We start from the raw sequence: 57,671 nt of genomic DNA, 5'->3' as shown, positions 1-57,671 counted from the left end.
TCACCAGCCTGCCCAATCGAGCGGCCTGGACTGAAAGGCTGGAGCACGAAGTCCGCCAATGGCAGCAACACGGCAACACCCTGTTGCTGGCGATGCTCGATCTCGACCATTTCAAGCGCATCAACGATAACTACGGCCACCTGGCAGGCGACAAGGTGCTGAAAATCATCGCCAGCGTGCTGCGAAAACGCCTGCGCGGTACGGATTTCATTGCGCGATTTGGCGGTGAGGAATTCGTCCTGTTGATGCCCGCCACGCCCCTGGCTGCCGGAGCTAAACTGCTGGAAGCCTTGCGCGCATCGATCGAAGCCTGCCCTTTTCACTTCAAGGGCGAGCGGGTGACCATCACTATTTCCATGGGTGTGACTGCATTTAAAGCCGGCGAACATAGCGATCTGGTGCTGAAAAGAGCCGATCAGGCGCTGTACCGCGCAAAACATGCCGGTCGCAATCGGGTTGAGGCAGGCTGAGAGCCAATTGTTCCATTTTGTTTAAAACAGCGCTTTTGCCCTCGGCGCGCAAGGCAGTACGTTACACTGTTGCATTACTGTCTTGCGTGTATGCCTTCTTGCCATGAAATGTCTTGCCCTTATCGTGTCGCTGCTTCTGTTGGCCGGTTGTGCCAGCGGCCCCCGGATCGACACCAGCCACCCTTCAGCCAATCACGACAGTCGTATTCAGTTCGTGGTGGTGCATTACACCTCCGCTTCGCTCGAGCGTTCGCTGCAATTGCTGACCCACGGCGAAGTCAGCAGTCATTACCTGATCGGCGACGACAAAGGCGCCACCATCTATAAGCTGATGGATGAAAATCTTCGGGCCTGGCACGCTGGCGAAAGCGAATGGCAAGGCCGGACGTGGCTGAATTCCAGCTCCATCGGCATCGAAATCGTCAATCCTGGCTTCAAAGACACGCCGACCGGCCGCCTCTGGTACCCCTACAGTGAAGATCAGGTTCAGTCGTTGATCTTCCTGCTCAAGGACATCAGCAAGCGTTACAACATCAACCCTCACTCCATCATCGGCCATAGCGACATTGCGCCGCTGCGCAAGCTCGATCCCGGTCCGCTGTTCCCTTGGAAGCGCCTCGCTGCAGAAGGCATCGGTAACTGGCCAAACGAGCAGTCCGTCGCCCGTCAGCAAACCCGGTTTGCAACAGAACTGCCGAGCATCAGTTGGTATCAGGGACAGCTGGCTCGCCTGGGGTACGCCACGCCACAAACGGGCGAGCTTGATGTGGCCACGCGTCACGTACTGTCGGCCTTCCAGATGCATTTTCGCCCCTCCCGATTCGACGGCACACCGGACGCTCAGACTGCGGCGCTCCTGCAAGTCTTGAATCAGACAAAATAATGACGCCCGCCCGACGGTAAGGGCTATTTCTCAATCAGCAGCTATAACTCATTGGTAATTCTTCGGATATCCATAATGACTGTAGCTCGAGAGACGTTTCGTAGCTGGTTCTATCGCCCCTGGTTTTTGGCGATGCTGGCTGCTGCCTTGAGCGCAACGCTATTGATGGCCGCCAGTCTGTTTGTTGCGATGAATCAGGTCGAGCAGAGGGAAAGCCAGGAAATGAACGCTCAGGGCGAGCGCTTCCTCGCCCGGCTGGAACAGCTGTTCGGGCAGCTACGCGAAAGCCTCGACGATCTGGAAGCCCAGCCCCTGCGAGGCTGCGATGACGAAATGATCGCGACCTTGCAACAGGTCAGCTTCAACTACCGATTCGTTTACGAAGCCACTTACATGGACGCGTCGCGGATCTGCTCGAATCGCCCTCGCCAGGGAGGGCAGTCGATGATTCGCACCCCGGACATCAAGGGCCCCACCTACAGTTTCTGGCTGAACACCACCACCGAACCCGATGAAAACCGTGCCGCGCTGATGCTGGGTCGCGGTAATTTCCGGGTCGCAACGTCTCGCGGCCATTTGACCGACATGGTCGATCTGTCGCCGGGAAGCAGCCTGCTGGTGGTACTCGACCATGGCACCCGCGCAATTCCTGTGTTGGGTGTCCCACAGGCCTGGCCACCCAAAGAGTCCTTGCCCCTGACAAACCGCGATGCCCTGCAAGTGACACAAACCCGCTTGATTTACCGTATGCCCACCAACAATCCCGAATACCAATTAGTGCTGATCACTCCGCGCACTGGCATGCATGTGCCGGGAGTGTGGTGGTGGCTGCTGCCGGCCAGTCTGGCGCTGGGTGTTTTAGTCGGTTTCATGGTGTTTCTGCTGGTGCGCCAGCGACAGTCACTGGACGCCGAACTGAACGGCGCTATTCGACGAGGCGAATTACAGGTGCTGTATCAGCCAATCTTCGATCTCGACAGCCGCAACTGTGTCGGGGCCGAAGCCTTGCTGCGCTGGCGAAGACCGGACGGCACGCTGACCAGCCCCGACCTGTTTATACCGATGGCGGAGAACACGGGCCAGATCCGCCAGATGACCGACTTCGTATTGCAGAGACTTCTCGAACAACTCGGGCAACTGCTACGGGCCAATCCGCAGTTGTATATCTCCGTCAACCTTGCAGCTTGCGACGTCATGGTGCCGCGTATCGGCCAGGTGATGGCACGCCTGCTGACCTTGCACCGGGTCGCGGCGCAGCAGATTGCCTTTGAGGTGACTGAGCGGGGTTTGATCGATGTGGTGGTGGCCAGGGAAAACCTGCAAGCCTTGCGCGATGTCGGACATCAGGTGCTGATCGATGATTTCGGCACTGGCTATTGCAGCCTTGCCTACCTGCAAACCCTGCCGGTGGACTGCCTGAAAATCGACAAGGCGTTCATTGATGCCCTGGGCCATGACGCCGCCAGCAGCGGCGTGGCACCGCACATCATTCACATGGCCCAGGCCCTGCAACTCAGGGTGATTGCCGAGGGCATCGAACATGAAGCCCAAGCGGCGTTTCTGAGCAGCGAAGGGGTGAAGTACGGTCAGGGCTGGCTGTTCGCCCATGCGCTGAGCGCCGTGCAGTTCATCGAACTGATTACCCGTGGTCGCCGAATGAGCAATCGACGTATTGATGATGAAGCCTGAAGAGGCTGCTGAGGTTTAAACCGCCAGCGCCATGTAGAACTGCGTACCCTGCCCCGGCCGCGAATAAACACCCATCCGCCCGCCATGCAACTGCACGATTTCCTTGCACAACGCCAAACCCAGCCCGGCACCGCCCTTCTTGCGGCCGACCTGAACGAAGGGTTCAAAGATCCGCCCCTGCTGACCGTAGGCAATGCCTTCACCGTTGTCTTCCACGCTGATAATCACCCGCTCCCCATGGCGTCGCGCCTGCAGACGTATCAGTCCATCCGGGGCGGTATGGCGCAAGGCGTTATCGATCAGGTTATCGAGCACCCTGTCCAATTGCGCCTGGTCGGCCTGCAATCGGGGTAACGGCCCCTGCACTTCCACCAGCAGCTCAATGCCCTTCTGCGCCGCAGTCCCGGCGAAACGTGCTTGAGCCTCCCCCAGTAAATCTTCGATGGAACACGGCGCCAGCGTGAGCTTCTGCAATCCGTTCTGGTAGCGCGAGAAATTCAGCAGGTCGTTGATCAGCTGCATCAAGCGCTGCATTTCTTCGTTCACAGTGTCCAGCAAGTCGGCCTCGCGGGAATCCTCGGGAAATTTCGCCCGCTCGCGAAACAGGCCGAAGGCCATGTGCATCCCGGTGACCGGGGTGCGCAGCTCATGGGAGGCGCGCAAGACAAACTCACTGCGCACCCGCTCGAAGGCACGCTGTTCGGTGACGTCATGCAACACCATCACTGCGCCGAGAATGTGACCCTGCGTGTGGCTGACCGGGGTCAGGCTGTACGTCAGCAACCTCGACTCACCATCGACCTCAATACTCAGGTCTTCCGGCGCCCGCTCCAGCGTCCCGCCGCGTAACACCAGTTGCAGCTGCTCATCGAGTTCGGGACGTTCAAGCGCCGTACCCAGCCCTTCACCGAGGCGATCGGTGTCCCAACCCAACTGGCGCTGCGCAACTGGATTGAGGTGTTCTAAATGGCCTTCGCGGTCGATCATCAATAATCCATCGTCGATGCCGTCGAGTACCGCCTGCAAACGTTGCTGACCGGCAAGCAGTTCGTCGATGTTCATGGCCTGGTGCTCACGCAACGCCTCGGCCATGATGCCGAAGCGCTTGGTCAGCTGGTTCATTTCCTCGGCGGAGGAAACCGGCAGGGTCACTTCGAAATTACCCTGGCCGATGTTGTCGGCGGCCTGGACCAACGCTTCGATCGGAGCACCAAACCGCCGGGCGATCGCATGGGCGGTCACGAAACCGATGATCAGCACCGCCAACCCCACCAACCCGAGCAGGCCGGCAATCAGCAACGCGCGCTCCCGGGCCTGGCGCTCGGTGTTGTTGATGTTATCCAGTGCGCGCTTTTGTTCAGTGACCAGACCGCTGCGCACAATATTGAATTTTTCCGTCAGCGCCTCATTGCCGCTCAACGCCGGCGTCGGCGCTTGTGCCTGATCGTAGACCTGAAGAAAGTCGAGGTAGTCAGCTTTGGCCTGTATGAAACCGTAGCCGCCGTTGCCGGATTTCTGAAGGGAGATGCCTTCTTCAAGCAACTCGAGGTAGTGCTGCCTGGCAGCCTCGAATGCCGCGGGATCAGGCTTGTCGTCAATCATCACCATGAGCTGATCGCCCAGGGTCTGACGCAATTTCAACCCCAGGTCCAGCGTGACGAAGTTGTTTCGAACCAGCACTTCCTGGGTCCCGGCCATCTGCATCACACTGACCAGCCCGAGCAAGAGCCCGAGCAGTGCCACGGTGATCAGCGCCGAGATACTCAGGAACAGCCGAGTACGCAGCTTCATCGCCAGTTTCATCGCAGGCTCACAAGTTGTACTGCTTGCGTTTGCGGTACAGGGTCGAGGCATCGATGCCGAGGGTCTTGGCCGCCTGATCCAGCGTATCTGCGGTGGCGAGCACGGCGCCGATGTGAGCTTTTTCCAGCTCATCCAGGCTCAACGCCGCGCCAATACGTGGTGCGTTGTTGGTCGGAGTCTCGGCCATGCCCAAATGGCTGATCTCGACCCGTTCCTGAGGGCAGATAATGCTCGCCCGCTCCACCACGTTCCGCAGTTCGCGAATGTTGCCTGGCCAGCGGTAACCCAGCAACGCTTCGCGCGCTTCGTCGCTGAAGCCACGGGCCGGACGCGCGTACTCCTTGACGAAGCGAGCCAGGAAACGGTCGGCCAGGTTCAGGATGTCTTCTCGGCGTTCGCGCAGTGGCGGCAAGTGCAAAGTGATGACGTTCAGGCGATAGAGCAGGTCTTCACGGAAACGACCGTCGCGCACCATGTCTTCGAGGTTCAGGTTGGTCGCCGCGAGAATTCGCACATCGGCGCGACGGGTCACCGGATCCCCCACCCGCTCGTATTCCTTGTCCTGGATGAAACGCAGCAACTTGGGTTGCAACGTCAGGGGAAAATCGCCGATCTCGTCGAGAAACAACGTGCCGCCATCGGCCTGATTGACCCGGCCCAACGTGCTTTCACTGGCACCGGTGAACGCGCCTCGGCTGTGGCCGAAGAGCTCACTTTCCATTAATTCCGCCGTCAGCGACGGGCAGTTGATGGTGACGCAGGATTTCTTCTGGCGCTTGCTCCAGCCGTGAATGGCTTGGGACAGTTCACCTTTACCGGTGCCGGACTCGCCAAGGATCAGAATGTTGGCGTCGGTGCTGGCGACCTGGCGTGCGGTTTCGAGTACCACTTTCATGGCCGGGCTATGGGAATCCAGACCGTCCTTGGGTTTACGCACTTCGCCTTCAAGCGCTTCCAGGCGGGCCGAGAGCTGCCGCACTTCCAGCTGCTTGGCGGTGGCCAGGCGCAGTTGGTCGGGACTGCAAGGTTTGACGAGGTAGTCGGCGGCACCGGCCTGGATCGCATCTACGGCGGTGTCCACCGCCGAGTGAGCGGTGACGATCACCACCCGCATCCATGGCGCCTGAATGCGCATCTGGGCCAGAACATCCAGGCCATTGTCTTCACCCAGGCGCAGATCCAGGAAGCAAAGATCGAACACCTGACGTTGCAGCAAAGCATCGGCCTGCGCCGCGCTGTTCGCGGTGGCCACGCTATAGCCTTCGTCTTCGAGGCAATAACGGAAGGTTCGCAGAATGGCGGATTCGTCATCCACCAGCAGAATGCGGCCTTGATGCTCGGTGGCTGATTCCATGTTCCTGCGCTCCTTTAATGAATGATCTTGGTCAGTAGTCTAATGAATGATCTTGGTTAGTCCCGGAAAAATCGGGCAAGTTGCATGGTTGATTCTGATCCTTTCCAGCCATGGCAGGGTAGCTGTCTACTCACCCATTAGCTAACGAGCTGATTTCTTTGGCTTTTTACCAAAAGAATAGCTTTACAGCGACTTCCCACGTCCTTTTCTGACATCTACGCCCTCCTCGCAATTCAAAAATATTCAAAGTTCCCGGGAATTGATCGTGCAATACGCACGACCCTATACGACCCATCGTGCAGGATGCGTCCAACCTGAATTTCTCATTAAGACTAACCTGTTGATTTAAAACAGTATTTTTCAATTAAAAAGCTGGCATGCAGGCTGCAATAGTCTGGGTAATCAGGGCCATTTTGAATCGACGCCCACCAAACAGATCACCACCAGAGTGGGAGGAGTTTCAGCATGAATCGCCAACGTGTCGCCCCATTGCGCATCTCGCCTTTGCATATCCAACAAGGCCTGTTTGGCATTCTGGCGCTGCTGATCACGCTGATCGCCGGCCAGCAGTTCCTTCTGTGGGAACAGAGCCAGCAACCCGAGGCGCTGCACGTGTCGATTCAACGTGCCACCCAGACCCACTTCAGCGCCGTCAGCAGCCACCAGGCTGACCTCGCCCCAATGCGAATGATGGACGTCGACCAGGCTCAGCCTGCAGATGAGATGCCTCGTCAGGAACGCTGGGTGTTCTGAGCAAACGAACTTGGCGCGCTCGATGCGCCGGGAAAAGCACCACAAGCTACATCTCTAATATAGAAGCGTAAGGAGAATCACCATGTTGAGCTGGGCAATCACATTCTTGATCATTGCCATCATCGCCGCCGTACTGGGCTTCGGTGGTATCGCGGGCACCGCCACGGGTATCGCCAAGATTCTCTTTGTCGTGTTCCTGGTGATGTTCATTGCTTCGTTCTTCTTCGGCCGTCGCGGTCGAGGCTGAATATGAGCGTTTTGTTAAAAACTTTGGCAGCCGCCCTGCTTCTGGGCGGTAGTGCCATGGCGATGGCGGCCAATGATGGCCAGACGCGGGCCAGCGAATTGCTGAATTCGGACCCGCAATACCGTGAAACCTGGACTGAGGTCGTTAAAACGGAAGAACGACTGCCGGAATGGGTGATGAACCTGTCTGGCGATGCCGAGCAAATGAATGCGGTTGAAGAAGATGGCGACAAGTATCTGGTCGGGCCGCTTTGCGAAACGCAACCGACGTGCCTGAACAAGCGCTTGATCGTGGCCTTCAGCTTCGACAAAAAGGACGCCTACGCCATGCTGGTCGAAGTGCCTGCAGGACTGCCGGCCGACAAGTCGCCAACGCGACATGCCGACTACCGCTTCCTCGGGAAACCTGACCAGGGCATGCAGGACCTGTTGATGGAACAACTCAAGAAAGATCCGAACTGGTACTGAGTTTGTAACATGAGAGGAGCAGCATGCTCCTTTCCAGTGCGCCACCCGAGGAAGGCAGGCGCATGACCAAGGGGTCGGGACGTTCTGCCTGTTTCAGGGGCGGAGTGACCTACGGGCACATGGAGTGTCTGCGCAAGGGCCAGGTCAGGTATAAAGCTGCGACGCAGGTTCGCCAGCCCCGAGTGGCTCGACGGACTTGCGAAGAGCTTCAACGTGCAAAACGTTGATCTAGAGCATTTCGCTCATTCCCCTCTGCTGCATATTCCCCGCAAAACCGTTTCGCGGTGTTTCTTCACGACCGTATATCGAGAAACCTCCGACTTTCTGCATAAGAGTTTTCGCTGCGAAACGTAGGCTTTTTCCCAAGTTTTGCTAAGAAATCAACTGTTTAAAAAACAACCAGCCTCCTCTGAAATGGCCGGTTCACGGCACTTATGCCTGCCGAAATGTCGTATTCGAACCGGTTGGGACGCGAGTTTCAATTGCAAAAGCTCATGCCGATTCGGCATAGGGTAGGCGTTTACGGCATTAGACGTCGCTTCCTTGCATCGGAATAGTTGCGCCTTTTTTCGCCTGCAGAGAGCCGTAATAAAGCGCTCCGGGGCACCTTATACGGGGGCAGATGCACAGACTTTTTCGCCACGAGCGTTCCAGTTCTTGCATTCGCCTGAGTCAAACGCAAGTAAGGGTAAAGATATGAAGAAGGCAAAGCTCAGCCTCGCCTGGCAGATCCTCATTGGTCTGGTTCTGGGGATAGCAATCGGTGCGCTGCTCAACCATTTCAGTGCCGAAAAAGCCTGGTGGATCAGCAACGTCCTGCAACCGGCAGGCGATATCTTTATCCGTCTGATCAAGATGATCGTGATCCCGATCGTCATCTCCTCGCTGATCGTCGGCATTGCAGGCGTAGGCGATGCGAAGAAACTGGGGCGTATCGGCCTCAAGACCATCATTTACTTCGAGATCGTTACCACCATCGCCATTGTGGTCGGTCTGGTGCTGGCCAACGTGTTCCATCCGGGCACCGGCATCGACATGAGCACCCTGGGTACCGTGGATATTTCCAAGTACCAGGCGACGGCGGCCGAGGTTCAGCATGAACACGCGTTCATCGAAACCATCCTCAACCTGATCCCGTCGAACATCTTCGCGGCCATGGCCCGCGGCGAAATGCTGCCGATCATCTTCTTCTCCGTGTTGTTCGGTCTCGGCTTGTCGAGCCTGCAATCGGACCTGCGCGAGCCGCTGGTGAAGATGTTCCAGGGCGTGTCCGAGAGCATGTTCAAAGTCACCCACATGATCATGAACTACGCCCCGATCGGCGTGTTCGCACTGATCGCGGTGACCGTGGCCAACTTCGGTTTCGCGTCCCTCGTACCGCTGGCCAAACTGGTGATCCTGGTTTACGTCGCCATCGCCTTCTTCGCCTTTGTGGTACTGGGCCTGATCGCTCGCCTGTTCGGCTTCTCGGTGATCAAGCTGATGCGCATCTTCAAGGATGAGCTGGTACTGGCTTACTCCACCGCCAGCTCCGAAACCGTGCTGCCGCGCGTGATTGAGAAGATGGAAGCTTACGGCGCGCCGAAAGCCATTTGCAGCTTTGTGGTGCCGACCGGTTACTCGTTCAACCTCGACGGTTCGACCCTGTACCAGAGCATCGCGGCGATCTTCATTGCCCAGCTCTACGGCATCGACTTGTCGATCAGCCAGCAATTGCTGCTGGTGCTGACTCTGATGGTGACCTCCAAAGGCATCGCCGGCGTACCGGGCGTGTCCTTCGTGGTGCTCCTGGCAACCTTGGGCAGCGTAGGTATTCCGCTGGAAGGCCTGGCGTTCATCGCCGGTGTCGACCGCATCATGGACATGGCGCGTACCGCGTTGAACGTGATCGGCAATGCCTTGGCCGTACTGGTCATCTCCCGTTGGGAAGGCATGTACGACGACGCCAAGGGCCAGCGCTACTGGAACTCGCTGCCGCACTGGCGCAGCAAGGAAAAGTTGCCGGCGGGTGAAGTCTCCAGCAACTGATAGCTGAACCCTGTGGAGTCTGGCTTTTATGTGGGAGCCAGCCTGCTGGCGATAGCGGTGTATCAAACAACAGAGATGTTGAACGTGCCGGCCTCATCGCCAGCAGGCTGGCTCCCACAGTGACCCGAGCAAGCCACACAAACAAACCCCGGAGAAATCCGGGGTTTGTCGTTTCTGGCTACCCCGCTATCATTCGCGGCATTCTTCGGGGGATTTAACTGATGCTCAATGGCCTGTGGCTTGGCTTCTTCATCGTGGCTGCCGTTTCGGCGCTGGCGCAATGGCTGATCGGCGGCAACGCCGGGATCTTCGCAGCGATGGTGGAAAGCATTTTCGCCATGGCCAAGTTATCGGTCGAGGTCATGGTCCTGCTGTTCGGCACCCTGACCCTCTGGCTGGGCTTTCTGCGAATCGCCGAGAAGGCCGGGATCGTCGAATGGCTGGCCAGGGCGCTGGGCCCCTTGTTCCTGCGCCTGATGCCGGAAGTGCCGGCCGGTCACCCGGCCATCGGCCTGATCACCCTTAACTTCGCCGCCAACGGCCTGGGCCTGGACAACGCCGCCACGCCGATCGGCCTTAAAGCCATGAAGGCGCTGCAAGAACTCAACCCCAGCGCCACCATCGCCAGCAACGCGCAGATCCTGTTCCTGGTGCTCAACGCGTCCTCCCTGACCCTGCTGCCGGTGACGATCTTCATGTACCGCGCCCAGCAAGGTGCGCCTGATCCAACGCTGGTGTTTCTGCCCATCCTGCTCGCCACCAGTTGCTCGACGCTGGTAGGCCTGCTGTCGGTGGCGTTCATGCAACGTCTGCGGCTGTGGGACCCGGTGGTGCTCGCGTACCTGATTCCCGGTGCCCTGGCCCTCGGGGGCTTCATGGCGCTGCTGGCGACGCTCTCGGCGACCGCTCTGGCCGGCCTGTCATCGATCCTCGGCAACCTGACGCTGTTCGGGTTGATCATGCTGTTTCTGGTGATCGGCGCATTGCGCAAAGTGAAGGTCTACGAAGCGTTCGTCGAAGGCGCGAAAGAAGGCTTCGACGTGGCCAAGAACCTGTTGCCGTATCTGGTGGCAATGCTCTGTGCCGTCGGTGTACTGCGGGCGTCCGGCGCGTTGGACTTTGGCCTGGACGGAATTCGGCATCTGGTGGAGTGGGCCGGTTGGGACACGCGTTTCGTCGATGCTTTGCCGACAGCGATGGTCAAACCATTCTCCGGCAGCGCCGCGCGGGCAATGCTGATCGAAACCATGAAGACCTCCGGGGTGGACAGCTTCCCGGCGCTGGTGGCGGCGACGATTCAGGGCAGTACTGAAACGACGTTCTATGTGCTGGCGGTGTATTTCGGAGCAGTGGGGATTCAACGGGCGCGGCATGCGGTGGGGTGTGCGTTGCTGGCGGAGCTTGCCGGTGTCCTCGGCGCCATCGGGGTTTGCTACTGGTTCTTCGGCTAACCAAAAACCCTGTAGCAGCTGGCGCAGCCTGCGTTCGGCTGCGAAGCAGTCGCAAAACCAGACACCGCGATCAACCTGATAGATGCGGGATAACTTGACGACTGCTTCGCAGCCGAACGCAGGCTACGCCAGCTGCTACAAGGAATTCGCGGCGTTCCTGGGCGGCGGGGCGACTTTCTGCCCTTGCTCAACCGCCCAACTCACCACCTGCGCCGTCAACTTATCATTGGCCTGGCCAAACCCGATCACCACCGCCGGGACCTTCACATCGCTCAATGGCTGACGCACTTCAAAGCGGCGGCTGGCGAGGATTCGCTGGTCATACCCGCGCACCAGTAACGCATCCAGCCGCACGACCACGCTCGCCGCGGTGCCTTGGTATTCAGTCTGGAACGCCTGCAGGCTTCCGCCCAATTCCAGGTCTGCCTGGAAGTTGCTGTCATCCGTGCTCAGCAACGGCACCCGACCGTCCCGCAGGAAACCATCAAGCAATCGATTACGCAGCAATACCGGCGCCGGATCGCTCCAGCGTGAGGCGGTGTAGCTGCTGATCAGATCACCTTGGGGGATCACGGCAATTTTCGGGCTGTTCAACGCTTCGCTGGCCTGAGGCTTGTTCAGGCGCAACGACCAGCGTTGCGGCGCGCCGGCACTGGCCGATACGCTGCTCTGGGCCGACGGCAAGCGATAGACATCCGATGGCTCGGACTTGGGCAAGATCGAGCAAGCGCTGACCAAGGTGAAGCTGGCAAGGAGGGCGAGGGTCGCAAGCTTCATGGCGTGAACTCCTTGTTTTTGTCATTGCCCAGCAAGTAACCGCTGGGGTTGGCTTCCAGGCGTTGGGAAATGGCCCGCAACGACGTCAGGGTGTCGCGCAGTTCACGCACCGCGGGTGCGAGGCCATTGAGGCCCTGCATACCGCTGTTCAGAGAATCCTGGTTGGTCGTGAGCAATGTGTTGATGGTCGCGCTGCTTTGTTCCAGCGATTTCATCGCCTGCTCGGCGCTGCCGAACATCTGCTTGCCCTGATCGTTGAGCAGACCGTTGGCGTTACGCATCAACGCCGACGTCTGCTCCAGCATGGCGCCAGCCTGCTTGCCGACCGACGCCAGTTGCTGCATCGCCTGTCGAATATCGCCGCGCTGGTCGGCGATGGTGCCAGTGGTTTGTTCCAAGTGTTCCAGCGTCTTGCTGATGCGCTCGACGTTCTCCGTGGAAAACATCAGGTTGGCGTTATGCATCAGCGTGTTCACACCGGCCATCAAGTCGCCGCTGTCGTTCAGCAAACGGGCGATGGGCGAGGGCGACGCGATAATCACCGGCAGATGGCCGTCCTTGCCCTTGAGGTTCGGGCTTTGCGGGGTACCGCCGCTGAGCTGGATGATCGAGGTGCCGGTAATCCCGGTCAGCGCCAATATGGCCCGGGTGTCTTCCTTGATCGGCGTATCGCCGCCCAGGCGAATTCGCGCCAACACCCGGCGCGGGTCTTTCGGGTCCAGGCGCAACGTCACCACGTCGCCGACCTTGATCCCGCTGTATTGCACGGCGCTGCCCTTGGACAAACCGCTGACGGCCTCGTTGAAGACGACTTCGTAATCCTTGAACTCGGTGTCGACGCTGGACTTGGCCAGCCACAGACCGAAGAGCAGGGCGCCTGCCACCACAATCACGGTGAACAGGCCGATCAATACATGATGGGCTCGGGTTTCCATGTCAGACCTCGTTCAACTGTTGAGCGGCCGTCAGCGCCGCGCGGCCGCGAGGGCCATGGAAGTATTCGTGAATCCACGCATCGTCGGTTTCCGAGACCTTGTCGATGGCGTCCGCCACCAGCACTTTCTTCTGCGCCAGCACCGCCACCCGGTCGGTGATGGTGTAGAGCGTGTCGAGGTCGTGGGTCACCAGGAACACACTCAGGCCCAAGGCGTCGCGAAGTGTCAGGATCAACTGATCAAACGCTGCGGCGCCAATCGGGTCGAGGCCGGCGGTGGGTTCATCGAGAAACAGGATGTCCGGGTCCAGCGCCAAGGCACGGGCCAGCGCCGCGCGCTTGATCATGCCGCCGGACAGCGAAGCCGGGTATTTGTCCGCCGCCGACAGCGGCAACCCGGCCAACGCCAGTTTCACCGCCGCCAGGTGCTCGGCGTCTTCACGGCTCAGGCCGGCGTGTTCGATCAGGGGCAGGGCGACGTTTTCGGTCACGGTCAGCGAAGAGAACAGGGCGCCTTTCTGGAACAGCACGCCGAAGCGCCGTTCGACCATCGAACGCTCGTGTTCGGACAGCGTCGGCAGGTTCTTGCCGAAGACCTTCACCACCCCTTCGCTGGGCTGGCGCAAGCCGACGATGCTGCGCAGCAACACCGATTTCCCGCTGCCGGAACCGCCCACCACGGCAAGGATTTCGCCTTTGTACAAATCGAGGTCGAGGTTCTCATGCACGCTCTGGCTGCCGAAGCGATTGCACAGCCCACGGACTTCGATCACCGCCTCGGAGGGCGCTCGGGGTAGACGACTCACCAGCCCATCTCCATGAAAAACAGCGCGGCGATGGCGTCGAGCACGATCACCACGAAAATCGACTGCACCACGCTCGACGTGGTGTGCGCTCCAACGGATTCGGCGCTGCCACTGACCTTGAAGCCTTCAAGGCAACCGATCGCAGCGATCAGGAAGGCGAAGATCGGCGCTTTGACGATCCCCACCAGAAAGTGCTGAACGCCGATATCGGTTTGCAGCAGCGACAGGAACATCGCCGGTGAAATATCCAGCGACACGGCGCACACCACGCCACCGCCAATAATCCCCGAGAGCATCGCCAGAAAGGTCAGCATCGGCAGCGCCACGAGCAACGCCAACACCCGCGGCACTACCAGCAACTCCATCGGGTCGAGGCCGAGCGTGCGGATGGCGTCGATTTCTTCGTTGGCCTTCATCGAGCCGATCTGCGCGGTGAACGCACTGGCGGTACGCCCGGCCATCAGGATCGCGGTCAGCAACACGCCGAATTCGCGCAGGAAGGAGAACGCCACCAGGTCCACGGTGAAAATACTCGCGCCGAAACTCGCCAACACCGTCGCCCCGAGAAACGCCACCACGGCGCCGACCAGAAAGGTCAGCAGGGCAACGATGGGCGCGGCGTCGAGGCCGGTCTGTTCGATGTGCGCAACCATTGGCGTGATGCGCCAGCGCTTGGGGCGAAACAGCCCGCGAGCGATGGTTTCGAGGATCAGGCCGACAAAGCCCAGCAGTTGCAGGGTGTCCTGCCAGACGGTGTCGACTGCGCGACCAATGCGGGTCAGCAGTAGAATGCCGACGCTGATTTCCGGTTCCTTGATCGGCACGCAGAAGTCACTGAGCGAGCAATAGACCGTCTGCAACAGGGCGCGGTCGGCAGAGGACAGTGTGCAATCGGGATGTTCGGCGGATCGACCCAGACGCTCGGACCCGAGCAATTCAACCAGCAACGACGCACCGGCTGTGTCGAGCGCACCGAGGCCATTGAGGTCGATGTGCGCAGTGTCGTCGTATTGGCCGCGGAGCTTTTCGCTCAGGTCTTTGAGATCGGCGTAATGGGCGAGCGTCCAGTCACCCGTGACCCGCAGTTGGGCGGGTGAGTGAGAGGCGTCTAGCTGGGCATTGCCGGCGATTGTGCTGCTGGTCATAAGCTCCGTGCTTGTTCGGCTATTTGCGCAGAGCTACGTAATAGCACGAACCGGATTACTTTTCTTTGATCGGTGTGCTGTCTGTGATCTTGAAGCGCAGCACACCGATCAGTTGCCCGTCTTCGGTCAGCACCCGAACCTGCCACTTACCGGCAGGATTGCCCGGAAAGTTCTGCTTGTGGGTCCAGGCGCGGTAGCCTTCCTTGCGTCCGCCGTGAATGTCCAGCGGGATGCGATCGACCTCTTTGCCGTTGAACTGCCAGACGTGATAAATCCGCTCACCCAGGCCGCGCGGGGCGTTGATCGCGGTGAAGGCGTACAAGCCGCCGCCACGGATCTGCTCGGCGCTGACTTCTTCGAGACTGGCACCGGGCGTGCGGTCCTGCATTTGGGTGCTGATCGCCACATCGGTCATCCACAGGGTCGCCGGCGGCACCCACGAGCGCAGCACCCAACCCACGCCGCCGATGCCGACGGTGATACTCAGGATTGCCAGCGCGTTGCGCACCGTGCGGATCGGGAAGATCGACGCCAGGCTCGGGAACGACAGGACGACGGCCGTGCCCAGCGCCAGTTTGAAGCTCTGGGAGGTGGTCAGGTGCAGGATGACGGGCAGGGCGGTCAACAGCGCCGCGAACAAGGTCAGCGTATGCAACGCCAGGAACGCCCAGCGCCGGGGCGCCAGCCATTTGTAGTAGAGCGGATCAATGATGGAAATCAGCGCGGCGATGCCCAGCAGCCCGGTGAAAAATAACTGGCCGCTGTTCCAGGTGGTGGTGATGAAAAAGAACGGCAGGACGAAAAACAGGCTTTCCTGGTGGATCATCTGCGTGGCGTAACGCAGCAAGGGCTGTGGAATTTCGCGTTTGAAGATTCGGGTGAAGAGCTTGGTGAGGCTGTTTTCCAGCATCAGCCAGATCCAGCTGAGCACCATGATGATGGTGATCCAGGTCGCCAGGCCCTGTTGACGATCCACCAGAATGAAGCTGCCGACCCCAGAGATAAAACCACCAAGCGCAATGACCCCAGGATAGCGCTTCATCAATTCCAGGATGCGCTGGACGTACAGGGTCAGAGTAGGCATTCGGCGGTTCACAATAGTCGTGGGGAAAATCCTCGACAGAGTACCGCCCGGGCGGGGGCGTGGCGAGGGTGCCGGTCACTTTGGTTGAACACGCTCTTCTGTGGCGAGGGAGCTTGCTCCCGCTGGGGTGCGAAGCGCCCCCAAAACCTGCCACCGGGCATCTTCAGGCATATCTCGGATATCGGTTTTACGACTGCTGCGCAGCCGAGCGGGAGCAAGCTCCCTCGCCACAAAAGCACCAGTCACAGGGACCGGTTATTTTTTGCGATGGACGCGCCAAGCCAATACCCCGAGGACAATCAATCCAAACACCCCGGCCATCGCCCACATCAACTGGTCATAACTCATCAACGGCTTCTCGATCCGCAGGTACCCCGGCTGCACGAGCAACTCACGCATGGCCTTGTTCGCTTCCGTCAGCGTCACGCCTTGCAGCTCCCTGGCCGGGTCGGCGAAGCGCCCGTCCTGGTAGTCCCCAAGCGCGCTCCAGTAGTAATCGGCCAGCGCGCTGTTGCCTTGCACGGCCCAAGCCTGGCGGGCGATGGCGGCCTGTCTGAGGCGGTTGAAGGTGTCTGCGTCGAGACCATCCTTTAGCAAGCCGGCCTTCAAATCCTCCAGTACCTGTTCGGCTTCAGGCACGTCGTCGCGTTCAAGGTCCGCGTTCAGGCTCATGAAGCCGACCCCGCCAAACACCTCGCGCTCGGCCGAGGGGCCGTAGGACAAACTGTGGGACAGGCGCAATTGGCGGTAGAGCGCCCAGTCCAGATAGTCCTTGAGCAGGTCGAAGGTTTCGTCGTGCTGATCCTGCAGCACCGGTTCCGGCACCAGCCAGTGCAGCTTGGCACCACCGCCGACGAAACCGTCGCTCAGCGTTCGCTCGTGAGCAGCGCTGGCCTGGATTTCCGGCAAAGGCTGATGATCGGTCGGGTCGACCGCTTCAAGCGCGCCATAGGACCGTTCCAGATACGCCGGCAACAGCTTGTCGAGTTCGCCGACCACGATCAGCGTCATGTTGTTGGGGGCGTACCAGGCTTTGCGCACCGCCTCCAGTTGCTCGCGGGTCAGGTGATCGACCTCGGCCCGTTCGAGGCATTTGAGACCCAGTTCCACCGCCAGCTGATTGCTCGCCGTGTGGCCCAAGTCCTGACGGTCCAGCCAGCGCTGCAAATGCGAGTAATGACCGCCGTCTTCGCGCTCGACCACTTGTTTGGCCGCGTTAATGGCGTTGTCGTCGATCCGGGTCTGGGTCAACAGCGCCAGCAGCAGATCGAGTACCTTGCGCTGGTTTTTCGCGGGGGCTTCGATGACGAACGTGGTGTCCGCATTGCTGGTGAATGCGTTCCACTCACCACCCAAGGCCTGCATCCGTTCTTCAAGGCCACCTTCGCCGGCGGCGTCGATGCCGCTGAACAGCAAGTGCTCAAGCAGATGCGGCAGCTCCTTGTCGGCACAGCTGAAATCATCCAGCCCCACGCCAACCACCAGACGAATCGCCACATGCCCACGCTCGGTGCCGGGTTTGAGCAGCAATTGCAGGCCGTTTGGCAGCGTATAGCCCTCGACCTGAAAGCGATCCAGGGCAAACGAAGGGAATGAGCCAAGCAATAGACAGGCGAACAACAGACAACGCATAGCAAGCTTCCAGGCAACCAATCGGAGATCCGAGTCGTCCTTCAGGCCCCTATCGCGAGCAGGCTCGCTCCCACAGGTGATTTGCGGCGCTCACAAAATCAATGTGGGAGCGAGCCTGCTCGCGATAGCGGTCTTAAGGCTGAACCAATGTAACTGACTGACCCCACCGCCAGACGTTCAAGGCGAATGCGTGATGTCAGCCATATCGTCGACCGCCAATGCACCAGTGTCCGACGTTTCCAACACCACATAAGCGCTGCTGCAGAACAGCGAATTCAAGCGCTTCATGTCGGCGATCAACTCCAGGTGCAGTGAACTGGTCTCGATACTCTGCACAATCTTACGTTGCAGCCGACTGACATGAGCATGGGCCAGGCGGCGTTCCTGTGCGCGAAAGCGACGTTTCTCACGCAGTAACTGGCGGGCACTTTCCTTGTCGGCACTGAGGAATACCGACAACCCGAGACGCAGATTGGAGATCAACTGGCTGTGCAACCCGGCCAATTCTTCCAGGCCCACCTCGGAAAAAGACCGGCGCTGCGAGGTTTTCTGCTGCTGCACCTTACGCAGCATGCGTTCGATCAGGTCACTCGCCAGCTTGAGGTTGATCGCCAGCTCGATGATTTCCGCCCAGCGCCGACTGTCTTGATCGCTCAGGTCTTCCCGGGGCATTTGCGCCAGGTAGAGCTTGATGGCGCTGTAAAGCGCTTCGACATCATCGGTCAGCTTGCGCATTTCCTGGGTGATGGCGGATTGTTTGCCGCGCAGCACGTCGAGCATCGCTTCGAGCATGTTGTCGATCAGGTCGCCCATGCGCAGGGTTTCTCGCACGGCGTTGGCCAGTGCCAGGCTGGGGGTGACCAGCGCTGTCAGGTCAAGGTGTCGGGGCTTCGCCATGCCGTTGAGCTCCGGCCGCTCCGGCAGCAGCCACGCGCAGAGCCTGGCCATCGGGCCAACGCTGGGCAACAGGATCAGGCAGCGTGCGGTGTTGTAGAGCAGGTGGAAGCCGATGACCATTTCCTGAGGGCTGAAGTCGAGGCTGTCGATCCAGTGCACCAACGGGTCCAGCACCGGAATGATCAGCAGCAGGCCGATCAGCTTGTACAGCAGGCTGCCAAGCGCCACTTGGCGCCCGGCGGCGTTTTGCATGCTGGTGCTGAGGAAAGCGAGGACGCCGCTGCCGATGTTGGCACCGATCACCAGGCCGATGGCCACCGGCAGACTGATCACGCCAGCGCCAGCCAGGGTCGCGGTCAGCAGGACGGCGGCCAGGCTGGAGTAGGAAATCATCGCGAACAACGCGCCCACCAGGGCATCGAGCAGGATGTCACCGGTCAGCGAGGCGAAAATCACCTTCACGCCCTGCGCCTGGGTAATCGGTGCGGCGGACTCGACGATCAGTTGCAGCGCCAGAATGATCAGCCCGAGGCCGATGCTGACGCGGCCCATCTGGCCCAGTCGGGTCTGCTTGCGGGACAGGAAGAAAATCACCCCGAGAAAGATCAGCAGCGGCGACAGCCACGACAAATCGAGCGTCAGCACCCGCGCCATCAGCGCGGTCCCGACATCCGCGCCGAGCATGGTCGCGAGAGCGGGAGTCAGCGCCATCAGGCCCTGACCGACGAAAGAGGTGACAAGCATGGCGGTGGCGTTGCTGCTCTGGACCATCGCGGTGACGACGATCCCCGCAATGAACGCCAGCCAGCGCTTGGACATGTTCTGGCCGATCACATGGCGCAGATTGGAACCGTAGACCCGCAGGATGCCGGTTCGGACGATGTGCGTGCCCCAGATCAACAAGGCCACGGCAGATAACAAATTGAGCAGGGTGAGCATGCAGGCCCCCTGTGGTGGTAGCGCCCCAAAGGGGCAAATTGACGGTGCCGCGCGACGTTCTACGTTCTGTACTTAAGCTGTAGTTGGCTAACGGTCTGGGCGCCAGCATCGCATAGCTAAAGAAGTGATTGAAACAAAACTGTCATGAAACAACATGATGCGCAGATGAGAAGGACCTGCGTGGGCGGGGGGTTACTCAAACAAAAACGCCGCTTTCTCGCCTAGGCGCAAAGCGGCGTGCTTTACAGCCGGGTGTGGCTCACGGGAACGGTAACTTCACCCATTCGAAGCTAGGTGCGCCGTGTTTTGCATTTGGTTCGGCACTAACAGGGGTTTCCATCATTTCGCGCGCTAGAGGAGTCAAATTGTGCATTGCGTTGACGATGGCATCGTAAAGTACAGCTGGATGTCCATTAAATGCCTGCTCAAGTTGCACAAGCATTAATGAATATTGCCGGTTGAACGATCTATTCAGCTCGAACAGCCGAGACCCAGGCTCATAATCGATATGACTGGGATTGCTGATAATGGGAAAAACCGCCGTGTAATCCACCTCGAACGGTTCACCTGTGGGCGGTTGCGATGGAAGATCGCCTGGGCGGTAACGACGACCTTCTGCGATTTCATTGAAACGAAAGTAATGGGCAACCTCATCAGGTAGGTCGAAGTAGTGCGCCCCTTTGTCGAACACGCTTGGATCTGCGCCTTCCCCTTGCTCAATGATGATTTGCAATGCCTCCTTGGCAGAGGCCAAATTAGTAACAAGGATGGGTTTACCACCTCCCCCCCAGTAGTATTGCTCATCGATTTGCTTGCTCGGCGGACCACAAAAAACCTCTGACTCTGGGAAGTCCACGCATAACGCTTCGAGCATGGCAATAATGCTCTGGTAAAAAGCACCAATGGTGACGTCCGGTATGATTATTTCCGGCTGAGCCCGCAGGTCAGTGGGTATGAGGCTGGTGGGCATCTCGATTTGAAGAAACACCTGAATGGACTCGGGCGAGAAGGGGGCGAGGTCAATGCTGAAAGCACGATCTTTAAAAGGTTTACCTTCAAACTCCATGCGCAGTGGAAATTTTGCAATATTGTCCGGTCCAAGACTTATGGTGCCATCCAAGCTGGAGACAACATTGCCAACCAGCACCATATGCAACATTTCTTCCATCATCACACTGCGAATCAGGTTGGAACTCACCCGATTTTTTTCTTTCCTGATACTCAGTAAGGCTGTCAGGTAAGGCGGAATTGTGCATAACTCCAACTCCATTGCCTTTTGGAGCAAAACAAGTACCTGCTGTTTTTGTTCATTCAAACGCATGACGTGTCCCTCCATTGAAACGGTTGCCACGACCCAAATGATCCCCTAGCCGTAAAGCTAGAGCTGCAAGCGTCAACGTTGGATTGATTGCGCCCAGAGAAGAAAAAACAGCGTTAGAGCAGATGAAAAGATTATCCGTACCATGAACTCTCAAATTTTCATCGGTTACGCCTTGAGTTTCATTCTTACTCATACGCAAGGTGCAAGTTGCATGATCTGCACGCCAGCTCACCGAAGGATTGCCGAGAGGAACAGCGTTCATTGCATGAAAAATGGGCAGCACATAACCCCTAATCTCCTCGAGTCGCGCATCAAAACCATCAGCCTGGCTAAAATCCATCAATGTTTCACGCATCCCTAGCCGATTGAGTTTCTCGGTGTTGGCCACACGATTACGTTCATTGCTGAAAACTTCCAGCATGCCGTGGATTTGAACTTGAGTTGGGCCGCTCACATAGCTGTCGATGGCCTCACGACTCGTTCCGGCTCGCATTTTATCCAGCAGACTTACTGATGGGGAGCCAGGAGGATTAATCAGGATAAACTTTCCTTTCTGCTGCTCCTCTGGACTATCGAAGTGACGTGAACATAACGTTGGAAAGTTAAGCTCGGGCTGAAGCCTGCGAGGGTTGCCCTTGAGCTCCGCATTAAAAACAAAATAGGGATGATTAACAATATTCCTACCTACCAAATCGTAGTGATTGCCCAGTCCGGTGGGCCAATAGGAAGAAATAGATCGTTGAAGAAGTTTGGCTGACTCTATAGTACCCGCCGCCACAATTATCCGATCAGCCTCCACAAAGACGTCAGTGTTATTATTATCTTTGTAAATGACTCCAGCAACCGTTTGACTGGACTTCACAATAATCTGCTGAACAATACTATTTAGTCTAATCTCAAGATTTGGATGATTTTTCCAGTCTTGCAACTCATCCAAATAGTTATTGGCGCAATAGCGGGCGCCAAAAGGGCAATATTTGCAGGTTCCAGTGGTCTGACAAGGAGCATGGTTGGAAGGCGTGGGTGATATACCCTGACGAGCGATAGGCACATGGGAATAGGATATACCCAGAGACTCCATGGCCATGGCAGTTGGTCTATCTTCATAGGTGTAGGGAAAAGCGTTGAACGGGTAACCCGTACTGCGAGGTACGGTGTAATCACTCGAATCGCCGGAAACGCCAATATAGTGTTCGGCCTGACCGTAATAAGGCTCCAGTGTCTGGTAACCAAAAGGCCAGTCGATCGCGTGTCCGGTGTTGGTATGCAACAAGAAATCTTCCGGTTTCAACCGAAATGACCATCCGCCCCAATGCATGGTTGATCCACCGTACGCAAAAATTCGCGCACCATCCAATGGCATGGGCGTCTTGCCGATACTGGTATTCTCTCCCTCTTTTTCACGGTCGGGATAAGGCAGATCATAATATCGTGTATAAGGAAGTTTGCCCGATACAACGTAATCCTGCCATAGCGCCGCGTCTTTCATTTTGACGGTCGTGCCCGCCTCCAACATAAGTATCGACGCATCCGGATTGTATGAAAGCAAGCGTTGCGCTAATGCGGCAGCGGCCACTCCAGAACCAATGATCAAAGTTTCCACTTTCATAACCAATCCTCAAATGTCCGATAAGGTACTGGGCGACCCGTAAAATTGGCGCCGCCTATATAACTGTTGTAGTTACGCGGTCCAAACACCCTGAACCCACCCAGGGATAACTGCAGAGCTATAAATTCGTTTGCCACTTTTTGCCGTGCAACAGCAATGAGTGTTTCAGGCGGGGGTAGGTTAGCGTCTTTATCGGTAAACAAAAAAACGTAAGCTTGTTCCTCTCCTAACGCCTCCTTTAACTCTAAAATTGTTGTACGGGCCGAAGAATAGTATTGATCATAAATAGGATTAAGCTTAATCCGATTGACCATAAAACTATAAAGTTGAGATCTGAATGGAGTAGGATCATCCATATTCCGCCAATAGATGCCTATTTTTACGAACAACTCCCACATTGACTCGAAAACCATGACATCAATAGGTTTTATTTCTGCACTTAATGGGTGCTGCATTGATTTCTGATACATTCGTCATTCTCCTGATGAGCTTGCAGATTCAGGCTGGCGCAACAGCGCAATACCGGAACCACGGTGGAGAACCGAAAAGAAATAAGCAGGTGAAGAGTCGGGGATAGGCTAACTACTAGGAGCCGCACCTGATTGGATCAGCGCGCTGTGCTGCAGGCAAATACATAATGGCCAATTGCGTGGATGCAAACAAACCCGGAGTTCATCCTGAAATACAATTTCCTCTACTGCCGTTCAATTTGAGATATAGCAGGCGATCCCTCAAAAGCAAGACTCAATCATAACTATTTACTTGAATGCGTATCACTTACATTCGATATAGCTCATAAGCCATTAAGGCTGGATTTATTATTCCCAATGACTCTTAATAACCTTTTTATGGCACAAAAAGGATTTGAATCATCAAGTGCAAAAAATCCAATGCCTTAGAGGCATTGGATTTTCGTTGTAGCAAGTAACCCCTGCCGGATAGTCAACAAGAATGCACGACTATTGTTAGTCAAAAGAACTTACTGCCCCGGAATGTCCTTGCGCAGTTTCACCGGATCTTGCTGTTTGCGTTTTTTCGCAATCGCGGTGCGCATCTTGATGTTGATCGCTTCCACCGCCAGCGAGAACGCCATGGCGAAGTACACGTAGCCTTTTGGCAAATGCACTTCGAAGGACTCGGCAATCAACACGGTACCGACCAGCAACAGGAACGACAGCGCCAGCATTTTCAGCGACGGGTGCTTGTCGATGAATTCGCTGATGGTGCCAGCCGCCAGCATCATCACCAGTACGGCGACGATGATCGCTGCGACCATGACCGGCACATGGGAAACCATACCCACGGCGGTGATCACCGAATCCAGGGAGAACACGATGTCGATAATCGCAATCTGGATGATGGTGTACAGGAAGCTGCCACCCTTGGCGGTCGGTTCCTCGTGGGTTTCGTCTTCACCTTCCAGCGCGTGGTACATCTCTTGCGAGCTCTTCCACAGCAGGAACAGACCACCGAAGAACAGGATCAGGTCTCGCCCGGAAATACCCTGGCCGAACATTTCGAACAGGTCGGCGGTGAGGCGCATGACCCAGGTGATCGACAGCAACAACAGGATCCGCGTGACCATGGCCAGCGCCAGGCCGAAGATCCGGGTGCGTTGCTGCATGTGTTTGGGCATGCGGCTGACCAGGATCGAAATCATGATGATGTTATCGATACCCAGGACGATTTCCAGGGCGGTCAGGGTAAAGAAGGCAACCCAGATTTCAGGGTTGGTCAGCCATTCCATGTGTATTCCTTTGAGCGAGTGTTAAACCACAAAAGGCCCGGGCTTCAAACAGCGAAGCCTGGACCCGTTGTGGTGAGTCTTGGGCTTATAGAGTGCTGAACAGCGGAAAGATCCCCATCAGCAATGCTGCAACCAGTATGCACATGCACACCAGCACTGCCCATTTCAGGGTAAAGCGCTGATGGTCACCGAAATCGATACCGGCCAGGGCCACCAACAAGTAAGTCGATGGTACCAGCGGGCTCAGCAAGTGGACGGGCTGACCGACGATCGAGGCACGTGCCATTTCAACTGCGGTTATACCGTAATGACTGGCTGCTTCGGCAAGTACTGGTAACACGCCGTAATAAAATGCGTCGTTTGACATGAAGAACGTAAACGGCATGCTCACCAGCGCGGTAATCACGGCCAGGTACGGGCCGAGGAAATCCGGGATCACCGCCAGCAGGCTTTTCGACATGGCATCGACCATGCCGGTGCCCGTCAGGATACCGGTGAAGATGCCCGCGGCAAAGATCAAACCGACCACCGCCAGCACGCTGCCGGCGTGAGCCGCGACGCGATCCTTCTGCTGTTGCAGGCAAGGATAGTTGACGATCATGGCAATACTGAACGCCACCATGAACAACACCGGCAGCGGCAACAGACCGGCAATCAGGGTGCACATCAGGCCCAGGGTCAGGGCGCCGTTGAACCAGATCAGTTTCGGACGACGGGCATCCGGGAACTGCGAGACGCTGATTTCACTGTGGTCGACTTCATCGCCCACCAGGTGCAATTCACCCAGACGTGCACGTTCACGTTTGCCGTAGAAGTAAGCAATCAAGAGGATTGCCACCACACCGGCCGCCATCGCTGGAATCATTGGTACGAAGATGTCCGACGGGTCCACGTGCAGTGCACTGGCCGCACGGGCAGTCGGGCCGCCCCACGGGGTCATGTTCATCACGCCACCGGCGAGGATGATCAGACCGGCCATGATCCGCGGGCTCATGCCGATGCGGCTGTAGAGCGGCAGCATGGCGGCCACGCAGATCATATAAGTGGTCGCGCCGTCACCATCAAGGGAAACGACGAGCGCCAGGACGGCGGTGCCGACCGACACTTTCAACGGGTCGCCCTTGACCAGTTTGAGGATCTTGCGCACGGCCGGGTCGAACAGGCCGGAGTCGATCATCAGGGCGAAATACAGAATGGCGAACATCAGCATCACGCCCGTCGGCGCCAGCTTGGTGATGCCTTCGAGCATCATCGGGCCGATCTTCGGCGCAAAACCACCGAACAGGGCAAAGACGATTGGAATGATGATCAGGGCGATCAGCGCAGACAGGCGCTTGGTCATGATCAGGAACATGAACGTGATGACCATGGCGAAGCCAAGGAAAGTCAGCATGGGAATACTCCAGGCGTAGCGCGGCTAGGGAATGGGCGAACCGGGTGGGTTCAGCGCAGAACGGGAAGCACGAGGCGTACGGGCGGAGTTGCAGCGAAGCGGCGGGTAGCAGAGGACATCAGAATCACCATTGTTGTTGTTAATTGGGCTGTGCGAGCGATAAAACACTGGCATTGGCCGACCGGTCTTTTGCCGGCAGTGGGGGCGATCCTAATCGGGGAAGCTTTCAGCCAGCTTTCGCTGGTGAAAGCATTGACCGGATGTGTGACCGGTCGTCGGACTGGGGCCGGGAGTTAAACCGAGTTGAGGCCATCGCGAGCAGGCTCACTCCCACACTGGATCTGTGTCGTACACAAAACCAATGTAGGAGCGAGCCTGCTCGCGATGGCGTCGCTAAAAACGCATCAGGAGGAAAGGTCATGACCGACATTCACACCGGCGGCTGTCACTGCGGACAGCTGCGCTATCAATTCAGCGGTCCGTTGCATGACATCGCCCACTGCCACTGCTCAATCTGCCGACGAGTCAGCGGCGGGATCGTGACGACCTGGATAACCGTGCCCGCGTCGGCCTTTAAATGGCTGAAAGGGACACCGGCGCAGTACGACTCTTCGACAACCTGCGTGCGCTATTTCTGCTCGACCTGTGGCGCGCAACTGGCCCTGACCACGCACCTCAGCCCCGAGAGCATCGACGTGACCATCGCCACCCTCGATCACCCCGAGCAGGCCCCGGCCGAGCGGCATATCTGGACCGACAACCGTTTACCCTGGCTGCATCTGGACGAGCACTTGCCCAGTGAAGCCGAAGAAAACCTCTGATCAAAAAATAGACAGATCCAGCGGCCGGATCGCGCCCATCCAGATCGCGTGCTCGGTGTGGTCCAGCAAATCGTCGCCGGTGTCCGGGTGCAGGAACACCACCAAGCCCTTGCGGTTAAGCGCCAGCCACGGCAGCACGTCACCGATCAGCTCCGGCCCGAACGCCAATTGGCAACTCCAGTCCGGGTGCGGGCCCACCGGGCGTTCGTGCACGCGGCCCATTTTCAGCGGGAACAATTGCGCCGCTTGCTCGCACAGCGCTCGCGCCTGATCAATGCTGCTGGCGTCGAAATAGACATGGGCGTGGTAACCCTTGATCTCTTGCATCTGAAACCCTCTGAAACCCAGTCGAACCCTCACCGATTCCTACAGGTCACACGCCATATAGAACGAGGAATCCCAGCCATGAAAAATGCCGAAACCCCGGTGGTGAAGGTGGTGCTTTATGGTGCCATGAGTAGCTTGGGCAGTGCGCTGATGGCTGAAATACTGCGGCGCCAACATGAAGTGATCGCGATTCTGGATGTTCTGACGGCGCTCCCACCGCGCCCGGGTTTGCGCACCAAGACCGGCGATCTGTTCGAGCCTGAACGCGTCAAGCAAAGTGTGGCCGGCAGTTCGGCGGTTATTTGCCTGCTGGACGCACCAGGATTGCCATTCAACAGCGAGTACGTGGAAAAAACCATCGTGCCAGGCCCGGTCGAGCAGGTGTTGGCAGTGGATGCCCTGATCGAGGGCATGCAGGCGGCGGGCATTGCCCGACTTTTCCTGGTGGGGGATTTCGCCGAACTCGACGAAACCGAGGCCGAAGCGCTGAATCCCCTTCAGCGGCATGCTGCCGAGGAAATCCTTGATGCGCTGCAAAGCAGTGCCTTGCACTGGACCCTGGTGAATGCGCCTTGTGGCGTACCGGGGCTGACGATCGAACATTTCAGCCACATCAGCAGCAGCCTCGAGCCGGGTCTCGCTGAACCGCTTGAACGGTTGAACCGCGTGGCGGTGGGGATTGCCGATGAGCTGCAGCGCAATCTTCACGTTCGCGAACACGTGAACTTTGTTGCGACCGACGCTACACCGCGATAGACGGCAGGGGCATGCCTTTGAGCGATTGAGCGCTGCTGGCCTGTTCTGCCATCAACCAATCCACAAACTGTTGAATCAATGCCCCACGCCGTTTTCGCTGGGGCACGACCACGTAATAGCCGAGCCTGGAAATCACCGTGTCGGCAATCGGCCGACATAACAATCCTTGCGCCAGCAAGTTATCCACAAGGTGCCGCCAGCCGATCGCAACGCCCTGGCCGCCGATCGCCGCTTGAATCAGCAACGTGTAATTGTCGAAGCGCAATTGCCCGGGGGCCGGCGCCGACGTAATCCCCAACTCGCGAAATACGCCGCTCCAGTCGAACCAGTTACTGCTGTTTTCGCCGCGCAGGTGCAGCAGCGGGAACTCGAGCAATGACTGGGCCGGCAAGGGCAGGGGACGGTCTTTCAATAACTGCGGACTGCACACCGGAAACACTTCTTCGCTGAACAGCCAGTGGCTTTCGCCCTGTTTGAATCGCCCCTCGCCGAACAACACCGCGACATCGATATCCGTGCGCAGCATGTTGTGGCTGCGCTCGCTGGTGACCAGGCTGACATCCACCTGAGGATTGGCAGCATGAAACCGGTGCAGACGCGGCATCAACCAATACGCGGCGAACGCAAAATCGGTCGCGACCTGTAAGACCTCATGTTGATGCTGTGCGCTGATTGCACTCAAGCCTGCATCTATATTCTGCAAACCGAGCTGAACCTGCTCGAAAAGTATGGTTCCAGCTTCCGTCAGTTCAATGCCGCGATAGATGCGATCAAACAGGCGCGTGGCGAGTTGTTCTTCCAGACGCTTTATCTGCTGACTGATCGCCGGCTGCGTGGTGCCGAGTTCGACTGCAGCGGCGGTAAAGCTGCGCTGACGGGCCGCCGCTTCAAAGGCGCGGAGCAGGTCCAGAGACAAATCACCAAGGGCGTCATACATAAGCTGTGCTTATCCTAGTCATTGCCGTGCATGGGCTTTACCACAAAGTGCATGGACTCCATGCTCGATCGCAGCACTCTCGCATAAATATTCACTATGGAATGCCGCGATCACATGAAGCGCAAGAATATTCTTTTCATCATGGCCGATCAGATGGCCGCGCCAATGTTGCCGTTCTACGGTCCTTCGCCCATCAAACTGCCTAATCTCAGCCGCCTCGCCGCCGAAGGCGTGGTGTTCGACGCCGCTTATTGCAACAGCCCACTGTGCGCGCCGTCGCGTTTCACCCTGGTCAGCGGTCAGTTGCCGAGCAAGATCGGCGCCTACGACAACGCGGCCGATTTCCCCGCCGATGTACCGACTTATGCCCACTACCTGCGTCGACTCGGCTACCGCACCGCGTTGTCGGGCAAGATGCATTTTTGTGGTCCGGATCAGCTCCACGGCTATGAAGAACGCCTGACCAGCGACATCTACCCGGCCGATTACGGCTGGTCGGTGAACTGGGATGAGCCGGATGTGCGTCCAACCTGGTTCCACAACATGTCATCGGTGCTGCAAGCCGGGCCGTGCGTGCGCACCAATCAGCTGGATTTCGATGAAGAGGTGGTGTTCAAGGCCCAGCAATACCTGTTCGATCACATCCGCGAGGAGGGCGAACAGCCGTTCTGCCTGACCGTGTCGATGACTCACCCACACGATCCGTACACGATTCCCAAGGCTTTTTGGGACATGTACGACGACGCCGACATCCCTTTGCCCGAAACCCCGGCGCAAGCCGAACTCGATCCGCACTCCCAGCGTTTGCTCAAGGTGTACGACCTGTGGGACAAGCCGCTGCCTGTGGATAAGATTCGCGACGCTCGCCGCGCGTATTTCGGTGCGTGCAGCTATATCGACAGCAACGTCGGCAAACTCCTGAAAACACTCGAAGAAACCGGGCTGATCGATGACACGATCATTGTCTTCTCCGGCGACCACGGCGACATGCTTGGCGAGCGCGGCCTCTGGTACAAAATGCACTGGTTTGAAATGGCCGCTCGCGTACCGCTGTTGATCAGTGCGCCCGGACAATTCGGGGCTGGGCGAGTCAGCGCTGCGGTGTCCACCGCCGATCTGCTGCCCACCTTCGTGGAACTGGCCGGCGGTTCACTGGAGCCAGGCTTGCCGCTGGATGGCCGCTCGCTGGTCTCGCACCTGCAAGGGCAGGGCGGTCACGACGAAGTCTTCGGCGAATACATGGCCGAAGGCACCATCAGTCCTTTGATGATGATCCGGCGCGGCGCTTACAAATTCATCTACAGCGAAGACGACCCTTGCCTACTCTTCGATGTACACAATGATCCGCGCGAACAGGAAGAACTCAGTCAATCGCCGCAACATCGCGCGTTGTTCGAAGATTTTCTGGCCGAAGCACGGGCCAAATGGGACATCCCGGCGATTCACCAACAGGTGCTCGACAGTCAGCGGCGCCGGCGTTTCGTCGCCGATGCGCTGACCATCGGCAAGCTAAAGAGCTGGGATCACCAGCCGCTGGTGGACGCCAGTCAGCAGTACATGCGCAACCACATCGACCTCGACGATCTGGAACGCAAAGCACGTTATCCACAACCCTGCCAAAACCAATAATGTTAAGGGGAAGTCCATGCAAAAGTTATCCACAGTACTGACGGTTGGGCTACTGGCTCTGGGCAGTGCATCGGCATTTGCCGATCAGAGCTGCGACACGGTGAAAATGGCTGACCCTGGCTGGAGCGACATCGCCGCGACCAACGCCATTACCGGGTTTCTGCTGGACGGCATGGGCTACAAGGCCAAGGTCGACACCCTCGCGGTGCCGATCACCTTTGGCGGGTTGAAGGATGGCCAGGTCGACGTGTTCCTCGGTAACTGGATGCCGGCGCAGCAGGGCTTCTACGACAAGTTCGTCGCCACGGGCGATGTCACTCAACTGGCGAAGAACCTCGACGGCACCGAATTCACGCTGGCAGTCCCGGATTATGTGTGGGACGCGGGTGTGCATAACTTTGCCGACCTGAACAAATACGCCGACAAGTTCGACAAGAAGATCTACGGCATCGGCTCGGGCGCCCCGGCGAACATCTCGCTGCAAGAGATCATCAAGAAGAACGACTTCGACATGGGCCAGTGGAAACTGGTGGAGTCCAGCGAGCAGGCGATGCTGGCCGAAGTGTCCCGCGCGGTGAAGAAACAGAAGTTCGTGACCTTCCTCGGCTGGACGCCGCACCCGATGAACGTGCAGTTGAAAATGCATTACCTGAAGGGCGGCGAGAAGTACTTCGGCGACACCGGCAGCGTTTATACACTTACCCGCAAAGGTTATGCACAGGCCTGTCCGAACGTTGGCAAGCTGCTCACCAACCTGAGTTTCACCCAGGAGATGGAGAACAGCATCATGGCCGAGGTGGTGAACAAGAAAGTCAGCAATGCTGATGCGGCAAAGGCGTGGATCAAGGCGAATCCCGCCGTGCTGGATAAATGGCTGGATGGTGTGAAGACCGTGGATGGGAAAGATGCGTTGTCGGCAGTAAAAGCAAAACTTTAACCAACCCTGTAGGAGCGAGGCTTGCCCGCGAAGAACGATAACGCGATTCTTTAGAAAAACCGCGTTATCGTTCTTCGCGGGCAAGCCTCGCTCCTACAGGGGGAAGGATCGTCGTCTGTCCTGCTACCCTTGCGCAAAACCCAACCCGAGAGGACCCATGGCCTTCCCCAGCCGCCATTCACTCTTCCCCTTCCTTTCCTGGTTGCCCCGGCAAACCCGTGCCAGCGTCGGTCGTGACCTGATCGTTGGCCTCAGCGGCGCCATTCTTGCGCTGCCACAATCCATTGCCTACGCCCTGATCGCCGGTCTCCCGCCGGAATACGGCCTGTACGCCGCAATCATACCGGTGCTGATCGCTTGCCTCTGGGGTTCGTCGTGGCATCTGATCTGCGGTCCTACAGCGGCGATATCCATCGTCCTGTACGCCAGTGTCAGCCCTCTGGCCGTTCCCGCATCAGAGGACTACGTCACCCTGATCCTGCTTCTGACGCTCCTGGCCGGCATTTTCCAGTGGCTGCTCGGTTTGCTGCGTTTTGGCGCTCTGGTGAATTTCGTTTCGCACTCGGTGGTGCTGGGCTTCACCCTCGGCGCCGCGGTGGTGATTGCCATCGGCCAACTGCCGAACCTGCTGGGGCTGGACCTGCCCAATCAGTCCACCGCCCTGGACAGCTTTTTGATGGTGTTCAAACACCTCGGTTTTGTGGATAAACCTTCGCTGATACTGGGGCTCTCCACCGTCGGGGTGGGCGTGATCCTGAAATTACTGCTGCCACGCTGGCCGACCCTCTTGATCACATTGGCGCTGAGCGGGCTGCTGGTGTGGTTCTGGCCCTCGATGTTCGGCCATGTGAAGTTGGTCAGCGCGTTTGTCGGGCGGCTGCCGCCCTTCAGTCCGCTGCCGCTGGACCTGGATTTGATCCTGCGCCTGCTGCCCAGCGCCGTGGCGGTGGGGATGCTCGGACTGGTGACGAGTCTGTCGATTGCCCGCTCCTTGTCGACTCGCTCTCAGCAACTGCTCGACGCCAATCAGGAAGTCCGCGCCCAGGGTTTATCGAACATGGTCGGGGCGTTTTTTTCGGGCTCTCTGTCAGCAGGTTCTTTTACCCGCTCGGGCCTGAGCTACGAAGCGGGCGCCTGTTCACCGATGGCCGGCGTCTTTTCGGCGGTGTGGGTGGCGTTGTTTGCGGTCTTCGGCGCGAAGTTGATTGCGCACATTCCGATCCCGGCCATGGCGGGCAGCATTCTGTTGATCGCCTGGGGATTGGTGGACCATCGGGGTATTCGCGCGCTGTTACGGGTCAGCCGCGCCGAATTCCTGGTCATGGCGCTGACCTGTGTCGCCACGCTATTGCTGGAGTTGCAGACCGCGATCTATGCCGGGGTCTTGGCTTCGCTGTTCTTCTACCTCAAGCGTACTTCGCAACCCCGCGTGCAGTATTGGCGCGAGGGCGATGAAGACATTCTGCGGGTCGGCGGTTCGATCTTTTTCGGCGCCAGCCATTACCTGCAAGTGCGCCTGCAACGGATGCACGGCGCGCGGGTGGTAATCGAGGCGCAGCAGATCAACTTTATCGACTATTCCGGCGTGGAAATGCTGCATCAGGAAGCGCGGCGGTTGCTCAAGCAGGATCGCAGCCTGACCTTGCGCCGTGCGCGGCCGCAAGTGGTGGAGGAGTTGCGCAAGCTTGAAGGCGCGGAGAAATGCCCGATCCGGTTTGAGGATTGATTTATACCACGCCCATAAACCCGCCGTGATTAGTGGCGACCCAGGCGATCTGGTGAGTGGCATCTCCTTGTTATCTTTACGGGGCAAGTGCATCCTCATGCCTATTCCCTGCCGTGCCTTATGAGTGAAAACACTCGATCTTCGGCTTTTTCCTGAACTGATTTTCGCGCGAATAAAATGAGCAAAGACCTGACCAACTCAGCTATAGATCGGCAGAATATTCTTAACAATCGTTATGCTATCGTGAAAGCGGAGGAGCACCTGGCACTGGGTGGAACCACATTCGAAGGAGAAACTGTTTTCACCAAAGCGCAGGTAGTAGCCCTTTTTAATATCAGTGATGCGACTGTGGAACGGTACCTTGCAGCGCATGATGTTGAGCTGCGCCATAATGGCTATATGGTCCTAAAAGGAAAATTTCTAAAGCAGTTCAAAGCATTGATCGATGTCTCCCTCATTGGTGAGGGTAACAAGGCTCCTTCCCTTGGAATCTTTGGCTTTCGTGCCGTTCTGAACCTAGCGATGTTGCTGACGGAAAGCGAGCGAGCTCAAGCGATTCGGACTCGAATGCTTGATATCGTACTCGATGTCCTCGCAGAACGAGCAGGAGGTCAAACCTTATTTATTAATCAGAGGGATGAAGCATATCTTCCTGCCGCTTATCAAGAATTCAGTTACCGCAAGGTTTTCACCGATGCACTTCGCGACTGTATTGAAATGGGAAATATTAAATACGGAATTTACACAGACCGTATTTACCAGGTAGTTTTCAAAGAAAGAGCAAAAGAATACAAAAGAATACTTAATCTCGCAGAAAAAGATAATCCGCGCGAAACAATGTATGCCGAAGTTTTACAGGCCGTTGCTAGTATAGAAAATGGCTTAGCAACGCAAATGAAAGAAACGATGAATCGCTTGAAGCGAAAGTTACACCCGAGTGAGTTAGACTCTATGCTGGTGGAAGTCGAGAGTAACCCTTACCTAGCACCGGTATTAGATGCTGCGAGAACACGTATGGCAAGCAGGGATTTGCATTTTCGCGACGCCTTACACCAGAAACTGGAGTCCTATATCCAATGTGTTCCTATGGCGGATTTTGAACGCTTTCTTGGAGAAACAAGCCAATCGCTAGAAAATCGCTTGTCTGACCCGAACACACTTGCTGTGTTCAAACGCTTGAAAGATCGCTGATGCCAGTTCCCTTTCTTTACTTCGACTTGCAGCATGCTGTAAATGTCCACGACTGGATCATTGAACAATCCGGAGGTCGTCCTGGGGAGAATGACTTGGGGCTTTTAGATAGCCTTTTGAGTCATATTCAGAATGATGACTACTACCCTCGTTTTGAAGACAAGCTATTACATCTAGTCTTCGCAGTAAACAAGAGCCATGCCTTTACCGATGGAAACAAGCGAAGCAGCATTGCGCTAGGTGCGTATTTTTTAGAGGTTAACGGCTACGGGTACTGCGTAAAACATTTCGTCCATCGAATGGAAAACATTGCAGTGTGGGTCGCAGAAGGGGTTATTTCAAAAGAGCTTTTGGGAGGCATCCTCGAATCTCTGATGTATGAGGAAGATTATAGCGATGAACTTAAGTTACGTATTATCGAAGCACTCACCCCCATACTTTGATTTTTAATTTTATTTCAATACTCGACGTAACTCGGCGAGTACCGGCGCCGTGTCCGGGCGCACACCGCGCCACAGGAAGAACGCTTCCGCCGCTTGTTCAGCGAGCATTCCCAAGCCATCCATCGACACCGCCGCGCCGTGTTCACTGGCCCAACGGCAGAACGAGGTCGGCTCCTTGCCGTACATCATGTCGTAGCACACCGTCTTGCCCGGCTCGATCAGGCTGCTGGCAATCGGCGGTACATCGCCTGACAAACTCGCCGACGTCGCGTTGATGATCAGGTCCACCGACTCCTTCAACCAATCGAAACTACTGGCCGACACCGGCCCAAGGTCCGCGAACAACTCCGCCAGCAACTCGGCTTTCTCCACCGTACGGTTGGCGATGATCACCGATTCCGGCAACTCGGCCAGCAACGGTTCCAGCGCACCCCGCACCGCACCGCCGGCACCGAGCAGCAGGATGCGTTTGCCCTTGAGGCTGAATCCGGCGTTGACCGTCAGGTCCCGCACCAGCCCGGCGCCGTCGGTGTTGTCACCAAGCAGACTGCCATCGGCGAGTTTGCTCAGGGTATTGACCGCGCCGGCGCGCTGCGCACGCTCCGTCAGACTGTCGGCCAGGCGATAGGCCTCTTCCTTGAACGGCACCGTCACATTCGCCCCGCGACCTTCGAGGAAAAACGCCTTGGCGAAGTCAGAAAAGTCGTCAAGCGGCGCCAACGAGGTGCTGTAGTCCAGTTGCTGAGCGGTCTGCTCGGCGAACAAGCGATGGATCAGCGGCGATTTACTGTGGCCAATCGGGTTACCGAACACGACATAACGATCCATCAGGATTCCTCTCAGGCCTTGGCCAACCAATCGCGGTCTTGCAGGAAGTATTCGGTCAAGCGGGCTTCTTCGCTGCCCGGCTCGGCCTTCCAGTCGTAGCCCCAGCGGACTTGCGGTGGCAGGGACATGAGGATCGACTCGGTACGCCCACCCGATTGCAGACCGAACAACGTGCCGCGGTCGTAAACCAGGTTGAACTCGACGTAGCGGCCACGGCGGAATTCCTGGAATTCGCGCTGCTTGGCGGTGAACGCATCGTTCTTGCGGCGCTGCACGATTGGCAGGTACGCCTCGATGTAGGCGTCACCGATGGCGCGCATGAAAGCGAAGCTGGTGTCGAAGTCCCATTCGTTCAAGTCATCGAAAAACAGACCGCCGATGCCCCGCGGTTCGTGGCGATGCTTGATGTGGAAGTAGCTGTCGCACCAGGCCTTGTAACGCGGATAGACGTCCGGGCCGAACGGCGCGCAGGCCTGTTCGGCGACGCGATGCCAGTGCACACAGTCTTCTTCATTGCCGTAATAAGGCGTCAGGTCGAAACCGCCGCCGAACCACCAGACCGGTTCTTCGCCTTCTTTTTCAGCGATGAAAAAGCGCACATTGGCGTGGGAAGTCGGCACCTGCGGGTTGTGCGGGTGAATCACCAGCGACACGCCCAGGGCTTCGAAGCCACGGCCGGCCAATTCGGGTCGGTGAGCGCTGGCGGACGGTGGAAGGCCGCTGCCAAACACGTGGGAAAAATTGACGCCGCCCTTTTCGATCACAGCGCCGTTTTCGATCACTCGCGTGCGACCGCCACCGCCGGCAGGCCGGGTCCAGGCATCTTCGACGAATTGCGTGCCACCGTCTTCAGCTTCCAGGGCAGCGCAAATGCGGTCTTGCAGGTCGAGCAGATAGGCTTTTACGGCCTCGGTGCGGGTCGTCATGTCATCACCTTGAATCGGGCAAAGCTGCGCGGCGTTTGACGGCCGGCGGCAAATTGCTGCGTAGGATAACACTGCACCTTGCACCGCCGCAGTTGACGAAGATCAAGCTTAGGAGTCCGATAGGGAGCTTCGCAAAATGACCTAAGGAGAGTTCTGATGGCAAAGCGTATCCAGTTCAGCGCCCATGGCGGCCCCGAAGTGCTTGAGTATGTCGACTATCAACCCGCCGAGCCCGGCCCGCAGCAGGTTCGAGTGACCAACAAGGCCATCGGACTCAACTTCATCGACACCTACTACCGCAGCGGTCTCTATCCGCCGCCTGCCCTGCCATCGGGTGTGGGGGCGGAAGGTGCCGGCGTGGTCGAGGCGGTGGGCAGCCAAGTGACCCGCTTCAAGGTCGGTGATCGCGTGGCTTACGGCAGTGGTCCGTTGGGCGCCTACAGTGACGTTCACGTTTTGCCAGAGGCCAATCTGGTGCACCTGCCGGACGCCATCAGCTTCGAACAAGCCGCCGGTGTGATGCTCAAGGGCCTGACAGTGCAGTACCTGCTGCGTCAGACCTATGAACTCAAGGGTGGCGAAACCATTCTGTTCCACGCCGCTGCCGGTGGCGTCGGGTCCCTGGCCTGCCAATGGGCCAAGGCCTTGGGTGTGAAGCTGATCGGCACGGTCAGTTCACCGGAGAAAGCCGCACTGGCCAAGGCCAACGGCGCGTGGGCGACCATCGACTACAGCCACGAAAACGTCGCACAACGTGTACTGGAATTGACCGACGGCAAAAAAGTCCCGGTGGTGTACGACGGCGTCGGCAAGGACACCTGGCTGACGTCGCTCGACAGCGCAGCACCACGGGGTCTGGTGGTGAGCTTCGGCAATGCTTCCGGGGCAGTGGATGGGGTGAACCTGGGGATTTTGTCGGCGAAGGGATCGTTGTACGTGACCCGGCCAACACTCGCGACTTACGCAAACAATGCGGAAAATCTGCAGCGTATGGCGGATGAGCTGTTTGAGATGATCATCAGCGGCAAGCTTAAGGTGGACATCAGCCAGAAGTATCCATTGGCTGAAGCGGCGAAGGCGCAGACCGAGTTGTCGGCGCGGCGTACGACGGGTTCGACAGTTTTGTTGCCTTGAAGGACGCCATCGCGAGCAGGCTCGCTCCCACAGTGGATCGGTGTCGATCACAAAATCTGTGTTCACTGAAGATCAAATGTGGGAGCGAGCCTGCTCGCGATGGGCACACCTCGGTCCTAATCCGGGCGAATGACATTTCCGGTCGCGAGATCGCGAATCACGCTCGGATTCTTGCGCCCGCCCAAGTTACCGCCGAGGATAAAATCCACCTGCCCACGGAAATATTGCTCGACGCGTATCCGCGTCCGCGCCGCCGGCCGGCCCTGAGGGTTAGCCGAGGTCGACACCAACGGCCCCACCATCGCACACAAATCCCGCACCTGCGGGTGGTCGCTTACGCGCAGCGCCACCGTTTCATGCATGCCGGTAATCCACAGGGGCAACAAATTCTGATGCGGCACCAGCCAGGTATTTGGCCCCGGCCAAGTGCTGGCCATGCGGTCCATCCACAGTTCGGGAAAGTCTTCGAACAGGAAGTCGAACTGGCGAATATTGTCGGCCACCAGAATCAGGCCCTTTTCCATGGACCGGCCCTTGATCATCAGCAGACGAGAAACCGCGCTTTCGTCCCACGGATCGCAACCCAGGCCCCAGACCGCTTCGGTTGGATAGGCAATCACCGCCCCTGAACGAACGGCTTGTGCGGCTTGTTGCACACGCCAATTGTTGACCATGAAAAACTCTCCGGAATAAGGCTCTGCGCAGTTTACCGATCTTCCTTATAAAACCTAGCTCACCCGAGCAAACCAGCGTCCGCTTTCGCACACTGCCTGGCCATCCATTTCCAGTTCCGTCAGCGCTGCCAGGACTTTGGACAAGGCCCAGCCACTGCTGACCGACAACGCTTCACTGGTGTGGGGCGCGGCGTGAAGCAACAGGAGCAGTGGATGAGTGGGTGCTTGCAGCGTGTCTGTGGATAACGGCAACCGTTGCCAGCCGCGCAAGGCTTCGAGGATATGCTCGATGGTTTCCACCAGCATTGCGCCGTCGCGGATCAATTGATGACACCCCTTGGCGCCAGGGTGATGGATCGACCCGGGAATCGCGTACACCTCACGCCCCTGTTCCGCCGCCAGCCTCGCCGTGATCAATGAGCCGCTGGCGACACTCGCCTCGACCACCAGCACGCCGAGGGATAAACCGCTGATGATGCGGTTGCGCCGAGGGAAGTTGCCGGCGCTGGGGCCGGCGTCCAGCGGGAACTCGGAAAGCACCGCGCTGCCCGACGCGATCATGGCATCGGCCAGCCGCCGATTGCGCTGTGGATAAAACTTTTCAAGTCCCGTGCCAAGTACCCCGACCGTTCGCCCGCCGACGTCCAGAGCGGCTTGATGCGCGGCGGCATCGATGCCCAGCGCCAGACCGCTGGTAATGACGAATCCGCCGCTGGCCAAACTGCGCGAAAACGCCGCCGCGGTGTCCATTCCCGGTCGCGAAGCGCGGCGACTGCCGACCATTGCCAATTGCGGTTTTTCCAGGATACCCGGATCGCCTGCCACAAATAACAGCGGCGGCGCATCACTGATTTCCGCCAGCAATGCCGGGTACTCAGGTTGGTCCCACATCAGTAAGTGCTGGCCCGGACGCTCTAGCCAGGCCAATGCGTGGCTCGCACCATCACGCACTTCATTGGCGCGGCGAGCCTCGGCGCACGCCAGTGGCAAGCCCAGCGAACGCCAGGCACTGGCGGGCGCGCTGATGGCTTTTGACGCCGAGCCGAAGGCTTCGAGCAATTTCTTGAAACGCGCCGGGCCGAGTTCCGGCAACCGATGCAGACGTAGACGAGCTTCCAGTTCCGCAGGGGAAACCGGTGTGACGGCAGACAGCGACATGGATCATCCTTGATCGTTATGAGCCCCGTTCAAACGGGAATAAGCTGTGGATAACTCTGTTGGTAACTTGTGGAGCCTGCTTACGGATTTCGCACCTTGTCCATGACGGCCAGTGAGCGCGAAGCGTGGAGTACCAACCCGTAACTGAGCTTGTCGTAGGTGCGGAAAACCATCAGCAAACCGGCACGCTCATCGGGAATTTTCAGCGGTTGGCCAGTGATCCGGTCACGCACGGTTTCACCGGTTTTCATCACCACCAGCACGTTGCCATCAGCCAGGCCATCGCGTTGCCCCTTGTTCAGGGTGACGACATCCAGCGCGCCGATCTGGGTGACGCCGCGCGGCACATCGATGATCAAGCCATTGATCTGGTTTTTTGGCGCGCTGGGCATGAAGGTCGAGTTGATGGATCGCTCTTCTCCGCTGAACAAACGGTCGCCAAGACGCACCTCCTGAGTCGTGCGTTGCAGCGCCAACGTGGCGACGTCGCCTTCGGTGGCCACAATCTCGCCACCGCCAATGTCATCGGCATTGATCCCCAAAAACTCTTTACTGTCAGGATCGGTGTAGACCTTGCCCTGGCGGAAGATGCCGTAGACCGGTTGGTTCGGGTCGAAATGACCGCGGGCGAAAATGCGGTCACCGGTGCCGCTGAGCACGCGTTCGGCATCGCCGGCAACGATGTAGGGCGCCTTGTCGAAGTCCTCGACCTTGTCGACGATGCGGTTGCTCAGCAGGAAACTATTGATCGATTGCAGCGGAATGCTCGGGATCGCATCGGCCACCGGCGAGCTGCGCACCCGTGGCGAAAGCTTGATGGTGCCTCGCGAAGCCCCGCGATTGAGGGTCAGGCGCGGCTGGCCGTTGACGTAGACCAGCGACAACGAGTCGCCGGGGTAGATGAGATTGGGGTTTTCGATCTGTGGATTGGCCTGCCACAGCTCTGGCCACTTCCATGGCTCCCGGAGGAATTTTCCCGAAATGTCCCAGAGTGTGTCACCCGCCACCACTGTGTATTGCTGTGGAAAACCTTCCTTGAGTTGCACTTGCCCGTGCGCCAAACCGGCCGAGGCCAGAAGGAGCAAGGCGAGTAGTGATTTCCTCATGCGGTGAATCCCTTTATTATGTGCGTTCGCGTGAAACGCCAGAGCCCTCGTGGCTCGCTCCCGACTCTTTACCGAAAAGAAAAGGGAGCTACGCTTCACAACGGTAGCCTGCATCTTCGGACCTGCCAGGCCATCGACCCGACTTTACCTCACACGTGCAGCAATTAAGCTTATGGCCATTTTAGACATCCTCGAATTCCCCGACTCGCGCCTGCGCACTATCGCCAAACCTGTGGCCGTAGTGGACGACGAAGTGCGTCAGTTGGTCGATGACATGTTTGAAACAATGTATGAAGCGCCAGGCATCGGCCTCGCCGCGACCCAGGTCAACGTGCATAAACGTATCGTCGTGATGGACCTCTCCGAAGACCGCAGCGAACCACGGGTGTTCATCAACCCCGAGTTCGAACCGCTGACCGACGAGATGGAGCAATACCAGGAAGGCTGCCTCTCGGTGCCGGGCTTCTACGAGAACGTCGATCGCCCGCAGAAGGTCAAGGTCAAGGCCCTGGACCGCGACGGCAAGCCCTACGAACTGATCGCCGAAGGCCTTCTCGCCGTGTGCATCCAGCACGAATGCGACCACCTCAACGGCAAATTGTTCGTCGACTACCTGTCCAACCTCAAACGCGACCGAATCAAGAAGAAACTGGAAAAGCTCCATCGCCAGAACGCTTGATGCCCTTCTTTCAAAGGCTTGCTGCGGCAAGCCTTTTTCTTTTCAGAGATTGCTCCCATGACTGAGCCACTGCGCATCGTCTTTGCCGGCACCCCGGAATTCGCCGCCGAACACCTCAAGGCCCTGCTCGACAGCCCTTACGAGATCGTCGCGGTTTACACCCAGCCGGACCGTCCGGCGGGCCGTGGGCAAAAGCTGATGCCGAGCCCGGTCAAGCAACTCGCATTGGAAAACAACATCCCGGTGTTGCAGCCGCCAACCCTGCGCAACGAAGACGCTCAGGCTGAACTGGCCGCACTCAAGCCGGATTTGCTGGTGGTGGTCGCCTACGGCCTGATCCTGCCGCAAGCGGTGCTGGATATTCCGCGCCTGGGTTGCATCAACAGCCACGCCTCGTTGCTGCCACGCTGGCGCGGTGCGGCGCCGATCCAGCGTGCAGTCGAGGCGGGCGACAGCGAAAGCGGCGTGACGGTGATGCGCATGGAACTGGGCCTCGACACCGGGCCGATGCTGCTGAAAGTCACCACACCGATCACCGCTGAAGACACCGGCGGCAGCCTCCACGACCGTCTAGCCGAAATGGGCCCACCGGCCGTGATTCAGGCGATTGCCGGCCTCGCCGCCGGAACACTGGAAGGCGAAGTGCAGGACGACAGCCTCGCCACGTATGCTCACAAATTGAACAAAGACGAAGCGCGCATCGATTGGAGCCGCCCGGCCATTGAGCTGGAACGCCTGGTTCGCGCCTTCAACCCGTGGCCGATCACCCACAGCACGCTGAACGGCGAAGCGCTGAAAGTGCTGGCCGCGAGCCTCACCGAAGGGCGGGGCGCACCGGGGCAAATCCTCAGCGCCAGCAAGGACGGATTGATCGTCGCCTGCGGTGAGCAGGCCCTGTGCCTGACTCGCCTGCAATTGCCCGGCGGCAAGGCGCTGAACTTCAGCGACCTGTTCAACAGCCGTCGTGAGAAATTCGCTGTTGGCACCGTGCTCGGTCAAGCGGTGGACGCTCAATGAATCCACGTCTGGCCGCCGCCAAGGCACTCGCTGCTGTTCTTAACGGAAAAGCCTCACTCAACAGTTCTCTGCCGACACAAATGGACAAGGTTGAAGACCGTGATCGCGGCTTCACCCAGGACCTGGCGTTCGGCACGGCGCGCTGGCAGCCGCGTTTGTCGGCGCTGGCGGCCAAATTGCTGCAGAAACCGTTCAAGGCAGCCGACGCCGATGTCGAGGCGCTGCTGCTGGTCGGTCTCTACCAACTGCTCTACACCCGCGTCCCGGCCCACGCCGCCATCGGTGAAACCGTCGGTTGCGCCGACAAGCTGAAAAAACCCTGGGCCAAGGCCTTGCTCAACGCCGTGCTGCGCCGCGCCCAGCGTGAAAGCGAAGCGCTGCTGGCCGAGCTGGAAAACGACCCGGTGGTGCGCACCGCGCATCCGCGCTGGCTGCAAAAATCCCTCAAGGCGTTCTGGCCTGAGCAGTGGGAAGCCATTTGCGCAGCGAACAACGCGCACCCGCCGATGATTCTGCGAGTCAACCGTCGTCATCACACCCGCGATGCTTATCTCGGGTTGCTGACTGAGGCCGGCATCGCCGCCACGCCGTGCGTTTACAGTCAGGACGGCATCATCCTCGAAGCGCCGGCCGACGTGCGCGGCCTGCCGGGCTTCGCCGAAGGCTGGATCAGCGTTCAGGACGAAGCGGCGCAATTGGCCGCCGACCTGCTCGACCTGGCGCCGGGCCAACGGGTACTCGACGCCTGCTGCGCACCGGGTGGCAAGACCTGCCACATCCTCGAAGCCGAGCCAAAACTGGCGGGCGTCGTGGCGGTGGATCTGGAAGCCAAGCGTCTGGTGCGTGTGCGCGAGAACCTCGCACGCCTGGGCCTGAGCGCCGACCTGATCGCCGCCGACGGCCGCGATACCGCCACCTGGTGGGACGGCAAACCGTTTCAGCGCATCCTGCTCGACGCGCCGTGCTCGGCCACTGGCGTGATTCGACGTCACCCGGACATCAAGCTGACTCGCCAACCGGATGACATCGCTGCACTGGCGATGCTTCAGGGCGAATTGCTCGATGCCATGTGGATAACTCTGGAGGTCGGCGGGATTCTGCTTTACGCCACCTGCTCCACGCTGCCGACCGAGAACACCGAAGTCATTGAAGCCTTCCTCGCCCGCACGCCGGGCGCTCGTGAACTGGACCTCGCCACGGCGGCCGGTATCAAGCAACCTCACGGTCGCCAGTTGCTGGCCCAGGAAGGCGGTCATGACGGGTTCTACTACGCCAAGCTGATCAAGATCGCCGCCGCGCGCGGTTAATGGTTTTTAAGGGAGTGACTGGATGAAAATCATCATCCTCGGCGCAGGGCAGGTCGGCGGTTCGCTGGCGGAACATCTGGCCAGCGAGGCCAACGACATTACTGTGGTCGACACCGACAGCGAACGCCTGCGCGACCTCGGTGATCGGCTGGATATCCGCACCGTGCAGGGCCGTGGCTCACTGCCGACGGTGCTGCGCCAGGCCGGCGCGGACGATGCCGATATGCTGGTAGCCGTAACCAACAGCGACGAAACCAACATGGTGGCCTGTCAGGTTGCCCACACCCTGTTCCATACCCCGACCAAGATCGCCCGGGTTCGCGAAGCCGCGTACCTGACGCGCTCCGAGCTGTTCGATAACGAAGCGATTCCGGTGGACGTGCTGATCAGCCCGGAACAAGTGGTGACCAATTACATCAAGCGCCTGATCCAGCATCCGGGCGCGTTGCAGGTGATCGACTTCGCCGAAGGCAAAGCACAACTCGTGGCAGTGAAGGCTTACTACGGCGGGCCATTGGTGGGCCAGCAACTGCGCCAGTTGCGTGAACACATGCCCAACGTTGAAACCCGTGTCGCCGCGATTTTCCGCCGTGATCGGCCGATCCTGCCCCAGGGCGATACGGTGATCGAGGCCGATGACGAAGTATTCTTCATCGCTGCCAAGGCGAATATTCGCGCAGTGATGAGCGAAATGCGCCGCCTGGATGAAACCTACAAGCGCATCGTCATCGCCGGTGGCGGGCAGATCGGAGAGCGTCTGGCCGAAGCAATCGAAAGCCGTTACCAGGTGAAGATCATCGAGATGAACCCGGCCCGCTGCCGTCATCTCTCGGACACCCTCGACAGCACCGTGGTGTTGCAGGGCAGTGCCTCCGACCGCGACTTGCTGATGGAAGAGAACATTGCCGACGCGGATATCTTCCTGGCCCTGACCAACGATGACGAAGCCAACATTATGTCCTCGCTGCTGGCCAAGCGCCTAGGCGCGAAGAAGGTGATGACGATCATCAACAACCCGGCTTACGTTGATTTGATCCAGGGCGGCGATATCGACATCGCCATCAGCCCGCAATTGGCGACGATCGGCACGCTGCTGGCCCACGTGCGACGCGGCGATATCGTCAGCGTGCACTCATTGCGGCGCGGCGCGGCGGAGGCCATCGAGGCAATTGCCCATGGCGATGAGAAGTCGAGCAAGGTGATTGGCAAGGCTATCGAGAACATCGGTTTGCCGCCGGGCACGACGATTGGCGCGATCATTCGTGATGAGGAAGTGATCATTGCTCACGACAACACGGTGATCGCGGCGGGCGATCATGTGATTCTGTTCCTTGTGGATAAAAAGCATATTCGGGATGTGGAGAAGTTGTTCCATGTGGGTCTCAGCTTCTTCTGATCCGTAATTTGGGGCGCCCGGACTGGCCTCTTCGCGGGCAAGCCTCGCTCCTACAGGGATTTCCATATTACTTGTAGGAGCGAGGCTTGCCCGCGAAGGCAATTCCGAACTCCACACATAAACAAAGGTGTTGCCCGATGCTCGAGTCCCTGGAAAAAATGCTCGCCAAGGGTGTGGATAACTCACTGCTGCGCTTTGGCCTCGGCAAGGGCTATCTGGACCTTGGGGACAACGCCAAAGCTGCCGAGCATTTCCAGCGCTGCGTCGAATTCGATCCAAAGTATTCGGCGGCCTGGAAGCTGTTAGGCAAGGCCCATCTGGCGCTGGCAGACTTTGCGGCTGCCCGTCAGGCGTGGGAACAGGGCCTGGAAGCCGCCCGCGCCCATGGCGACAAGCAGGCAGAGAAAGAGATGACGGTGTTTTTGAAAAAGCTTGAGCGTCAGGCGCACTGATCAGAGGTAGCGCAGGCCAATGCCATCGGCATCGACCAGCACCACTTCCATGCGCACTCGCGGCGCACCTGTGGGCAAGTCCTGCACCTGTCCATAAACCACCGCGCCTTTAGGCAACGACGACAAGCCCGGATGCTTGACGTAGACACCCGTGGTTGAGAGGTTGCGGGTCTGGCCGAGGCATTCGCCGAAGCTTTCGTGAGTGATCTTGATGCGAAACGATTTGCGGTGTTCGGACATCTTTTGCGCCCTTTTTGAACAATTGTGGATAACTTCGCTCCTACAGGTTTGGGTTATCCACAGATCATGCCAATCAACTCAATACCAGCGTTCTTCGCCCGGTGGACGCTTCTTGAAGCGTTTCATGCTCCACATGTACTGGCTCGGATACGCCCGCACATAACGCTCGACAACCTGGCTCATGGCCGCGCAGGACGTTTCGGTATCGGTGCTGTACATGGCCTCTGGCGCGGCTTCGAGGATCACTTTGTACCCCGAACCGTCCGGCAACCGCAGCGCATGCAGAAACACGCCGACGGCTTTGCCGCCGGCCAGCATGTTCGGTACGAACTTGCTGGTCAGCGCCTGGGTGGCGAAGAACGGCACGAAAATCCCGGCGGATTCGGACGGTTCCGGGTCAGCGGGAATGCCCACTGCACCACCTTTGCGCACTTCCTTGATGACGCTGAGGATGCCTTCCTTGGTAGAAGCGGCCACGCGGTTGCCCAGTTGCACGCGCTGTTTGCGCAGCAAATCATCCACAGCCTTCAGCTTCGGCGGGCGATAGAAAATGATCGGTTTGCACTGGTTGCAATAGAAGTGGTTCAACACCTCCCAGTTGCCCAGGTGGCTGGTGATACCGACCACACCTTTGCCGGAGGCGAGGGCGTCCTTTAATACGTCGAGACCTTCGACTTCACGCACCAGGTCGATGGAGCGCTGGGCCGGCCAGATCCAGGCGCAGGCGCTTTCGGTCAGGGACTTGCCGATGTCGCTCAGGCTCTGGCCGACCAGACGCTCGCGTTCAGCCGGGTCCATGTCCGGGAAGCACTTGGCCAAGTTGATCCGCACCACATCGCGGGAACGGTTGGGGGTTTTCCACATCACCCAGCCGATGGCCGAGCCTACTGCCTGCACTGCCCGCCACGGGAGCAGGGCAAACAGCCTCAGAGCGCCTACCAGCAAGGCGCCTTTAAACTTATCCACAGGTCACTCCTGATCTTGTGCTGTGCGCGAGGCGGCTATTCTAACCGCCGTTCGCCAGTGTCGCGTAGCGATCGCAATCCCGGGTGTGGTCCATGACCATGCCCGAGGCCTGCATCAGCGCGTAGCAAATGGTCGGACCGACGAACGTGAAGCCAGCCTTTTTCAGGCCTTTGCTCATCTCCACCGCGACCGGCGTGACCGCCGGCACCTCGGTGCGATCCTTGAAATGATTGATCACAGGCGTGCCGCCAACGAAGGACCAGAGAAACGCTACCGGGTCCTCCAGCGCCAGCCAGGCCTGGGCGTTGCGGCGGGCCGCATTGAGTTTGAGGCGATTGCGAATGATGCCCGGATCGAGCATCAATTCATCGATTTCCGCGTCGCTCATTTGCGCCACCCGTTGTACGTCGAAACCGAACAACACCTCGCGATATCGCTCACGTTTACGCAGCACGGTGATCCAGGAAAGGCCGGCCTGGAACCCTTCGAGCAAAAGCAACTCGAACAATCCCTGCGCATCGCGTAGCGGCGTACCCCACTCCTGATCGTGATAAGCCATGTACAGCGGATCTTCGGAACACCAAAAGCAGCGTGGCATAAGGCTCCAGGGGGCGTGCGCAGGACCGAATCGGGTATACTCCCGCTCTTTAAATCGCAGCCCAAGAAACAGGTGAATTTCGTGAGCCAGCCTACGCCAGCCGTGCGTACCTTCCAAGACTTGATCCTCGCCCTCCAGCAATACTGGGCCGAGCAAGGTTGTGTGGTACTTCAGCCCTACGATATGGAAGTAGGCGCCGGCACTTTCCACACCGCTACATTCCTGCGCGCCATTGGCCCGGAAACCTGGAACGCCGCTTATGTGCAGCCCAGTCGTCGCCCGACTGACGGCCGCTACGGCGAAAACCCGAACCGTCTGCAGCACTACTACCAGTTCCAGGTAGTCCTGAAGCCGAACCCGGACAACTTCCAGGAACTGTACCTGGGCTCCCTCAAACACGTCGGCCTGGACCCGTTGGTCCACGACATTCGCTTCGTCGAAGACAACTGGGAATCGCCAACACTGGGCGCCTGGGGTCTGGGCTGGGAAGTCTGGCTCAACGGCATGGAAGTGACCCAGTTCACCTACTTCCAGCAAGCGGGCGGCATCGAGTGCTACCCGGTGACCGGCGAGATCACCTACGGTCTCGAGCGTCTGGCCATGTACCTGCAAGGCGTGGACTCGGTTTACGACCTTGTCTGGGCTGACGGCCCGATGGGCAAGGTCACCTACGGCGACGTGTTCCACCAGAACGAAGTGGAGCAGTCGACCTACAACTTCGAACACGCCAACGTCGAGAAGCTGTTCGAACTGTTCGACTTCTACGAAAGCGAAGCCAAGCGCCTGATCGAACTTGACCAGCCGCTGCCGTTGCCGAGCTACGAAATGGTGTTGAAGGCCTCCCATACCTTCAACCTGCTGGATGCACGCCGGGCGATTTCGGTGACTGCGCGTCAGCAATACATCCTGCGTGTGCGCACCCTGGCGCGTTCCGTTGCGCAAGCCTACCTGCTGGCTCGCGCCAAGCTGGGCTTCCCGATGGCGACCCCGGACCTGCGTGATGAAGTACTGGCCAAGCTGGAGGCTGCACAATGAGTGCTCAAGATTTTCTGGTTGAACTGGGCACCGAAGAACTGCCACCCAAAGCCCTGAACACCCTGGCCGACGCGTTCCTGGCCGGTATCGACAAGGGCCTGCAAGCTGCTGGCCTGAACTACGAGACCAAAACCGTCTACGCCGCGCCACGTCGCCTGGCTGTGCTGATCACCTCGCTGGCTACCCATCAGCCGGATCGCAGCATCAACCTCGACGGCCCGCCACGTCAGGCCGCGTTCGATGCCGAAGGCAACCCGACTCAAGCGGCACTGGGCTTCGCCAAGAAGTGCGGCGTCGACCTGAGCGAAATCGATCAGAGCGGTCCGAAACTGCGCTACAGCCAAAGCATCGCCGGCAAACCGACCGCGAGCCTGCTGCCGACCATCGTTGAAGATTCGCTGAACGACCTGCCAATCCCCAAGCGCATGCGCTGGGGTGCTCGCAAGGAAGAATTCGTTCGCCCGACCCAGTGGCTGGTGATGCTGCTCGGTGACCAGGTCATCGATTGCACGATCCTCGCCCAAAAGTCTGGCCGTGACTCCCGCGGTCACCGCTTCCATCATCCGGAAAGCGTGCGCATCACTTCGCCGGCCAACTACCTGAGCGACCTGCGTGCCGCCTACGTACTGGCCGACGCCAACGAGCGTCGCGAGCTGATCAGCAAGCGCACTGAAGAGCTGGCGACGATGCAGGAAGGTACTGCGATCGTTCCTCCTGCCTTGCTCGACGAAGTGACCGCGCTGGTTGAATGGCCGGTGCCGCTGGTGTGCTCGTTCGAGGAACGTTTCCTCGACGTGCCGCAAGAAGCCCTGATCACCACCATGCAGGACAACCAGAAGTACTTCTGCCTGCTGGATGCCGACGGCAAGTTGCTGCCACGTTTCATTACCGTGGCCAACATCGAAAGCAAAGACCCGCAGCAAATCATCGCCGGTAACGAGAAAGTGGTTCGCCCACGCCTGACCGACGCCGAGTTCTTCTTCAAGCAAGACAAGAAGCAGAAACTCGAAGACTTCAACCTGCGCCTGCAGAACGTGGTGTTCCAGGAAAAACTCGGCAGCGTCTACGACAAGGCCGAGCGCGTTTCCAAACTCGCCGCGTTCATTGCGCAACGCATTGGCGGCAACGCAGCCTGGGCTTCCCGTGCCGGCCTGCTGTCCAAATGCGACCTGGCGACCGAGATGGTCGGTGAGTTCCCGGAGATGCAAGGCGTCGCCGGTTACTACTACGCCCTCAACGACGGCGAGCCGGAAGAAGTCGCACTGGCGCTGAACGAGCAGTACATGCCGCGCGGTGCCGGTGCTGAACTGCCGACCACCCTGACCGGTGCGGCCGTGGCGATCGCCGACAAGCTCGACACGCTGGTGGGCATTTTCGGCATCGGCATGTTGCCTACCGGTAGCAAAGACCCGTATGCCTTGCGCCGTGCTGCACTCGGCGTGTTGCGCATCCTGATCGACAAGAAGCTCGACCTCGACCTGAACGACGCCGTGGCGTTCGCCGTGAATGCGTTCGGTGCCAAAGTGAAAGCTGCTGGCCTGAATGACTCGGTGCTGGAATTCATCTTCGACCGCCTGCGTGCGCGTTACGAAGACGAAGGCGTGGATGTCGGGACTTACTTGTCGGTCCGTGCCCTGAAGCCAGGTTCTGCCCTGGACTTCGACCAGCGCGTACAAGCGGTGGAAGCCTTCCGCAAATTGCCGGAAGCCGCAGCCCTGGCCGCGGTGAACAAACGTGTTTCGAACTTGCTGAGCAAGGTCGAAGGCTCTGTTCCATCGGTCGTGGAAGCCAAGTACTTCGACAACGCCAACGAGTTCTCCCTGTACTCGGCGATCCAGCAGGCTGACCAGGCTGTACAGCCGATGGCCGCTGCGCGTCAGTACAGCGAATCCCTGGCACGTCTGGCTGCCTTGCGCGAGCCGGTGGATGCGTTCTTCGAAGCGGTAATGGTCAACGCTGAAGACGCCAAGGTCCGCGCCAACCGTTATGCATTGCTGGCGCGTCTGCGTGGGCTGTTCCTCGGCGTCGCCGACATTTCGATGCTGGGCTGAGGGGCTGCTGTTGAAACTGCTGATTCTCGATCGGGACGGGGTGATCAATTTCGACTCCGACGCTTACATCAAGTCGGTGGAGGAGTGGATTCCGCTCCCCGGTTCGATCGAAGCCATCGCGCAGTTGAGCAAGTCCGGCTGGACGGTGGCGGTCGCCACCAACCAGTCGGGCATCGCTCGCGGCTATTACGACATCGCCACCCTGGACGCCATGCACGAGCGCTTGCGCTCATTAGTGGCGGAGCAGGGCGGCGAGGTCGGGCTGATCGTCTACTGCCCGCACGGGCCGGACGACGGCTGCGATTGCCGCAAGCCAAAACCCGGGATGTTGAAAACCATCGCCGCGCATTACGACGTGTCGCTGACTGGTTTATGGTTCATCGGCGACAGTCTTGGTGACCTGGAAGCCGCAAAAGCCGTCGATTCTCAGCCAGTTTTGGTAAAGACCGGGAAAGGCGAAAAGACTTTGGGCAAGACCCTACCGGTGGGCACCTTGATTTTTGACGATCTGGCGGCGATTGCCGCAGAACTTATCCACAATTAGAGTGCTTCTGATATTCCTGGCCAAGGATTGATCGGGGGTGCGCTTTAAATAGACGGGCAGAGCCCGCACGGTAAACGTCACCATGTCGATACTGCAGGCCATCAGAACGTTCCTCTTTTATCTGTTGCTGGGCACCAGCTCTTTGCTTTGGTGCAGCCTGAGCTTTTTTATCGCGCCGTTTTTGCCATTCAAGGCACGCTATCGCTTCATCAACGTGTACTGGTGTCGCTGCGCCTTGTGGCTGAGCAAAGTGTTCCTGGGCATCAGCTATGAAGTGAAGGGCGCCGAGAACGTGCCTGACCAGCCTTGCGTGATCCAGTCGAACCACCAGAGCACTTGGGAGACATTCTTCCTCTCCGCCTACTTCGAGCCGTTGAGCCAAGTGCTCAAGCGCTCATTGCTGTTTGTGCCGTTCTTCGGCTGGGCCATGGCCATGCTGCGACCGATCGCCATCGACCGCGACAATCCGAAAGCCGCGCTCAAGCATGTGGCGAAAAAGGGCCATGAACTGCTGAAGGATGGCGTCTGGGTGCTGATCTTCCCTGAAGGGACTCGCGTTCCTTATGGCACCATCGGCAAGTTCTCACGCGGTGGCACCGCGTTGGCGGTCAACGCCGCACTTCCAGTGCTACCGATTGCGCACAATGCCGGCAAGTTCTGGCCGAAATCAGGTTGGGCGAAGAAGCAGGGCGTCATCACCGTGATCATCGGAGAGCCTATGTACGCCGAGGGCAGCGGGCCGCGCGCCATTGCCGAACTGAATGACCGGGTGCAGAGTTGGAACGAGCAGATGCAACGGGAAATGGGCTCGATTCCACCCGCTCCGCAAGCGCCGACTGCCAGTGATCAGATAGCTGTCTGAGATTCTGTGGATAACCTGTGTACCGTTTTACTGAAAACTAACGTTTTTTGATTTTATCTTTATGATTTATATACATATTTCTTAAACTCATAAAACTCGGGAAATGGTGCATAAGTTTTTTTCGGGCGCAAAAAAACCGGCTGATATAGCCGGTTTTTTTATGCCTGGGATTGCTGTGTTTCATGCGTTGAACAACAGCAGGGGTTAACTGCTTCAGAGCTAATACACGGACAATAAAAAAAGGCCAACGCTGAGCGTTGGCCTTTTTCGTTTGGCAGGTCCGCGGGATCAGAAGTCCAGGTTGGAAACCGCCAGGGCGTTGCTTTCGATGAAGTCACGGCGAGGTTCGACCGCATCACCCATCAGGGTGTTGAAGATCTGGTCTGCGCCAATGGCGTCTTCGATGGTCACTTTGAGCATCCGGCGCTGGCTTGGGTCCATGGTGGTTTCCCATAGCTGATCCGGGTTCATTTCACCCAGACCTTTGTACCGCTGGATGGTGTGACGCTTGGTGCTTTCAGCCATGAGCCATTCAAGGGCTTCCTTGAACTCGGTCACCGGCTTCTTGCGCTCGCCACGCTGGATGTACGCGCCGTCGTCCAGCAAGGTGCTCAGTTGAGCGCCCAGGGAGACAACGGTTTTGTAATCGTTGCTGCCGAAGAAGTCGCGGTTGAAGGTGACGTAGTTCGACAGACCGTGGGAGATCAATTCGACCTCTGGCAGCCAGACGTTACGTTCACGGTCTTCACGCAGGCTGGCTTTGTAAACCAGACCTGACTTCTCGACAGTGCGCAGGCGAACTTCGTATTGGGCCATCCAGGCCTGCATCGCTGCGTGATCGGACAATTGCTCCAGGCTGACGGCTGGCAGGTAAATGAAGTGCTCGGTCAGTTCCTGTGGGTACAGGCGCGACAGACGCTTGAGGGTCTTCATCACCAGACGGAAGTCATTCACCAGACGCTCGAGCGCTTCTCCGGAGATACCCGGGGCTTCTTCGTTCAGGTGCAGGCTCGCATCTTCCAGGGCCGACTGCGTCATGTACTCTTCCATGGCGTCGTCGTCTTTGATGTATTGCTCTTGCTTGCCTTTCTTGACCTTGTACAGCGGCGGTTGCGCGATGTAGATGTAGCCGCGCTCGATCAACTCCGGCAACTGACGGAAGAAGAAGGTCAGCAGCAGGGTCCGGATGTGCGAACCGTCGACGTCAGCATCGGTCATGATGATGATGTTGTGATACCGCAGCTTATCGATGTTGTATTCGTCACGGCCGATGCCGCAGCCCAGCGCGGTGATCAAGGTGCCCACTTCCTGGGAAGAGATCATCTTGTCGAAGCGCGCCTTCTCGACGTTCAGGATCTTGCCCTTGAGCGGCAGGATGGCCTGGGTGCGGCGGTTACGTCCCTGCTTGGCGGAGCCGCCAGCAGAGTCACCTTCCACGAGGTAGAGTTCGGACAGGGCAGGGTCTTTTTCCTGGCAGTCAGCCAGTTTGCCCGGCAGGCCGGCGATATCCAGCGCGCCTTTGCGACGGGTCATCTCACGGGCTTTACGCGCCGCTTCACGAGCGCGTGCCGCGTCGATCATCTTGCCGACGACCAGTTTGGCTTCGTTCGGGTTTTCCAGCAGGAAGTCGGAGAAGTACTTGCCCATTTCCTGCTCGACCGCGGTCTTCACTTCGGAAGATACCAGCTTGTCTTTGGTCTGGGAGCTGAACTTTGGATCCGGCACTTTTACCGAAATGATCGCGGTCAGGCCTTCACGGGCATCGTCACCGGTGGTGGCGACTTTATGCTTCTTCGCCAGACCTTCTGCTTCGATGTAGGTGTTGAGGTTACGCGTCAGTGCGGAACGGAAACCCACCAAGTGAGTACCGCCGTCGCGCTGCGGAATGTTGTTGGTGAAGCACAACAGGTTCTCGTTGAAGCTGTCGTTCCACTGCAGGGCGATTTCCACGCCGATGCCGTCTTCGCGCTGGATGTTGAAGTGGAACACCTGGTTGACCGGAGTCTTGTTGGTGTTCAGGTACTCAACGAACGCACGCAGGCCACCTTCATACTTGAACAACTCTTCCTTGCCGCTGCGTTCATCCTTGAGGACGATACCGACACCGGAGTTGAGGAAGGACAGTTCACGAATCCGCTTGGCCAGGATGTCCCAGCTGAAGTGGATGTTCTTGAAGGTCAGGTCAGACGGTTTGAAGTGGATCTGGGTACCAGTGGTTTCGCTCTCGCCGACGATTTTCATCGGTTCTTTCGGAACACCGTGAATGTAAGTCTGTTCCCAGATCTTGCCACTGCGGCGAACGGTCAGGACCAGCTCTTCGGACAGGGCGTTAACAACCGATACACCTACACCGTGCAGACCGCCGGATACTTTGTAGGAGTTGTCGTCGAACTTACCGCCGGCGTGCAGCACGGTCATGATGACCTCTGCTGCCGAAACGCCTTCTTCTTTGTGCACGTCGACCGGGATGCCACGACCGTTGTCGCGAACGGTGATGGATTCATCCGGGTGAATGATGATGCTGATGTCGTCGCAGTGGCCAGCGAGCGCTTCATCGATGGAGTTGTCGACTACCTCGAAGACCATGTGGTGCAGACCGCTGCCATCGTCGGTGTCACCAATGTACATACCGGGACGTTTGCGTACGGCATCCAGGCCTTTCAGCACTTTAATGCTCGTTGAGTCGTAGGTATTCGTATTTTCTTCGCTCAATGCCTTCACTCCCGATGGTCGTGGGTCTGGGTGATACGGCCCTGTTCCACGTGGAACAGGGCGACTGGCGTTTCCGTCTGCCAGCTTTCCCTCAATAATTCGTGATCTACACAGGTGATGAACACCTGGCAGCGTAAGTCTTCCAGCAAGCGGCAAAGCGCGCGACGGTGGTGCTCGTCCAGTTCGGACGGCAGGTCATCCACCAGATAAATACACTGGCCGCGTCGGGCCTGGCTCACCAGGTGCCCTTGGGCAATCCGCAATGCACAGACCACCAACTTTTGCTGTCCACGAGACAAGATGTCCGCGGCGTTATGTGCGCCCAATCTAAGACGCAAATCAGCACGTTGTGGTCCGGCCTGGGTATGACCCATTTGCTGATCCCGCTGAAGGGACCCGGCGAGCACTGCACTCAGCTCCCGGTCCTTGTCCCAACCGCGGTAATAGCTAAGCGTTAAGCCCTCGAGCTCAACCAGTTCGCTCAAGGTCTGTTCAAAGACTGGTTTCAAGGCTTTGATGTAAGCGCGGCGGTATTCATCTATTTCAGCGCTGGACTGGCACAGTTCCCTGTCCCAAACCGCTTGCGAAACGGCGTCAAGTGTACCATGCCGCAGCCAAGAGTTTCTCTGGCGCAGGGCCTTCTGCAAGCGTTGCCAAGTGGACATGAATCGCGGTTCCACGTGGAACACACCCCAGTCGAGAAACTGCCGACGAATTTTCGGCGCGCCTTCCAGCAAGCGGAAGCTGTCCGGGTTAATCAACTGAAGCGGCAGAATCTCTGCCAGTTGCGCGGCGCTGCGGGCGTTCTGGCCGTCGATGCGAATCTGGAACTCACCTTGCCGGTCGCGAGATATCCCCAAAGCGCTGTGGCCACCTTCGGCCAATTCAACCTGCCCAAACACCGTGCAAGCCAGTTGCTCGTACTGAATGACGGGCAACAGCCGGCTGCTACGAAACGAACGGGCAAGCCCCAGCAGGTGAATGGCTTCCAGAACACTGGTTTTGCCGCTGCCGTTGGCGCCGTAAAGAATATTGATTCGGGGGGAGGGGGAGAAGGTCACCGGGTGCAGATTGCGCACCGCGGTGACCGAGACGCGACTTAAGGACATCTAGCTTCTGCTGAGCATGATTACAGACGCATCGGCATAACAACGTAGGCCGAGTCGTCGTTGTCGGACTCTTGCACCAGCGCGCTGCTGTTGGAGTCGGACAGGATCAGGCGAACCTGCTCGGTGGTCATCACACCCAGCACGTCGAGCAGATAGCTCACGTTGAAGCCGATTTCCAGATTGCCGCCGTTGTACTCAACGCCTACTTCCTCTTCAGCTTCTTCCTGCTCCGGGTTGTTCGCCTGGATCTTCAACTGACCGTTGGCCAATTGCAGACGGATACCGCGGTATTTCTCGTTGGACAGAATCGCGGTACGGCTGAACGCTTCACGCAGGGCCTGACGATCGCCGAGTACCAGCTTGTCGCCACCTTTTGGCAGAACACGCTCGTAGTCAGGGAATTTGCCGTCGACCAGCTTCGAAGTAAAAGTGAACTCACCGGTAGTGGCGCGGATGTGGTGTTGACCCAGCACGATGCTGACGATGCCGTCCGGCTCGGTCAGCAGACGCGCGAGCTCAAGGATACCCTTGCGCGGCACGATGACCTGGTGGCGATCCGGCTGGCCGATGTCGGCCTTCATCGAGCACATGGCCAGACGGTGACCGTCGGTGGCTACAGCGCGGATGATGCCTTCGGAAACTTCCAGCAACATGCCGTTGAGGTAGTAACGCACGTCCTGCTGGGCCATGGCGAAGCTGGTGCGTTCAATAAGACGACGCAGTTTGCTCTGCTCCAGGCTGCAAGTCAGCGAGCCAGGGCCTTCTTCAACTGTCGGGAAATCGTTGGCCGGCAGGGTCGACAGGGTGAAGCGGCTGCGGCCGGCCTTCACCACAAGCTTCTGCTCGTCGACCTTGATGTCGATCAGCGCATCGTTCGGCAAGCTCTTGCAGATGTCCATCAGCTTGCGCGCAGGCACGGTGATGGAACCCGGATCCGCTGGCTCTTCAAGTTGCACACGACCGACCAGCTCGACTTCCAGGTCGGTACCGGTCAGCGACAACTCCTGGCCTTCGACAACCAGCAGCACGTTGGAGAGCACCGGCAAGGTCTGTCGGCGCTCGACGACGCCTGCGACCAGTTGCAGGGGTTTCAACAGGGCTTCGCGTTGAATGGTGAAATGCATGGTCTAGTCCCTTGCCTTAATAAGCTGCGCTGGTGTTCATCAAGTGGTCAGTGTACGCAGCAGGTTCTTGTAGTCCTCGCGGATGTCCGCGTCGGATTCCTTAAGTTCGTTGATCTTGCGGCATGCGTGCAAAACGGTAGTGTGGTCACGGCCGCCAAACACATCGCCGATTTCCGGCAGGCTGTGGTTAGTCAACTCTTTGGACAACGCCATTGCAACCTGACGCGGACGTGCGACCGAGCGTGAACGACGCTTGGACAGCAGATCGGAGATCTTGATCTTGTAGTACTCGGCGACCGTGCGCTGAATGTTATCCACAGAGACCAGTTTGTCTTGCAGCGCCAACAAGTCTTTCAGGGATTCGCGAATCAACTCGATGGTGATGTCGCGGCCCATGAAGTGCGAGTGGGCGATGACGCGTTTGAGCGCGCCTTCCAGCTCACGGACGTTGGAGCGAATACGCTGGGCAATAAAGAACGCCGCATCGTGTGGCAGATCGACTTTGGCCTGGTCGGCCTTTTTCATCAAGATGGCTACGCGGGTTTCCAGCTCCGGCGGCTCGACGGCAACCGTCAGGCCCCAGCCGAAGCGGGATTTGAGGCGTTCTTCGAGGCCTTCAATTTCTTTCGGGTAGCGGTCACTGGTAAGAATGACCTGCTGGCCACCTTCAAGCAGGGCGTTGAAGGTGTGGAAAAACTCTTCCTGGGAACGCTCTTTGCGCGCGAAGAACTGAATGTCATCGATCAGCAATGCATCCACCGAACGGTAGAAGCGCTTGAACTCGTTGATTGCATTCAGTTGAAGCGCCTTGACCATATCGGCCACGAAGCGCTCGGAATGCAGATACACGACCTTTGCATTCGGGTTCTTCTTTAATAGGTGGTTACCCACCGCGTGCATCAAGTGGGTTTTACCCAAGCCGACGCCGCCATAAAGGAAGAGCGGGTTGTAACCGTGCTTCGGGTTGTCCGCTACCTGCCAGGCCGCAGCGCGAGCCAGTTGGTTGGACTTACCCTCGACGAAGTTTTCGAAGGTGAAGGTACGGTTCAGGTAACTGGTGTGTTTGAGCGCGCCTTCGACCTGCACCGTGCGCTGCTCGGAGCGAACCGGTGCCTGTTGAGAACTGGCCCCGGCCATGGGGTCGAAACTGTCGCGAGACGGCTCTTCACTGACTTCGGCAACCTTTTGCGTTGCACGCTTGGTCTGCGGGGCGGCGGCAGGTGTTGGCGCGCTGACAGGTGCTTGAGCGGCCTGAGCCTGGGAAGCAGCGGCGGCCAACGGTGCATTCGGTGCCGCACGGGGTACCGAACTGCGTTTGCTGCCTATTAATAAGGAGAGCGCAGGCGCCATGCCATTGCCATGCTCATCCAGCAGTTCAAGGACGCGGCCCAGGTACTTTTCGTTGACCCAGTCGAGAACAAAACGATTCGGTGCGTAAACACGCAACTCGTCGCCTTCGGCTTCGACCTGTAGTGGACGGATCCAAGTGTTGAATTGTTGGGCAGGCAGCTCATCGCGCAAAAGCTCCACGCACTGCTGCCAAAGTTCCACTGACAC

Annotated in this window: 53 protein-coding genes (1 of these 53 running past the window's edge); 25 read left to right on the top strand and 28 right to left on the bottom strand. The window is 58.3% G+C overall.

The features are described from left to right. The 3 genes from ACA070_RS00265 to ACA070_RS00255 form a co-directional block, all read left to right on the top strand. On the top strand, nt 1-470 hold the 3' end of the coding sequence (locus ACA070_RS00265; RefSeq protein WP_497449603.1) for a diguanylate cyclase. The gene continues 1,555 nt to the left of window position 1, outside the view; only the last 470 of its 2,025 coding nucleotides appear in the window; its start codon lies off the left edge, out of view; it ends in the stop codon at nt 468-470. A gap of 103 nt (nt 471-573) precedes the next feature. Further along, complete coding sequence (locus ACA070_RS00260; RefSeq protein WP_497449602.1) at nt 574-1,353, top strand: N-acetylmuramoyl-L-alanine amidase; 780 nt, start codon at nt 574-576, stop codon at nt 1,351-1,353. 75 nt (nt 1,354-1,428) lie between these two features. Beyond that, the gene (locus ACA070_RS00255) at nt 1,429-3,042 is read left to right on the top strand and encodes an EAL domain-containing protein (RefSeq protein ID WP_497449601.1); all 1,614 of its coding nucleotides are present in this window, start codon (nt 1,429-1,431) and stop codon (nt 3,040-3,042) included. 15 nt (nt 3,043-3,057) lie between these two features. Here ACA070_RS00255 and ACA070_RS00250 read toward each other — a convergent pair whose 3' ends face one another. Both ACA070_RS00250 and algB read right to left on the bottom strand, forming a co-directional pair. Next, on the bottom strand, nt 3,058-4,845 hold the full coding sequence (locus ACA070_RS00250) for an ATP-binding protein (RefSeq protein ID WP_497449600.1): 1,788 nt from the start codon (nt 4,843-4,845) through the stop codon (nt 3,058-3,060). A gap of 7 nt (nt 4,846-4,852) precedes the next feature. Further along, nucleotides 4,853-6,199 (bottom strand): sigma-54-dependent response regulator transcription factor AlgB, encoded by a 1,347-nt coding sequence (gene algB, locus ACA070_RS00245; protein WP_010465602.1) that lies wholly within the window; start codon nt 6,197-6,199, stop codon nt 4,853-4,855. Nucleotides 6,200-6,664: 465 nt separating this feature from the next. Between algB and ACA070_RS00240 the strand changes: the two genes are divergently transcribed. From ACA070_RS00240 to ACA070_RS00220, 5 genes are all read left to right on the top strand, one after another. Further along, the gene (locus ACA070_RS00240; RefSeq protein WP_497449599.1) at nt 6,665-6,952 is read left to right on the top strand and encodes a hypothetical protein; all 288 of its coding nucleotides are present in this window, start codon (nt 6,665-6,667) and stop codon (nt 6,950-6,952) included. 82 nt (nt 6,953-7,034) lie between these two features. After that, on the top strand, nt 7,035-7,199 hold the full coding sequence (locus ACA070_RS00235) for a DUF1328 domain-containing protein (protein WP_003177151.1): 165 nt from the start codon (nt 7,035-7,037) through the stop codon (nt 7,197-7,199). 2 nt (nt 7,200-7,201) lie between these two features. Beyond that, nucleotides 7,202-7,666, top strand: a complete 465-nt coding sequence (locus tag ACA070_RS00230) for an inhibitor of vertebrate lysozyme family protein (RefSeq protein ID WP_497449598.1) — start codon at nt 7,202-7,204, stop codon at nt 7,664-7,666. Between the two features lie 696 nt (nt 7,667-8,362). Further along, nucleotides 8,363-9,694, top strand: coding sequence for a glutamate/aspartate:proton symporter GltP (gene gltP / locus ACA070_RS00225; RefSeq protein WP_497449597.1), 1,332 nt, complete (start codon nt 8,363-8,365; stop codon nt 9,692-9,694). Between the two features lie 221 nt (nt 9,695-9,915). Then, nucleotides 9,916-11,145, top strand: coding sequence for a nucleoside recognition domain-containing protein (locus ACA070_RS00220; RefSeq protein ID WP_497449596.1), 1,230 nt, complete (start codon nt 9,916-9,918; stop codon nt 11,143-11,145). A 135-nt stretch (nt 11,146-11,280) separates the two neighbouring features. Here the strand turns inward: ACA070_RS00220 and ACA070_RS00215 are convergent, their stop codons facing one another. From ACA070_RS00215 to ACA070_RS00160, 12 genes are all read right to left on the bottom strand, one after another. After that, a complete protein-coding gene (locus tag ACA070_RS00215) occupies nt 11,281-11,922 on the bottom strand; it encodes an ABC-type transport auxiliary lipoprotein family protein (RefSeq protein WP_497449595.1) in 642 nt (213 codons plus the stop codon). Continuing rightward, nucleotides 11,919-12,857 carry an MlaD family protein gene (locus ACA070_RS00210; protein ID WP_497449594.1) on the bottom strand — a complete coding sequence of 313 codons (939 nt, stop codon included), beginning with the start codon at nt 12,855-12,857 and terminating at the stop codon, nt 11,919-11,921. The genes ACA070_RS00215 and ACA070_RS00210 overlap by 4 nt, the downstream gene beginning before the upstream one ends. Before the next feature lies 1 nt (nt 12,858). Next, complete coding sequence (locus ACA070_RS00205) at nt 12,859-13,662, bottom strand: ABC transporter ATP-binding protein (RefSeq protein ID WP_497449593.1); 804 nt, start codon at nt 13,660-13,662, stop codon at nt 12,859-12,861. After that, nucleotides 13,659-14,807, bottom strand: coding sequence for an ABC transporter permease (locus ACA070_RS00200; RefSeq protein WP_497449592.1), 1,149 nt, complete (start codon nt 14,805-14,807; stop codon nt 13,659-13,661). Before ACA070_RS00200 ends, ACA070_RS00205 begins: the two co-directional genes overlap by 4 nt. A gap of 55 nt (nt 14,808-14,862) precedes the next feature. Next, entirely contained in the window at nt 14,863-15,891 is a 1,029-nt protein-coding gene (locus tag ACA070_RS00195; protein ID WP_497449591.1) for a DUF5924 family protein, read from the bottom strand. 255 nt (nt 15,892-16,146) lie between these two features. Further along, nucleotides 16,147-17,523: a M16 family metallopeptidase gene (locus ACA070_RS00190; protein ID WP_497449590.1), complete on the bottom strand. Its 1,377-nt coding sequence runs from the start codon at nt 17,521-17,523 to the stop codon at nt 16,147-16,149. A gap of 177 nt (nt 17,524-17,700) precedes the next feature. After that, nucleotides 17,701-19,359 (bottom strand): Na/Pi cotransporter family protein, encoded by a 1,659-nt coding sequence (locus tag ACA070_RS00185; RefSeq protein ID WP_497449589.1) that lies wholly within the window; start codon nt 19,357-19,359, stop codon nt 17,701-17,703. A 259-nt stretch (nt 19,360-19,618) separates the two neighbouring features. Further along, a complete protein-coding gene (locus tag ACA070_RS00180) occupies nt 19,619-20,680 on the bottom strand; it encodes a ferritin-like domain-containing protein (protein ID WP_497449588.1) in 1,062 nt (353 codons plus the stop codon). Beyond that, the gene (locus tag ACA070_RS00175; RefSeq protein WP_497449587.1) at nt 20,667-22,289 is read right to left on the bottom strand and encodes a GMC oxidoreductase; all 1,623 of its coding nucleotides are present in this window, start codon (nt 22,287-22,289) and stop codon (nt 20,667-20,669) included. Before ACA070_RS00175 ends, ACA070_RS00180 begins: the two co-directional genes overlap by 14 nt. Next, nucleotides 22,286-22,759: a hypothetical protein gene (locus ACA070_RS00170; RefSeq protein WP_497449586.1), complete on the bottom strand. Its 474-nt coding sequence runs from the start codon at nt 22,757-22,759 to the stop codon at nt 22,286-22,288. The genes ACA070_RS00175 and ACA070_RS00170 overlap by 4 nt, the downstream gene beginning before the upstream one ends. Nucleotides 22,760-23,268: 509 nt before the next feature. Then, nucleotides 23,269-24,036, bottom strand: a complete 768-nt coding sequence (locus ACA070_RS00165) for a TerC family protein (RefSeq protein ID WP_131059072.1) — start codon at nt 24,034-24,036, stop codon at nt 23,269-23,271. A gap of 85 nt (nt 24,037-24,121) precedes the next feature. Beyond that, a complete protein-coding gene (locus tag ACA070_RS00160; protein ID WP_131059071.1) occupies nt 24,122-25,429 on the bottom strand; it encodes a CitMHS family transporter in 1,308 nt (435 codons plus the stop codon). Between the two features lie 419 nt (nt 25,430-25,848). On the opposite strand from ACA070_RS00160, the gene ACA070_RS00155 reads away from it, so the two are divergent. After that, complete coding sequence (locus ACA070_RS00155; protein ID WP_497449585.1) at nt 25,849-26,250, top strand: GFA family protein; 402 nt, start codon at nt 25,849-25,851, stop codon at nt 26,248-26,250. Here ACA070_RS00155 and ACA070_RS00150 read toward each other — a convergent pair whose 3' ends face one another. Next, nucleotides 26,251-26,577: a DOPA 4,5-dioxygenase family protein gene (locus tag ACA070_RS00150; protein ID WP_497449584.1), complete on the bottom strand. Its 327-nt coding sequence runs from the start codon at nt 26,575-26,577 to the stop codon at nt 26,251-26,253. It abuts the gene before it with no gap. Nucleotides 26,578-26,655: 78 nt separating this feature from the next. On the opposite strand from ACA070_RS00150, the gene ACA070_RS00145 reads away from it, so the two are divergent. Then, nucleotides 26,656-27,333 carry an NAD(P)-dependent oxidoreductase gene (locus ACA070_RS00145; protein WP_497449583.1) on the top strand — a complete coding sequence of 226 codons (678 nt, stop codon included), beginning with the start codon at nt 26,656-26,658 and terminating at the stop codon, nt 27,331-27,333. Here ACA070_RS00145 and ACA070_RS00140 read toward each other — a convergent pair. Then, nucleotides 27,320-28,270: a choline sulfate utilization transcriptional regulator gene (locus ACA070_RS00140; protein ID WP_497449582.1), complete on the bottom strand. Its 951-nt coding sequence runs from the start codon at nt 28,268-28,270 to the stop codon at nt 27,320-27,322. The two genes, ACA070_RS00145 and ACA070_RS00140, sit on opposite strands and share 14 nt — an antisense overlap. 114 nt (nt 28,271-28,384) lie before the next feature. On the opposite strand from ACA070_RS00140, the gene betC reads away from it, so the two are divergent. The 5 genes from betC (at nt 28,385) to ACA070_RS00115 (ending at nt 34,196) form a co-directional block, all read left to right on the top strand. Next, complete coding sequence (gene betC / locus ACA070_RS00135; RefSeq protein WP_497449581.1) at nt 28,385-29,899, top strand: choline-sulfatase; 1,515 nt, start codon at nt 28,385-28,387, stop codon at nt 29,897-29,899. 16 nt (nt 29,900-29,915) lie between these two features. Then, the gene (choX, locus tag ACA070_RS00130) at nt 29,916-30,836 is read left to right on the top strand and encodes a choline ABC transporter substrate-binding protein (protein WP_438659800.1); all 921 of its coding nucleotides are present in this window, start codon (nt 29,916-29,918) and stop codon (nt 30,834-30,836) included. Nucleotides 30,837-30,993: 157 nt separating this feature from the next. Continuing rightward, complete coding sequence (locus tag ACA070_RS00125; RefSeq protein WP_497449580.1) at nt 30,994-32,562, top strand: SulP family inorganic anion transporter; 1,569 nt, start codon at nt 30,994-30,996, stop codon at nt 32,560-32,562. A gap of 177 nt (nt 32,563-32,739) precedes the next feature. After that, complete coding sequence (locus ACA070_RS00120; protein ID WP_497449579.1) at nt 32,740-33,753, top strand: DNA-binding protein; 1,014 nt, start codon at nt 32,740-32,742, stop codon at nt 33,751-33,753. Next, complete coding sequence (locus ACA070_RS00115; RefSeq protein WP_497449578.1) at nt 33,753-34,196, top strand: Fic family protein; 444 nt, start codon at nt 33,753-33,755, stop codon at nt 34,194-34,196. Before ACA070_RS00120 ends, ACA070_RS00115 begins: the two co-directional genes overlap by 1 nt. Before the next feature lie 9 nt (nt 34,197-34,205). On the opposite strand, the gene aroE is transcribed toward ACA070_RS00115, so the two are convergent. After that, nucleotides 34,206-35,024, bottom strand: coding sequence for a shikimate dehydrogenase (gene aroE / locus ACA070_RS00110; protein ID WP_497449577.1), 819 nt, complete (start codon nt 35,022-35,024; stop codon nt 34,206-34,208). 11 nt (nt 35,025-35,035) lie between these two features. Then, nucleotides 35,036-35,950: an oxygen-dependent coproporphyrinogen oxidase gene (gene hemF, locus ACA070_RS00105; RefSeq protein ID WP_497449576.1), complete on the bottom strand. Its 915-nt coding sequence runs from the start codon at nt 35,948-35,950 to the stop codon at nt 35,036-35,038. A gap of 156 nt (nt 35,951-36,106) precedes the next feature. On the opposite strand from hemF, the gene ACA070_RS00100 reads away from it, so the two are divergent. Further along, nucleotides 36,107-37,084 (top strand): NADPH:quinone reductase, encoded by a 978-nt coding sequence (locus tag ACA070_RS00100; RefSeq protein ID WP_497449575.1) that lies wholly within the window; start codon nt 36,107-36,109, stop codon nt 37,082-37,084. Between the two features lie 116 nt (nt 37,085-37,200). Here the strand turns inward: ACA070_RS00100 and tsaC are convergent, their stop codons facing one another. The 3 genes from tsaC to ACA070_RS00085 all read right to left on the bottom strand — a co-directional run bounded on the left by tsaC (nt 37,201) and on the right by ACA070_RS00085 (nt 40,022). Further along, a complete protein-coding gene (tsaC, locus tag ACA070_RS00095) occupies nt 37,201-37,758 on the bottom strand; it encodes an L-threonylcarbamoyladenylate synthase type 1 TsaC (RefSeq protein WP_497449574.1) in 558 nt (185 codons plus the stop codon). Nucleotides 37,759-37,812: 54 nt separating this feature from the next. After that, complete coding sequence (gene dprA, locus ACA070_RS00090) at nt 37,813-38,916, bottom strand: DNA-processing protein DprA (protein ID WP_497449573.1); 1,104 nt, start codon at nt 38,914-38,916, stop codon at nt 37,813-37,815. A gap of 80 nt (nt 38,917-38,996) precedes the next feature. Beyond that, on the bottom strand, nt 38,997-40,022 hold the full coding sequence (locus ACA070_RS00085; protein ID WP_497449572.1) for a LysM peptidoglycan-binding domain-containing protein: 1,026 nt from the start codon (nt 40,020-40,022) through the stop codon (nt 38,997-38,999). A 172-nt stretch (nt 40,023-40,194) separates the two neighbouring features. Here ACA070_RS00085 and def point away from each other — a divergent pair, with 172 nt between their 5' ends. The 5 genes from def to ACA070_RS00060 all read left to right on the top strand — a co-directional run bounded on the left by def (nt 40,195) and on the right by ACA070_RS00060 (nt 44,873). Further along, nucleotides 40,195-40,701 (top strand): peptide deformylase, encoded by a 507-nt coding sequence (gene def, locus ACA070_RS00080; RefSeq protein ID WP_010465519.1) that lies wholly within the window; start codon nt 40,195-40,197, stop codon nt 40,699-40,701. 57 nt (nt 40,702-40,758) lie between these two features. Next, nucleotides 40,759-41,718, top strand: a complete 960-nt coding sequence (gene fmt / locus ACA070_RS00075) for a methionyl-tRNA formyltransferase (RefSeq protein WP_497449571.1) — start codon at nt 40,759-40,761, stop codon at nt 41,716-41,718. After that, complete coding sequence (gene rsmB, locus ACA070_RS00070; protein WP_497449570.1) at nt 41,715-43,025, top strand: 16S rRNA (cytosine(967)-C(5))-methyltransferase RsmB; 1,311 nt, start codon at nt 41,715-41,717, stop codon at nt 43,023-43,025. The genes fmt and rsmB overlap by 4 nt, the downstream gene beginning before the upstream one ends. A gap of 22 nt (nt 43,026-43,047) precedes the next feature. Then, nucleotides 43,048-44,421, top strand: coding sequence for a Trk system potassium transporter TrkA (gene trkA / locus ACA070_RS00065; protein WP_497449569.1), 1,374 nt, complete (start codon nt 43,048-43,050; stop codon nt 44,419-44,421). A gap of 137 nt (nt 44,422-44,558) precedes the next feature. After that, nucleotides 44,559-44,873 (top strand): tetratricopeptide repeat protein, encoded by a 315-nt coding sequence (locus tag ACA070_RS00060; protein WP_497449568.1) that lies wholly within the window; start codon nt 44,559-44,561, stop codon nt 44,871-44,873. On the opposite strand, the gene ACA070_RS00055 is transcribed toward ACA070_RS00060, so the two are convergent. From ACA070_RS00055 to tag, 3 genes are all read right to left on the bottom strand, one after another. Then, entirely contained in the window at nt 44,874-45,113 is a 240-nt protein-coding gene (locus ACA070_RS00055) for a PilZ domain-containing protein (protein WP_094469847.1), read from the bottom strand. It lies immediately after the preceding gene. Between the two features lie 78 nt (nt 45,114-45,191). Then, nucleotides 45,192-46,079 (bottom strand): lysophospholipid acyltransferase, encoded by an 888-nt coding sequence (locus tag ACA070_RS00050; protein ID WP_497449567.1) that lies wholly within the window; start codon nt 46,077-46,079, stop codon nt 45,192-45,194. A 40-nt stretch (nt 46,080-46,119) separates the two neighbouring features. After that, nucleotides 46,120-46,677, bottom strand: a complete 558-nt coding sequence (gene tag / locus ACA070_RS00045; protein WP_462029369.1) for a DNA-3-methyladenine glycosylase I — start codon at nt 46,675-46,677, stop codon at nt 46,120-46,122. 81 nt (nt 46,678-46,758) lie between these two features. Between tag and glyQ the strand changes: the two genes are divergently transcribed. From glyQ to ACA070_RS00025, 4 genes are all read left to right on the top strand, one after another. Next, nucleotides 46,759-47,712, top strand: a complete 954-nt coding sequence (glyQ, locus tag ACA070_RS00040) for a glycine--tRNA ligase subunit alpha (RefSeq protein WP_008155694.1) — start codon at nt 46,759-46,761, stop codon at nt 47,710-47,712. Beyond that, nucleotides 47,709-49,763, top strand: coding sequence for a glycine--tRNA ligase subunit beta (glyS, locus tag ACA070_RS00035; protein ID WP_497449566.1), 2,055 nt, complete (start codon nt 47,709-47,711; stop codon nt 49,761-49,763). Before glyQ ends, glyS begins: the two co-directional genes overlap by 4 nt. A 4-nt stretch (nt 49,764-49,767) precedes the next feature. Continuing rightward, complete coding sequence (gmhB, locus tag ACA070_RS00030) at nt 49,768-50,307, top strand: D-glycero-beta-D-manno-heptose 1,7-bisphosphate 7-phosphatase (RefSeq protein WP_497452046.1); 540 nt, start codon at nt 49,768-49,770, stop codon at nt 50,305-50,307. An 82-nt stretch (nt 50,308-50,389) separates the two neighbouring features. Next, a complete protein-coding gene (locus ACA070_RS00025) occupies nt 50,390-51,169 on the top strand; it encodes a lysophospholipid acyltransferase family protein (RefSeq protein ID WP_497449565.1) in 780 nt (259 codons plus the stop codon). Nucleotides 51,170-51,457: 288 nt separating this feature from the next. On the opposite strand, the gene gyrB is transcribed toward ACA070_RS00025, so the two are convergent. The 4 genes from gyrB to dnaA are packed head-to-tail and all read right to left on the bottom strand — an operon-like array spanning nt 51,458 to nt 57,671. After that, a complete protein-coding gene (gyrB, locus tag ACA070_RS00020) occupies nt 51,458-53,881 on the bottom strand; it encodes a DNA topoisomerase (ATP-hydrolyzing) subunit B (RefSeq protein ID WP_131059042.1) in 2,424 nt (807 codons plus the stop codon). Nucleotides 53,882-53,886: 5 nt separating this feature from the next. Next, a complete protein-coding gene (gene recF, locus ACA070_RS00015; RefSeq protein WP_497449564.1) occupies nt 53,887-54,990 on the bottom strand; it encodes a DNA replication/repair protein RecF in 1,104 nt (367 codons plus the stop codon). A 20-nt stretch (nt 54,991-55,010) separates the two neighbouring features. Further along, entirely contained in the window at nt 55,011-56,114 is a 1,104-nt protein-coding gene (gene dnaN / locus ACA070_RS00010; RefSeq protein WP_497449563.1) for a DNA polymerase III subunit beta, read from the bottom strand. A gap of 39 nt (nt 56,115-56,153) precedes the next feature. Then, the gene (dnaA, locus tag ACA070_RS00005) at nt 56,154-57,671 is read right to left on the bottom strand and encodes a chromosomal replication initiator protein DnaA (protein ID WP_497449562.1); all 1,518 of its coding nucleotides are present in this window, start codon (nt 57,669-57,671) and stop codon (nt 56,154-56,156) included.

This window comes from Pseudomonas sp. LBUM1678, from assembly GCF_059695575.1.
The sequence above is the reverse complement of the archived record's forward strand: the minus strand, read 5'-3'. Positions and strand labels throughout refer to the sequence as shown.

Excerpts from the sequence above, each read along its gene's own strand:
- ACA070_RS00260 (WP_497449602.1), top strand. The coding sequence starts at position 574 with ATGAAATGTCTTGCCCTTATCGTGTCGCTGCTTCTGTTGGCCGGTTGT.
- ACA070_RS00255 (WP_497449601.1), top strand. The coding sequence starts at position 1,429 with ATGACTGTAGCTCGAGAGACGTTTCGTAGCTGGTTCTATCGCCCCTGG.
- ACA070_RS00250 (WP_497449600.1), bottom strand. The coding sequence starts at position 4,845 with ATGAAACTGGCGATGAAGCTGCGTACTCGGCTGTTCCTGAGTATCTCG.
- algB (WP_010465602.1), bottom strand. The coding sequence starts at position 6,199 with ATGGAATCAGCCACCGAGCATCAAGGCCGCATTCTGCTGGTGGATGAC.
- ACA070_RS00240 (WP_497449599.1), top strand. The coding sequence starts at position 6,665 with ATGAATCGCCAACGTGTCGCCCCATTGCGCATCTCGCCTTTGCATATC.
- ACA070_RS00235 (WP_003177151.1), top strand. The coding sequence starts at position 7,035 with ATGTTGAGCTGGGCAATCACATTCTTGATCATTGCCATCATCGCCGCC.
- ACA070_RS00230 (WP_497449598.1), top strand. The coding sequence starts at position 7,202 with ATGAGCGTTTTGTTAAAAACTTTGGCAGCCGCCCTGCTTCTGGGCGGT.
- gltP (WP_497449597.1), top strand. The coding sequence starts at position 8,363 with ATGAAGAAGGCAAAGCTCAGCCTCGCCTGGCAGATCCTCATTGGTCTG.
- ACA070_RS00220 (WP_497449596.1), top strand. The coding sequence starts at position 9,916 with ATGCTCAATGGCCTGTGGCTTGGCTTCTTCATCGTGGCTGCCGTTTCG.
- ACA070_RS00215 (WP_497449595.1), bottom strand. The coding sequence starts at position 11,922 with ATGAAGCTTGCGACCCTCGCCCTCCTTGCCAGCTTCACCTTGGTCAGC.
- ACA070_RS00210 (WP_497449594.1), bottom strand. The coding sequence starts at position 12,857 with ATGGAAACCCGAGCCCATCATGTATTGATCGGCCTGTTCACCGTGATT.
- ACA070_RS00200 (WP_497449592.1), bottom strand. The coding sequence starts at position 14,807 with ATGACCAGCAGCACAATCGCCGGCAATGCCCAGCTAGACGCCTCTCAC.
- ACA070_RS00195 (WP_497449591.1), bottom strand. The coding sequence starts at position 15,891 with ATGCCTACTCTGACCCTGTACGTCCAGCGCATCCTGGAATTGATGAAG.
- ACA070_RS00190 (WP_497449590.1), bottom strand. The coding sequence starts at position 17,523 with ATGCGTTGTCTGTTGTTCGCCTGTCTATTGCTTGGCTCATTCCCTTCG.
- ACA070_RS00185 (WP_497449589.1), bottom strand. The coding sequence starts at position 19,359 with ATGCTCACCCTGCTCAATTTGTTATCTGCCGTGGCCTTGTTGATCTGG.
- ACA070_RS00180 (WP_497449588.1), bottom strand. The coding sequence starts at position 20,680 with ATGCGTTTGAATGAACAAAAACAGCAGGTACTTGTTTTGCTCCAAAAG.
- ACA070_RS00175 (WP_497449587.1), bottom strand. The coding sequence starts at position 22,289 with ATGAAAGTGGAAACTTTGATCATTGGTTCTGGAGTGGCCGCTGCCGCA.
- ACA070_RS00170 (WP_497449586.1), bottom strand. The coding sequence starts at position 22,759 with ATGTATCAGAAATCAATGCAGCACCCATTAAGTGCAGAAATAAAACCT.
- ACA070_RS00165 (WP_131059072.1), bottom strand. The coding sequence starts at position 24,036 with ATGGAATGGCTGACCAACCCTGAAATCTGGGTTGCCTTCTTTACCCTG.
- ACA070_RS00160 (WP_131059071.1), bottom strand. The coding sequence starts at position 25,429 with ATGCTGACTTTCCTTGGCTTCGCCATGGTCATCACGTTCATGTTCCTG.
- ACA070_RS00155 (WP_497449585.1), top strand. The coding sequence starts at position 25,849 with ATGACCGACATTCACACCGGCGGCTGTCACTGCGGACAGCTGCGCTAT.
- ACA070_RS00150 (WP_497449584.1), bottom strand. The coding sequence starts at position 26,577 with ATGCAAGAGATCAAGGGTTACCACGCCCATGTCTATTTCGACGCCAGC.
- ACA070_RS00145 (WP_497449583.1), top strand. The coding sequence starts at position 26,656 with ATGAAAAATGCCGAAACCCCGGTGGTGAAGGTGGTGCTTTATGGTGCC.
- ACA070_RS00140 (WP_497449582.1), bottom strand. The coding sequence starts at position 28,270 with ATGTATGACGCCCTTGGTGATTTGTCTCTGGACCTGCTCCGCGCCTTT.
- betC (WP_497449581.1), top strand. The coding sequence starts at position 28,385 with ATGAAGCGCAAGAATATTCTTTTCATCATGGCCGATCAGATGGCCGCG.
- choX (WP_438659800.1), top strand. The coding sequence starts at position 29,916 with ATGCAAAAGTTATCCACAGTACTGACGGTTGGGCTACTGGCTCTGGGC.
- ACA070_RS00125 (WP_497449580.1), top strand. The coding sequence starts at position 30,994 with ATGGCCTTCCCCAGCCGCCATTCACTCTTCCCCTTCCTTTCCTGGTTG.
- ACA070_RS00120 (WP_497449579.1), top strand. The coding sequence starts at position 32,740 with ATGAGCAAAGACCTGACCAACTCAGCTATAGATCGGCAGAATATTCTT.
- ACA070_RS00115 (WP_497449578.1), top strand. The coding sequence starts at position 33,753 with ATGCCAGTTCCCTTTCTTTACTTCGACTTGCAGCATGCTGTAAATGTC.
- aroE (WP_497449577.1), bottom strand. The coding sequence starts at position 35,024 with ATGGATCGTTATGTCGTGTTCGGTAACCCGATTGGCCACAGTAAATCG.
- hemF (WP_497449576.1), bottom strand. The coding sequence starts at position 35,950 with ATGACGACCCGCACCGAGGCCGTAAAAGCCTATCTGCTCGACCTGCAA.
- ACA070_RS00100 (WP_497449575.1), top strand. The coding sequence starts at position 36,107 with ATGGCAAAGCGTATCCAGTTCAGCGCCCATGGCGGCCCCGAAGTGCTT.
- tsaC (WP_497449574.1), bottom strand. The coding sequence starts at position 37,758 with ATGGTCAACAATTGGCGTGTGCAACAAGCCGCACAAGCCGTTCGTTCA.
- dprA (WP_497449573.1), bottom strand. The coding sequence starts at position 38,916 with ATGTCGCTGTCTGCCGTCACACCGGTTTCCCCTGCGGAACTGGAAGCT.
- ACA070_RS00085 (WP_497449572.1), bottom strand. The coding sequence starts at position 40,022 with ATGAGGAAATCACTACTCGCCTTGCTCCTTCTGGCCTCGGCCGGTTTG.
- def (WP_010465519.1), top strand. The coding sequence starts at position 40,195 with ATGGCCATTTTAGACATCCTCGAATTCCCCGACTCGCGCCTGCGCACT.
- fmt (WP_497449571.1), top strand. The coding sequence starts at position 40,759 with ATGACTGAGCCACTGCGCATCGTCTTTGCCGGCACCCCGGAATTCGCC.
- rsmB (WP_497449570.1), top strand. The coding sequence starts at position 41,715 with ATGAATCCACGTCTGGCCGCCGCCAAGGCACTCGCTGCTGTTCTTAAC.
- trkA (WP_497449569.1), top strand. The coding sequence starts at position 43,048 with ATGAAAATCATCATCCTCGGCGCAGGGCAGGTCGGCGGTTCGCTGGCG.
- ACA070_RS00060 (WP_497449568.1), top strand. The coding sequence starts at position 44,559 with ATGCTCGAGTCCCTGGAAAAAATGCTCGCCAAGGGTGTGGATAACTCA.
- ACA070_RS00055 (WP_094469847.1), bottom strand. The coding sequence starts at position 45,113 with ATGTCCGAACACCGCAAATCGTTTCGCATCAAGATCACTCACGAAAGC.
- tag (WP_462029369.1), bottom strand. The coding sequence starts at position 46,677 with ATGCCACGCTGCTTTTGGTGTTCCGAAGATCCGCTGTACATGGCTTAT.
- glyS (WP_497449566.1), top strand. The coding sequence starts at position 47,709 with ATGAGTGCTCAAGATTTTCTGGTTGAACTGGGCACCGAAGAACTGCCA.
- ACA070_RS00025 (WP_497449565.1), top strand. The coding sequence starts at position 50,390 with ATGTCGATACTGCAGGCCATCAGAACGTTCCTCTTTTATCTGTTGCTG.
- recF (WP_497449564.1), bottom strand. The coding sequence starts at position 54,990 with ATGTCCTTAAGTCGCGTCTCGGTCACCGCGGTGCGCAATCTGCACCCG.
- dnaN (WP_497449563.1), bottom strand. The coding sequence starts at position 56,114 with ATGCATTTCACCATTCAACGCGAAGCCCTGTTGAAACCCCTGCAACTG.